The sequence below is a fragment of the Klenkia terrae genome (genome assembly GCF_900491935.1).
In the GTDB taxonomy this organism is placed as follows: domain Bacteria; phylum Actinomycetota; class Actinomycetes; order Mycobacteriales; family Geodermatophilaceae; genus Klenkia; species Klenkia terrae.
This window is the reverse complement of record NZ_UEXK01000004.1, coordinates 350,362-394,782: the sequence shown is the minus strand read 5'-3', so window position 1 is coordinate 394,782 and position 44,421 is coordinate 350,362. Positions and strand designations below refer to the sequence as shown.

The 44,421-nt window shown below is 73.4% G+C and carries 41 protein-coding genes and 2 pseudogenes; 30 read left to right on the top strand and 13 right to left on the bottom strand.

Translation table 11 applies throughout. The features are described from left to right. Positions 1-89 precede the first annotated feature (89 nt). The 8 genes from cpaB to LFA75_RS02080 are packed head-to-tail and all read left to right on the top strand — an operon-like array spanning position 90 to position 6,423. The gene (cpaB, locus tag LFA75_RS02115; RefSeq protein ID WP_225232119.1) at positions 90-821 is read left to right on the top strand and encodes a Flp pilus assembly protein CpaB; all 732 of its coding nucleotides are present in this window, start codon (positions 90-92) and stop codon (positions 819-821) included. Then, entirely contained in the window at positions 818-2,008 is a 1,191-nt protein-coding gene (locus LFA75_RS02110; protein WP_225232118.1) for an AAA family ATPase, read from the top strand. Before cpaB ends, LFA75_RS02110 begins: the two co-directional genes overlap by 4 nt. Beyond that, positions 2,005-3,516 carry a CpaF family protein gene (locus LFA75_RS02105; protein ID WP_225232117.1) on the top strand — a complete coding sequence of 504 codons (1,512 nt, stop codon included), beginning with the start codon at positions 2,005-2,007 and terminating at the stop codon, positions 3,514-3,516. Before LFA75_RS02110 ends, LFA75_RS02105 begins: the two co-directional genes overlap by 4 nt. Next, complete coding sequence (locus LFA75_RS02100; protein ID WP_225232116.1) at positions 3,516-4,451, top strand: type II secretion system F family protein; 936 nt, start codon at positions 3,516-3,518, stop codon at positions 4,449-4,451. Before LFA75_RS02105 ends, LFA75_RS02100 begins: the two co-directional genes overlap by 1 nt. Continuing rightward, positions 4,451-5,338 carry a type II secretion system F family protein gene (locus LFA75_RS02095; protein ID WP_225232115.1) on the top strand — a complete coding sequence of 296 codons (888 nt, stop codon included), beginning with the start codon at positions 4,451-4,453 and terminating at the stop codon, positions 5,336-5,338. Before LFA75_RS02100 ends, LFA75_RS02095 begins: the two co-directional genes overlap by 1 nt. Positions 5,339-5,362: 24 nt before the next feature. Next, positions 5,363-5,578, top strand: a complete 216-nt coding sequence (locus LFA75_RS02090) for a hypothetical protein (RefSeq protein WP_225232114.1) — start codon at positions 5,363-5,365, stop codon at positions 5,576-5,578. Between the two features lie 4 nt (positions 5,579-5,582). Continuing rightward, on the top strand, positions 5,583-5,981 hold the full coding sequence (locus LFA75_RS02085; protein WP_225232113.1) for an acyl-CoA thioesterase: 399 nt from the start codon (positions 5,583-5,585) through the stop codon (positions 5,979-5,981). A gap of 10 nt (positions 5,982-5,991) precedes the next feature. Next, positions 5,992-6,423, top strand: coding sequence for a ChaB family protein (locus LFA75_RS02080; protein ID WP_225232112.1), 432 nt, complete (start codon positions 5,992-5,994; stop codon positions 6,421-6,423). Here the strand turns inward: LFA75_RS02080 and LFA75_RS02075 are convergent. Together LFA75_RS02075 and LFA75_RS02070 are read right to left on the bottom strand one after the other, a co-directional pair. After that, positions 6,413-7,672, bottom strand: a complete 1,260-nt coding sequence (locus tag LFA75_RS02075) for a M24 family metallopeptidase (protein ID WP_225232111.1) — start codon at positions 7,670-7,672, stop codon at positions 6,413-6,415. The genes LFA75_RS02080 and LFA75_RS02075 overlap by 11 nt on opposite strands. Positions 7,673-7,694: 22 nt before the next feature. After that, entirely contained in the window at positions 7,695-8,810 is a 1,116-nt protein-coding gene (locus LFA75_RS02070; protein ID WP_225232110.1) for a GGDEF domain-containing protein, read from the bottom strand. A 7-nt stretch (positions 8,811-8,817) separates the two neighbouring features. Here LFA75_RS02070 and LFA75_RS02065 point away from each other — a divergent pair. The 4 genes and pseudogenes from LFA75_RS02065 to LFA75_RS02050 form a co-directional block, all read left to right on the top strand. Continuing rightward, positions 8,818-8,991, top strand: a pseudogene (locus LFA75_RS02065) (TetR family transcriptional regulator); the annotation flags it as partial. A 124-nt stretch (positions 8,992-9,115) separates the two neighbouring features. Next, positions 9,116-9,307, top strand: a complete 192-nt coding sequence (locus LFA75_RS02060) for a hypothetical protein (RefSeq protein WP_225232109.1) — start codon at positions 9,116-9,118, stop codon at positions 9,305-9,307. A gap of 55 nt (positions 9,308-9,362) precedes the next feature. Next, positions 9,363-10,079: an NADPH-dependent F420 reductase gene (gene npdG / locus LFA75_RS02055; protein ID WP_225232108.1), complete on the top strand. Its 717-nt coding sequence runs from the start codon at positions 9,363-9,365 to the stop codon at positions 10,077-10,079. Next, the gene (locus LFA75_RS02050; RefSeq protein WP_225232107.1) at positions 10,079-10,396 is read left to right on the top strand and encodes a DivIVA domain-containing protein; all 318 of its coding nucleotides are present in this window, start codon (positions 10,079-10,081) and stop codon (positions 10,394-10,396) included. The genes npdG and LFA75_RS02050 overlap by 1 nt, the downstream gene beginning before the upstream one ends. A 35-nt stretch (positions 10,397-10,431) precedes the next feature. Here LFA75_RS02050 and LFA75_RS02045 read toward each other — a convergent pair whose 3' ends face one another. Further along, positions 10,432-11,001 (bottom strand): hypothetical protein, encoded by a 570-nt coding sequence (locus LFA75_RS02045; RefSeq protein ID WP_225232106.1) that lies wholly within the window; start codon positions 10,999-11,001, stop codon positions 10,432-10,434. Positions 11,002-11,088: 87 nt separating this feature from the next. Next, on the bottom strand, positions 11,089-11,943 hold the full coding sequence (gene panB / locus LFA75_RS02040) for a 3-methyl-2-oxobutanoate hydroxymethyltransferase (RefSeq protein WP_225232105.1): 855 nt from the start codon (positions 11,941-11,943) through the stop codon (positions 11,089-11,091). A 148-nt stretch (positions 11,944-12,091) separates the two neighbouring features. On the opposite strand from panB, the gene LFA75_RS02035 reads away from it, so the two are divergent. From LFA75_RS02035 to LFA75_RS02010, 6 genes are all read left to right on the top strand, one after another. After that, on the top strand, positions 12,092-13,300 hold the full coding sequence (locus tag LFA75_RS02035) for a L,D-transpeptidase (protein WP_225232104.1): 1,209 nt from the start codon (positions 12,092-12,094) through the stop codon (positions 13,298-13,300). Positions 13,301-13,373: 73 nt separating this feature from the next. Further along, positions 13,374-14,714, top strand: coding sequence for a glutamine synthetase family protein (locus LFA75_RS02030; RefSeq protein ID WP_225232103.1), 1,341 nt, complete (start codon positions 13,374-13,376; stop codon positions 14,712-14,714). Between the two features lie 79 nt (positions 14,715-14,793). Further along, positions 14,794-15,516, top strand: a complete 723-nt coding sequence (locus tag LFA75_RS02025; RefSeq protein ID WP_225232102.1) for a type 1 glutamine amidotransferase — start codon at positions 14,794-14,796, stop codon at positions 15,514-15,516. A gap of 1 nt (position 15,517) precedes the next feature. Continuing rightward, positions 15,518-18,613 (top strand): bifunctional [glutamine synthetase] adenylyltransferase/[glutamine synthetase]-adenylyl-L-tyrosine phosphorylase, encoded by a 3,096-nt coding sequence (locus LFA75_RS02020; RefSeq protein WP_225232101.1) that lies wholly within the window; start codon positions 15,518-15,520, stop codon positions 18,611-18,613. 64 nt (positions 18,614-18,677) lie between these two features. Continuing rightward, entirely contained in the window at positions 18,678-19,784 is a 1,107-nt protein-coding gene (locus LFA75_RS02015) for an LLM class flavin-dependent oxidoreductase (RefSeq protein WP_225232100.1), read from the top strand. Positions 19,785-19,823: 39 nt separating this feature from the next. Then, positions 19,824-20,090, top strand: a complete 267-nt coding sequence (locus tag LFA75_RS02010) for a CDGSH iron-sulfur domain-containing protein (RefSeq protein WP_225232099.1) — start codon at positions 19,824-19,826, stop codon at positions 20,088-20,090. Between the two features lie 63 nt (positions 20,091-20,153). Here the strand turns inward: LFA75_RS02010 and LFA75_RS02005 are convergent, their stop codons facing one another. From LFA75_RS02005 to LFA75_RS01995, 3 genes are all read right to left on the bottom strand, one after another. After that, positions 20,154-21,338, bottom strand: coding sequence for an IS30 family transposase (locus tag LFA75_RS02005; RefSeq protein ID WP_404820965.1), 1,185 nt, complete (start codon positions 21,336-21,338; stop codon positions 20,154-20,156). Between the two features lie 292 nt (positions 21,339-21,630). Continuing rightward, complete coding sequence (locus tag LFA75_RS02000; RefSeq protein WP_225232097.1) at positions 21,631-22,662, bottom strand: iron-containing redox enzyme family protein; 1,032 nt, start codon at positions 22,660-22,662, stop codon at positions 21,631-21,633. Positions 22,663-22,711: 49 nt separating this feature from the next. Beyond that, a complete protein-coding gene (locus LFA75_RS01995; protein WP_225232096.1) occupies positions 22,712-22,888 on the bottom strand; it encodes a hypothetical protein in 177 nt (58 codons plus the stop codon). 246 nt (positions 22,889-23,134) lie between these two features. Here LFA75_RS01995 and LFA75_RS01990 point away from each other — a divergent pair, with 246 nt between their 5' ends. Further along, entirely contained in the window at positions 23,135-25,312 is a 2,178-nt protein-coding gene (locus LFA75_RS01990) for a glutamine synthetase III family protein (RefSeq protein WP_225232095.1), read from the top strand. 42 nt (positions 25,313-25,354) lie between these two features. On the opposite strand, the gene LFA75_RS01985 is transcribed toward LFA75_RS01990, so the two are convergent. Continuing rightward, a complete protein-coding gene (locus LFA75_RS01985) occupies positions 25,355-26,905 on the bottom strand; it encodes a methyl-accepting chemotaxis protein (protein WP_318249956.1) in 1,551 nt (516 codons plus the stop codon). Positions 26,906-27,335: 430 nt separating this feature from the next. On the opposite strand from LFA75_RS01985, the gene LFA75_RS01980 reads away from it, so the two are divergent. Next, positions 27,336-27,695 (top strand): helix-turn-helix transcriptional regulator, encoded by a 360-nt coding sequence (locus LFA75_RS01980; RefSeq protein WP_225232094.1) that lies wholly within the window; start codon positions 27,336-27,338, stop codon positions 27,693-27,695. Next, positions 27,692-28,282: a nucleotidyltransferase domain-containing protein gene (locus LFA75_RS01975; protein WP_225232093.1), complete on the top strand. Its 591-nt coding sequence runs from the start codon at positions 27,692-27,694 to the stop codon at positions 28,280-28,282. Before LFA75_RS01980 ends, LFA75_RS01975 begins: the two co-directional genes overlap by 4 nt. A gap of 170 nt (positions 28,283-28,452) precedes the next feature. On the opposite strand, the gene LFA75_RS01970 is transcribed toward LFA75_RS01975, so the two are convergent. The 4 genes from LFA75_RS01970 to LFA75_RS01955 form a co-directional block, all read right to left on the bottom strand. Further along, complete coding sequence (locus LFA75_RS01970) at positions 28,453-29,079, bottom strand: LuxR family transcriptional regulator (RefSeq protein WP_225232092.1); 627 nt, start codon at positions 29,077-29,079, stop codon at positions 28,453-28,455. A gap of 55 nt (positions 29,080-29,134) precedes the next feature. Continuing rightward, positions 29,135-29,794 (bottom strand): hypothetical protein, encoded by a 660-nt coding sequence (locus tag LFA75_RS01965; protein ID WP_225232091.1) that lies wholly within the window; start codon positions 29,792-29,794, stop codon positions 29,135-29,137. Between the two features lie 179 nt (positions 29,795-29,973). Continuing rightward, the gene (locus LFA75_RS01960; RefSeq protein ID WP_225232090.1) at positions 29,974-30,183 is read right to left on the bottom strand and encodes a helix-turn-helix transcriptional regulator; all 210 of its coding nucleotides are present in this window, start codon (positions 30,181-30,183) and stop codon (positions 29,974-29,976) included. Between the two features lie 464 nt (positions 30,184-30,647). Further along, positions 30,648-31,892 (bottom strand): IS256 family transposase, encoded by a 1,245-nt coding sequence (locus LFA75_RS01955; RefSeq protein ID WP_225232089.1) that lies wholly within the window; start codon positions 31,890-31,892, stop codon positions 30,648-30,650. A gap of 212 nt (positions 31,893-32,104) precedes the next feature. Between LFA75_RS01955 and LFA75_RS01950 the strand changes: the two genes are divergently transcribed. The 8 genes from LFA75_RS01950 to LFA75_RS01915 all read left to right on the top strand — a co-directional run bounded on the left by LFA75_RS01950 (position 32,105) and on the right by LFA75_RS01915 (position 38,978). Continuing rightward, positions 32,105-32,371 carry a metal-sensitive transcriptional regulator gene (locus tag LFA75_RS01950; protein ID WP_225232088.1) on the top strand — a complete coding sequence of 89 codons (267 nt, stop codon included), beginning with the start codon at positions 32,105-32,107 and terminating at the stop codon, positions 32,369-32,371. Between the two features lie 24 nt (positions 32,372-32,395). After that, entirely contained in the window at positions 32,396-33,460 is a 1,065-nt protein-coding gene (locus tag LFA75_RS01945) for a rhodanese-like domain-containing protein (RefSeq protein WP_225232087.1), read from the top strand. A 428-nt stretch (positions 33,461-33,888) separates the two neighbouring features. After that, entirely contained in the window at positions 33,889-34,206 is a 318-nt protein-coding gene (locus LFA75_RS01940; protein ID WP_225232086.1) for a rhodanese-like domain-containing protein, read from the top strand. Between the two features lie 57 nt (positions 34,207-34,263). Further along, positions 34,264-35,649, top strand: coding sequence for an MBL fold metallo-hydrolase (locus LFA75_RS01935; protein ID WP_225232085.1), 1,386 nt, complete (start codon positions 34,264-34,266; stop codon positions 35,647-35,649). A gap of 47 nt (positions 35,650-35,696) precedes the next feature. After that, a complete protein-coding gene (locus LFA75_RS01930; RefSeq protein WP_225232084.1) occupies positions 35,697-36,284 on the top strand; it encodes a rhodanese-like domain-containing protein in 588 nt (195 codons plus the stop codon). A 46-nt stretch (positions 36,285-36,330) separates the two neighbouring features. Next, positions 36,331-37,110 carry a sulfite exporter TauE/SafE family protein gene (locus tag LFA75_RS01925; RefSeq protein WP_225232083.1) on the top strand — a complete coding sequence of 260 codons (780 nt, stop codon included), beginning with the start codon at positions 36,331-36,333 and terminating at the stop codon, positions 37,108-37,110. Between the two features lie 138 nt (positions 37,111-37,248). Then, positions 37,249-37,512 carry an SHOCT domain-containing protein gene (locus tag LFA75_RS01920; RefSeq protein WP_225232082.1) on the top strand — a complete coding sequence of 88 codons (264 nt, stop codon included), beginning with the start codon at positions 37,249-37,251 and terminating at the stop codon, positions 37,510-37,512. Continuing rightward, the gene (locus LFA75_RS01915) at positions 37,512-38,978 is read left to right on the top strand and encodes a multicopper oxidase family protein (protein WP_225232081.1); all 1,467 of its coding nucleotides are present in this window, start codon (positions 37,512-37,514) and stop codon (positions 38,976-38,978) included. Before LFA75_RS01920 ends, LFA75_RS01915 begins: the two co-directional genes overlap by 1 nt. 162 nt (positions 38,979-39,140) lie before the next feature. On the opposite strand, the gene LFA75_RS01910 is transcribed toward LFA75_RS01915, so the two are convergent. Next, on the bottom strand, positions 39,141-40,274 hold the full coding sequence (locus LFA75_RS01910; RefSeq protein ID WP_225232080.1) for an NAD(P)/FAD-dependent oxidoreductase: 1,134 nt from the start codon (positions 40,272-40,274) through the stop codon (positions 39,141-39,143). Positions 40,275-40,698: 424 nt separating this feature from the next. Between LFA75_RS01910 and mobF the strand changes: the two are divergent. Next, positions 40,699-44,397, top strand: a pseudogene (gene mobF, locus LFA75_RS01905) (MobF family relaxase). Positions 44,398-44,421 lie beyond the last annotated feature (24 nt).

The following is a 44,421-nucleotide window of genomic DNA, read 5'->3' as shown; positions in this document are numbered from 1 at the left end:
TCTGTGGGTTGTGTTGAGGGATGCGGCGGCCGAGGAGATCAGCGGAGGGAGTATCGTCGGGAGCGTCAGATGTGTAGAAGGGACAGGTCGTGGCCGTCCTGGTCGCCGCCGCCGGTGCGTGGGTGGTCCTCGGCTACGTCCGGACCGCCGACGCGCGGGCCCAGGCCGCCGAGGAGCTCGTCCCCGTCCTCGTGGTCGGGTCCGAGGTCCCTGCCGGCACCCCGGTGGCCGACCTCGGCACCGCCGTCTCCCTGGAGCAGGTGCCGTCCCGGCTGGTGACCCCCGGGACGCTGAGCGACCTGTCCGGCGTCGGCGGCCTGGTGACCACCACGACGCTGCTGCCCGGCGACATGGTCCAGGGCGGCCGCTTCGGCGACCCGACCGCGGCCCGCGCCGACGGCTCGCTCCCGGCGCCCGACGGCACCGAGGAGGTCAGCGTCACCCTCGAGCGGCAACGCGCGGTCGGCGGTGTCCTGGTCCCCGGTGACCTGGTGGGCGTGTTCGGCACCGCCAGCACGATCAACGACGGCCCGGACGTCGCCTTCCAGCTCGACGGGGTGCTGGTCACCCGGGTCGCCAACCCCTCGGACCCCGACGGCGTCTACACGGTGACCCTGGCCCTGAGCCCGGACGCCGCGGTCGCCGTCTCCTCGGCCCAGACCAAGGGCACCACCTACCTGACCCTGCAGGCCCCCGGCACCTCGGCCGGCGAGCTCTACTCCGGCTCCGTCTCCGGCCTGGCCGGCGCCGGCTCGGACGGCAGCACCGACGACACCTCGTCCTCCACCACCACCAACTCCTCCAACGGGGGCACCTCATGAGCACCGTCCTGACCGTCGGCGTCGGCGCCGACCTCGTCGCCCGTTTCGCCCTGGCCTGCGGCGGCGACGTCGTGGCCCTGGGCGTCGAGGCCCTCGACGCCGACGGCGGGCTGTTCGCCCGGGTGGCCGAGGCCGGCTCGCCCGGCGTCACCGTCCTGGGGCCCGACGTGCCCGAGGAGCGGGCGCTGGCGCTGGCCACCCGGGCCGACGTGGTGGCCGCCCCGACCTGCATCGTCATGGCCACCAGCTCGACCGACCCCGACCTGTGGATGCGCGCCATGCACGCCGGGGTCCGCGACCTGCTGACCGCCGACGCGCACCAGGACCACGTGGACGGCGTCGTCGCCCGCGGCGCCGAGTGGGCCGAGGCCCGCCGCGACGCGCTGCGGGAGACCACCGGCGACCGCGGTCAGCGGGTCATCGTGGTCGGCTCGGCCAAGGGCGGGGTCGGCAAGACCACCGTCTCGACCAACCTGGCCGTCGGCCTCGCCCGCTCGGGCACCGGCTCCACCGTGCTGGTCGACCTGGACGTGCAGTTCGGCGACGTGGCCAGCGCGCTGGCCCTGGTGCCCGAGTACACGCTGCCCGACACCGTGCACGGCGCCGCCTCCACCGACCCCCTGGTGCTCAAGAGCTTCCTCAGCCGGCACGAGAGCGGGCTCTACGTCGTGGCCGGCAGCGAGTCGCCGGCCGCGGGCGACGCGGTCACCGCGCAGCAGGTCGCCCGGCTGGTCGACACCCTCCGCCAGGAGTTCCGCTACGTCGTGGTGGACACCGCCCCCGGCCTGTCCGACCACACGCTGACCACCCTCGAGCGGGCCACCGACCTGGTGCTCATGAGCAGCATGGACGTCCCCGGCATCCGGGGCATGCGCAAGGAGCTCGACGTCCTGACCGAGCTCAACCTGGTCCCCAGGGGCCGCCACCTCCTGCTCAACGGCTCGGACACCTCCGGCGGCCTGAGCCTGGCCGACATCGAGGCCACCCTGGGCTCGGCGCTGGACGTCGTCCTGCCGCGCAGCTCGGGGGTGACCCTGTCGACGAACACCGGCGTGCCGCTGCTCATGGCCGCGGCCGGTCGCGACCAGGTCGCCCGCGGCCTGCAGACCCTCGTCGAGCGCTTCCTGCCCGAGCCCGCCGCCGCTCCGCGTCGTGGGCTCGGCCGCCTGCGGGCCGGTGCCCGATGAAGCTGGGCGACCGGTTGGCCACCGCCCGCGGCGAGGACGCCTTCGGCCCGGACCCGGTCCGGGTGGCCCGGCACGCCGCGGCCGACGACGTGGAGCAGGCGGTGGAGCAGATCTCGCTCGCCGCGCGCGCCTCGTCCGTGCACGCGGAGGTCGACTCGCTGACCCGGCTGGTCCAGCCCGAGGCCGCGGTCATCGTCGGCGACGGCCTGTCCCAGCTGCGGGCCCGCGCCACCCAGGCTCTGTTCGACCGGCTGGGCAGCAAGCTGTCCAGCAGCGAGATCCCCGAGGACCAGCTGCACCGCCTGGTCAACTCCGAGCTGCAGCGGGTGGTCGCCAACGACCCCACGCCGCTGTCGGACGCCGACCGCCGCCGGCTGATCACCGAGGTCACCGACGAGGTGCTCGGCTACGGCCCGCTGCAGCCGCACCTGGACAACCCCGACGTCACCGAGATCATGGTCAACGGCCCCGAGTCGGTCTACGTCGAGCGCGGCGGCCGCCTGGTCCGCACCGCGTCCACGTTCACCTCCGAGGAGCACCTGCGCCGGGTCATCGAGCGCATCGTGTCCCGCGTGGGCCGGCGCATCGACGAGTCCTCGCCGATGGTCGACGCCCGGCTGGCCGACGGCTCCCGGGTCAACGCGATCATCCCGCCGCTGGCCTTCGGCGGGTCCTCGCTGACCATCCGCAAGTTCGCCCGCACCCCGCTGGGGATCGGCGACCTGATCTCCTACGGCACGCTGAGCCCGGAGATGGCCGAGCTGCTGCGCGCCTGCGTCGAGGCCCGGCTGAACATCATCGTCTCCGGCGGCACGGGCACCGGGAAGACCACGTTGCTCAACGTGCTGTCCTCCTTCATCCCGGAGTCCGAGCGGATCATCACCATCGAGGACGCCGTCGAGCTGCAGCTGCATCAGGAGCACGTCGTCCGGCTGGAGTCCCGCCCCCGCAACATCGAGGGCCGCGGCGAGGTCTCCATCCGCGAGCTGGTCCGCAACTCGCTGCGCATGCGCCCGGACCGGATCGTCGTCGGCGAGGTCCGCGGCGGGGAGAGCCTGGACATGCTGCAGGCGATGAACACCGGCCACGACGGCTCGCTGTCCACCGTGCACGCCAACACCCCGCGCGACGCGATCGCCCGGCTGGAGACCCTCGTGCTGATGGCCGGCATGGACCTGCCGCTGCGCGCGATCCGGGAGCAGGTCACCTCCGCGGTCGACCTGGTCGTGCAGATCTCCCGCCTGCGGGACGGCACCCGCCGCATCACCCACGTCACCGAGGTGCAGGGCATGGAGGGCGACACCGTCACCCTGCAGGACGCCTTCCTCTTCGACCACTCCGCCGGCGCCGACCTCAACGGCCGCCTGCTCGGCAAGGCCGTGCCCACCGGCGTCCGGCCGCGCTTCGTCGACCGCTTCGCCGACCTCGGCGTCACGGTCTCCTCCCGGGTCTTCGCCCCCCCGCCGTCGGCCGCGGGCCGCCGTCCGCTCGTCACCGGACGGGTCTGATGCCCGCCCTCGTCTGGGGTGCGGTGGCCGCGCTGGCCATCGCCCTCGCGCTCGCCGCGGTGGCCGTCCTGGCCCGCCCGCAGCGGGTCGACATCGGCCGGCTGCAGGTCAGCGGCAACGCCGCCCCCACCCGGCGGGCGACGACGGCCGACGAGACCGTCGCGGTCGCCGAGCGGCTGCTGCTGCGGGTCGACCCCCGCGGCCGGCTCGCCGCCACCGTCGAGCTGGCGGGGATGGGCACGTCGGCCGCCGACCTGCTGGTCGTGGTGGCGGTCGGGTCCCTCACCGGGCTGCTGCTGGGCGGCCTGATCGGCGGGCTGCTGCTCGGGCTGCTGCTCCTCGTCGCGGCCCCCGCCGGGACCTGGGCCTTCCTCACCGTGCGGGTCGGCCGCCGCCGCAAGGCCTTCGCCGAGCAGCTGGACGACGCCCTGCAGCTCATGGCCAGCAGCCTGCGGGCCGGCCACAGCCTGCTGCGGGCGATCGACGCGGTCTCCCGGGACACCCCGGCGCCGATGTCGGAGGAGTTCTCCCGGGTGGTCAACGAGGTGCGGGTCGGCCGCGACGTGACCGAGGCGCTCACCGAGGTCGCCGACCGCACCGGCAGCGACGACTTCCGCTGGCTGGTCCAGGCCATCGGCGTGCACCGCGAGGTCGGCGGCAACCTGGCCGAGGTGCTGGACCGGGTCGGCGAGACCCTCCGCGACCGCGCCCAGCTGTTCCGCCAGGCCCGGTCGCTCTCGGCCGAGGGCCGCACCTCCGGCATCGTGCTGCTGGCCATGCCCTTCGCGGTCGCGCTGATCATGTCGCTCACCGCGCCCGGCTACCTCGCGCCGCTCTACACCACCGGCACCGGCCTGGTGCTGCTGCTCGTCGCGCTGGGCCTCATGGTCGTCGGCGCCCTCTGGCTCAAGTCGATCGTGAAGGTGAGGTTCTGATGTCCGGACTGCTGATGGGCGCCTCGTTCGCCGTCGCGCTGCCGCTGGCCGTCGTGGTCTACCTCGTCGCCGGCACCTCGCGGCGCCCGCTGGCCATCGCGCACCGCAACCTGACCCGCGGCCTGAGCACGAGCACCCCGACCGGTGGCTCGCTGGAGTCCCGGGGCAACGGCTGGACGTCGTTCCTGCGCACGGTCACCCCCGAGCGGGAGGCCCGGCGCGCCCGGCGGCTGCTGCAGGCCGCCGGCTACCCGGCCGGCCTGACGATGACCCGGGTGCTGGCCGCCAAGCCGCTGCTGGTCGCGGTGGTGGGCCTGGTCGCGTTCGTCGTGGTGGAGACCCACCCGGGGCTGCTGACCGCGCTGATCGGCGTCGCGGCCACCGTCGGCTCCTACTGGCTGCCCGACGCGGTCCTGGACGGGCGGGCCACGGAGCGGCAGACCCAGCTGACCCGCGAGCTGCCCGACGTCCTGGACGAGATGACGATCGCCGTGGAGGCCGGGCTGGGCTTCGAGGCGGCCATGACCTGGGTCGCCACCAACGGCCCCGGCGTCCTCGCCGAGGAGTTCCGCCGCACGCTGGCCGACGTCAACGTCGGCCGCCCGCGCCGGGCGGCCTACGAGGCCCTGGTGGCGCGCACCAAGATCGACGACCTCCGCCGGTTCGTGGCCGCGGTCAACCAGGCCGACTCCTACGGCATCGCGATGTCCGACGTGCTGCGCGTGCAGGCCGCCGAGATGCGGATCAAGCGTCGCCAGCGGGCCGAGGAGAAGGCGATGAAGGTGCCGGTCAAGGTGTCCTTCCCGCTGATGGTCTGCATCCTCCCGGCGCTGCTCATCGTCGTCCTCGGGCCGGCGTTCATGAACCTGGGCGACCTGATGGGCTGAGCTGCCCGGCCCTAGGTTGGACCCATGACCACCAGCCAGCCGCCCAGCCCCGAGGCCCGCGACAACGTCACCGAGCACAACGTGGAGACCCGCGCCGAGCTGCTCCCGGAGGAGACCTCGACCGGCGGCAGCGCGGACCCCGAGGCCCAGGCCGAGGCGATCCTCGCCGAGTCCGAGGAGCGCACCCTGCACCCGGACGCCGACGAGGGCGGCCACCGCGGCTCCGACGAGACCGTCTGAGCGCGTGCGGCACCAGCACGCCGTCCAGCTCCGGTGGTCCGACCCCGACGTCTACGGCCACGTCAACCACGCCCGGGCACTGAGCCTGCTCGAGGACGCCCGGCTGACGATGGCGGCCGGCGTCGCGGACGGCGACCCGGCCCCGCCGGTCATCCTGGCCAGGCTGGAGGTCGACTACCGGCGCCAGCTGCTCTACCGGCCCGGTGAGCAGGTGCGGGTGGAGAGCTGGGTGACCCGCCTGGGCACCAGCTCGGTCACCACCCGCCAGGACCTGCACCAGGACGGCGAGGTGGCGATCTCCGTGGTCGCCGTCCTGGTCGTGGTCGACGGCGGGACCCCGCGGCCGCTGACCGGGCCCGAGCGGGCCGCGTGGTCGGTGTTCCTCGAGGAGCCGGCCGGGTAACCACCCCCGCATGCCGAAGACCACGAAGAGCGGGAAGCCGATCGAGGACGAGCTGCCCAGCACGCTGCAGCGCTCGGACGCCAAGGCGCAGGAGACGTACGCGAAGACCCACGACAGCGCCGTCGAGACCTACGACGGCGACGAGCAGGCCGCCAACCGGGTGGCGTGGGGGGCGGTCAAGCACACCCACGAGAAGGTGGGCGACCACTGGCAGCCCAAGGAGGACGGCGGCAAGGGCCCCTCCGACGAGCAGTCGGCGAAGGGGAACCGGGACACCGACCTGGACTCCAAGGGCGGCGTCGACGCGAACGCCTCGAAGGCCCACCTGTACGAACTCGCCCAGGACGCCGGGGTCGAGGGCCGGTCGTCGATGACCAAGGACGAGCTCGCCGACGCCCTGCAGAAGGCCAACGACAAGGCCACCCGGGACGCTAGAGGGTGATCAGCCCGGTCTGCCGGGCGTCCAGGTAGGAGACACCGTCGGCGGTCAGCGCGATGCCCTGCTCCAGGGCCATCCGGACCACCTGCCCGCCCCACTCCGGCACCGGCACCCGCACGCACAGCTCCAGCGCCCAGGTGGTGTCGGTGCGGACCGGTGCCTGACCGGTGCCCGGCACGCCGCCCTGCGCGTCCCACATGCCGATCGCCGGGCCCGCGCCGTGGCCGTAGAAGCCGACCGGGTGGCTGTAGACGTCGCCGTCCACGCCCTCGGCGGCCGCGGCGGCGCGAGCGGCGGCCAGCACCTCGTCCCCGGTGCGACCGGGCAGCATCGCCGCGGTGACCAGGTCCTGCATCCGGTTGCCGACGGCGAGGGCGTGCACCAGGCCGGCCGGGGGAGCGGTCTCGCCGGGCCGCAGCACGTAGGCGTTGCGCTGGGTGTCGGTGGTCAGGCCCAGCGTCTTGAGCCCGACGTCGCAGCGCAGGAGGTCGCCGGGCTCGACGACGGCGTCCTCGGGCACCCCGCCCAGCGGCACCCCGGCCCGCTGCAGGCCGACGGTCGGCTGGAACCACGGCTCGACGCCGAGGTCGTGGAACCGCTGCCGGACCCACCAGGCCACGTCCAGCGCGGTGGTCTGCCCGACGGTGACCACGGCGGGTGAGAAGGCGGTCGCGATCGTGGCGTGCGACAGGGCGTTCATGGCGTGCAGGGCGTCGATCTCCGCCGGCAGCCGGGTCTCCAGCCAGCGGACGACGAGCTGCTCGGCGTGCACGACCCGGTCGGCCCACGGCCCCAGCGCGGCCAGCAGCGCGGTCGCGTCGGTGTGGGAGAGGCCGTCGGCGTGCGCGAAGGTCGCCGACACGTCGACGCCGATCCGGCGCGGCTGCGCCCGGTCCACCGCCCGCCGCACCGCGGCCCACTGCGCCTGCTCCTGCCCGAGCGCCGGGTCGTCGTCCGCGGGGTCCCAGGCCTGCACGAACCGGCCGACCGGGTAGCGGGCGACCGCCATCGGCGTCACGCCCCCGGTGGTCCGGTGCAGCAGCAGGACGGTGCGGCGGCGGGCCGACAGCCAGGTGGCCGGCAGCAGCGTCGGCAGCACCGGGTCCTCGTTGTACTCCCGGCCGACCACCACCCACAGGTCGATGCCGGCGTCGTCCATGAACCCGGGCAGCAGCTCGTCGATCCGCTGGTCCAACCACCCGTCGCGGACGGCGGCCTGCTCGCGCAGCGGGAGGGGCACGGTGGACGTCATGCCCCCATCCGACCAGGAGGGGTCAGGCGGCGCCCGCGGGGGTGCCGCCGACGCGGGGCCGGGGCACCACCGGGACGGCGACCTCCAGGCGGGCCCGGCCGGCCTGCTTGGCGGTGTACATCGCCAGGTCGGCCCGGTCGATCAGCCGCCACACGGCGTCCTGCGGGTCCTCGCCGGGCACCGGGGAGGTCAGCGCCACGCCGACCGAGGCGGTCACCGGGAGCTGCGCGTGGCCGGCCTGGCGCACCGCGGCGCGCAGCCGCTCGCCCAGCTGGCGGGCGTCGTGGTGGTCGTGGACCAGGCCCAGCACCACCATCTCCTCGCCGCCCGTGCGGGCCAGCACGTCCGCCGGCCGCACGGCCCCGGCCAGCGAGTCGGCGACGGCGAGCAGGACGGCGTCCCCGGCGGCGTGCCCGTGCTCGTCGTTGAGCTGCTTGAACCGGTCCAGGTCGAGCAGGAAGGCGGCCACGGACCCGCCCTCGCGCTGCGCCTGGCGCCAGAGCCGCTCGGCGCCGACGGCCATCGAGCGCCGGTTGGCCAGCCCGGTCAGCGGGTCGGTGGACGACAGCCGCTCGGTGGCCGTCAGCAGCCGCTGCACGCGCCGGCGCAGCACGTAGACCCCGCCGGAGGCGACGTCCAGGACCACGGACTGCACCACGACCTGGACGGCGAGCGCGGCCGGGTCGGCGAAGCTGCCGGCCAGCGCCACCCAGCAGGCGACCGGGACCACCAGCAGGTGCAGGCCCAGCATCCAGCCGTCGAGGAACCAGGCCGCGGCGAACGCGGCGAACAGCATCATCAGCGGGGGTGCGTAGAGCATCGGGTCGGTGATCGACAGCGCGACCACCACGTAGACCAGGTCGCCCACGCCGACCAGCACTCCGATGACCGGCCGGTCCACCCGCCGCCGGACGAGCAGCACCACGCCGATCACCACCAGGGCAGCCATGGTGGCGGCGTAGGCCGCCCGGCCGGCACCCGGTCGGAGCACCCCGTCCACGGGCAGGTTGGCCGACCCGAGACCGGCGCCGACCAGGATCAGCACGGCCAGGACCCGGGCGGCGACCTGCCCGTCGGCGCCGCGCCCGTCCGCGACCCGGCCGGCATCCCGGTGGGGTCGACGCTCGGCGGCGGGCACCCGGGCAGTGTGCCGCACCGGCGGGCGCCCCGGCTGCTCCGTGTGCCGCGACCGGCCGCCGGGCGGGGTCGGGGCGGGGGGGGGGGACCTGTTCACCCGGCACGACTTCGAGACGGTGACCGCCGACGAGGTCGCCGACGCGGCCGGGATCAGCCGGCGCACCTTCTTCCGGCACTTCGCCACCAAGGCCGACNGGCCGACCCGAGACCGGCGCCGACGGGCAGGTCGCCGCCCGGGTCCTGGCCGTGCTGATCCTGGTCGGCGCCGTGCACCACCGGGGCGCGGCCCGACGAGGAGGGGGCGGGATGAGCCAGGGACCGTGGTTCTTCTGCATCAAGCACCACACCGTCGAGGGTCCGGAGGGCTGCGCCGAGCGGCACCGCCTCGGGCCCTTCGCGACCCAGGAGGAGGCAGCCGCCGCCCTGGAGAAGGTGGCCGAGCGCAACGAGCAGGCCGACGCCGCCGACCGTGCCTGGGAGCAGGGCGAGCGTCGCTGAACGGGCAGGACCGCGCCGTGGGTCGACCCGGCGCCCGCGGACCAGGGGAGACGACGTGAGCGAGAGCAGTGCAGTGGCCGGCGGGGGGCGCCCCGTCGGCGACCTCCTCGTCGGGATCCTGGGGGGCACCGGACCGCAGGGTCGCGGGCTGGCCGTCCGCTGGGCGGCGGCCGGTCAGCGGGTGCTGCTGGGTTCCCGGGACGCCGACCGGGCCGTCGAGGTCGCCGCGTCGGTGGCGGCCCGGGCGAGCGCGGCGGCCGGCGGGGGAGAGGTCTCGGTGCAGGGCGGGTCGAACGCCGACGTCGCCGGGGCCGCGGACCTGGTCGTGGTCGCCGTCCCGTTCGCCGGGCACGCCGAGCTGCTGGCCGAGCTGGCCCCGGCGCTGGCCGGCAAGGTGGTCGTCGACTGCGTCGTCCCGATGGGCTGGGACGAGCTGGGCGCCTACGTGCTGGACGTCGCCGAGGGCAGCGTGACCCAGCAGGCCGCGGCGCTGCTGCCCGACAGCTGGGTGGTCGGTGCCTTCCACCACCTGTCCGCGGTGTCGCTGGAGGACCTGTCCCAGCCCACGCTGGACGGCGACGTGATGGTGGTCGGCGACGACCGGGCGGCCATGGACCTGGTGCAGGCGCTGGCGGGCCTGCTGCCCGGCCTGCGCGGGGTCTACGCCGGGCGGCTGCGCAACGCCCGCCAGGTCGAGGCGCTGACGATCAACCTGGTGTCGGTGAACCGGCGGTACAAGACCCATGCCGGCGTCCGGGTGACCGGAGTCTGATGGCTCGGCTCAGCGGGGACGACGTGCGGGCGGTGACGTTCGCCCAGCCGGGCTGGGGGAAGCGGGGCTACGCCCCGGACGAGGTCGACGCATTCCTCGACCGGGCGGCGGCTGCGCTGGACGCGCTGGCCGCCGGGCGCCCGCCGGGGATGGACACCGAGGACGTGCGCCGGGTGGTCTTCCGCAAGCCGCCGATCGGCAAGCGGGGCTACGCCGAGGCCGGGGTGGACGAGTTCCTGGACCAGGTGGCCGCGTCGTTCCCGGGGGCAGGGGGCACGGGCGGCATCGAGCTGAACGGGGCACCGCTCGACCGCTGACCGGCCGCCCCGTGGGGCGGCCGGTCAGCGCAGGCTCAGAGGCGGATGCAGATCGGGATGCCGAGGAGGCCGACGCCGACCGTGGTGCCGGCCGGGCACGTGCCGCTCGGCGGCATGGCGATGTCCGCGGTCGCGGCGGTGGGTGCCGCGACCCCGGCGGTGCCGGTGACGCCGACCGAGGCGGTGGGAGCAGCGACGCCGGCGACCCCGGCCACGCCGGCGACCCCTGCGACCCCGGCGGTGGCGGTGGGGGCGGCCACGCCGACCCCGGCCGTCGCCGCGAGCCCGGCGGTGGCGCCGACGCCGGCGGTGACGCCGACCGTGCCCTGGCTCGCGGTGGCGGCGGGGGACGCGGTGGGCGCGGTGCCGGCCACCGCGGGGGTGCCGGCGACCGGTGCCGTGGTGCCGACCTCGGCGGTGGGCGCGGCGGCCGCGGTCGCGGCCGGGACGCCGACAGCGGCGGGCGGGGCCGTGGCGGCGACCTCGGCAGGGGGGGCGGTACCGGGGTCGCCGGGGGCGGCGTTGGCCGCGACCCCACCGATCACGGCGGCCAGGAAGACGACGCCCGAGGCGACGCCGACGACGGCAGTACGGTCGAACTTCATGGTCGATCCTCTCCGGGTGGTTGCCCAGGGGATCGGCAATACGGACGATCCAGTTCAGCTCAATCGCGAACTTTTCACCCGGTCGGGTCAGAAGCTGTGCTCGGGCCCCGGGAACTGCCCGCCGCGGACCTCGGCGGAGTACTCCTGGGCCGCCCGCAGCAGCTCGCCGCGCAGGTCGGCGTACTTCTTCACGAACTTCGGCACCCGGCCGCCGTTCATCCCGGCCATGTCCGGCCACACCAGCACCTGCGCGTCGCAGTCGACGCCGGCGCCGATCCCGACGGTGGGCACGGCGAGCTCCGCGGTCACCCGGGCGGCCACGTCGGCCGGCACCATCTCCAGGACGACGGCGAACGCGCCCGCGTCGGCCACCGCACGGGCGTCGGCCAGCACCTGGTCACCGGCGTCCCCGCGGCCCTGCACCCGGAACCCGCCCAGGGCGTGCTCGGACTGCGGGGTGAACCCGACGTGCCCCATCACCGGGATGCCGTTGTCGGCCAGCAGCTTCACCTGCGGCGCGACCCGTGCCCCGCCCTCGAGCTTCACCGCCTGGGCCCCGCCCTCCTTCATCATCCGGACCGCGGTGCCGAAGGCCTGCTCGGGCGAGGCCTCGTAGGAGCCGAACGGCAGGTCGGCCACGATCAGCGCCCGCGACGTCGACCGGGTGACCGCCTTGGTGAACACCAGCAGGTCCTCCACCGTCACCGGCACGGTCGAGGAGTGGCCCAGCACCACGTTGCCGGCGGAGTCGCCGACCAGCAGCACCGGGATGCCGGCCTCCTCGAACACCCGCGCCGCGTAGGTGTCGTAGGCGGTGAGCATCGCCCACTTGTCCCCGTCGGCCTTCGCCTGCTGCAGGTGGTGGATGCGGACCCGGGCGGTGGGGGAGCCCCCGCCGTACAGGACCGGTTCGGACGACGGCGAGGACGACGGGCTGGTCACGCCGACATCCTGCACCCGGGCCCGTCGGTGGACACCTGCCAGTGCCGGGCCCCGACGTCGTCGATCCACACCGCACTGCGGGCCCCGCGTGTCGGTGGTCGCTGCTTGGATCAGCCCACCGACGTCCCGTCCCGATCCCGAGGTCCCCATGTCCGTGGTCCGCAGCCGCTGCGCCCCGCTCGCCCTGCTGCTCGTCGTGCTGGCCGGCTGCCAGTCCGGGGTCGACGGTGGGCAGGCAGCCGCGCCGACGACGTCGAGCGCCCCGACCCCGGCCGCCGCCCAGGAGGTGGACGCCGCCGTCATCAGCATCGACCCGCCGCTGGGCTCGGTCGACGTGGACCCGGTGACCCCGCTGCGGGTCTTCGCTGGGCACGGGACGCTGTCCGCCGTCGCGGTGACCGACGACGCCGGCACGCCGCTGGCCGGCGCGCTCGACCCGGCCTCGGCGACCTGGACCGCGTCGACGGACCTGGGCTACGGCACCACCTACACGGTGACCGCGACCGCCACCGACGCCGCGGGCCGGACCACCACCAGCACGGGCACCGTCGGCACGGTCTCCCCGCGCACCCTGACCATGCCCACCGTCTTCCCGAACGCGGACAACCCGGTCGTCGGCGTGGGCCAGCCGATCTCGATCACCTTCGACGAGGACGTCACCGACCGGGCCGCCGTCGAGCGCCGCCTGTCGGTGGTGACCACCCCGCACGTCGACGGCTCCTGGTCCTGGCTGTCCGACCGCACCGTGCACTACCGGCCGGCCGACTTCTGGCCGGCCCGCACCCACGTGGCCGTCGACGCCGACCTCTACGGGGTGGACGTGGGCGGCGGCGTCCACGGCCAGGCCAGCAAGCACGTCGAGTTCGACATCGGGCCCAAGCGGGTCGGCGTCGTGGACGCCTCCGAGCTGGTGCTCCGGCTCTACGTCGACGACCAGCTCGTGCAGTCGATGCCGACCTCGCTGGGCAAGTCGTCGAGCCCCACGCCGTCGGGCACCTACGTCGTCATGCAGCAGTCCCGGCGCTACACGATGGACTCCTCCACCTACGGCGTCCCGATCGACGCCCCGGCCGGCTACCGCACCGAGGTCGAGTACGCCTCCCGGCTCAGCAACTCCGGCATCTTCGTGCACGCCGCACCCTGGTCGGTGGGCCAGCAGGGCAGCCGCAACGTCTCGCACGGCTGCCTGAACGTCTCCACGGCCAACGCCGGCTGGTTCTACGACAACTTCGGCCGCGGCGACGTCGTCCAGGTCGCCGGTGCCGGCCCCCGGCTGGCCGAGACCGACGGCTTCGGCGACTGGAACGTCAGCTGGGACGAGTGGCTGGCCGGTTCCGCGCTCCACCCCGGCGTGTAGTCCGGCACCCCGACCGGGCAGGCTCCCGGGTGTCGTAACCAGCCGGACACGCGCGGAGGACAGGATGCCGACCATGGACCGCCAGCAGGAGTTCGTCCTGCGCACCCTGGAAGAGCGCGACATCCGCTTCGTCCGGCTCTGGTTCACCGACGTCTCGGGCTACCTCAAGGCCGTCGCGGTGGCACCGGCCGAGATCGAGGCGGCGTTCGCCGAGGGCATCGGCTTCGACGGGTCGGCGATCGAGGGCTTCGCCCGGGTCTACGAGTCCGACATGCTCGCCAAGCCCGACCCGGGCACCTTCCAGGTGATGCCCTCGGCCAAGGGCGGGGCCAGCGAGACCGCCCGGATGTTCTGCGACATCACGTTGCCCGACGGCAGCCCCGCCTGGGCCGACCCGCGGCACGTGCTGCGCCGGGCGCTGGGCAAGGCCGCGGACATGGGGTTCACCTTCTACACCCACCCCGAGATCGAGTTCTTCCTGCTCAAGGACCTGCCCGACGACGGGACGCCGCCCACCCCGGCCGACACCGGCGGGTACTTCGACCTGTCCACGCACAACGTGGCGCACGACTTCCGCCGCGAGGCGGTCTTCGCGCTGGAGGCCATGGGCATCTCGGTGGAGTTCAGCCACCACGAGGTCGCCCCCGGCCAGCAGGAGATCGACCTGCGCTACGCCGACGCGCTGAGCATGGCCGACAACATCATGACGCTGCGGCACGTCGTCCGGGAGGTCGCGCTGGCCCAGGGCGTGCACGCCACCTTCATGCCCAAGCCGTTCACCGACCTGGCCGGCTCGGCGATGCACACGCACCTGTCGCTGTTCGAGGGTGACCGCAACGCCTTCCACGACGCGAACGACCCGATGCGGCTGTCCACCACCGGCAAGCAGTTCATCGCCGGGCTGCTCACCCACGCCCGCGAGGTCACCGCGGTCACCAACCAGACGGTGAACTCCTACCGCCGCCTGCTGGCCGGCACCGAGGCGCCGACCGCGGCCACCTGGGGCAAGGCCAACCGCTCGGCGCTGGTCCGGCTGCCCTCCTACAAGCCGTCCAAGGCGAACTCGGCGCGGGTCGAGGTCCGGTCCCCGGACAGCGCCTGCAACCCCTACCTGACCTTCGCGGTGCTGCTGGCCGCCGGGCTCAAGGGCATCGAGGAGGGCTACGAGCTCCCGCCGGAGGCCGAGGACGACGTCTGGTCGCTCACCGACACCGAGCGGCGGGCCGCGGGCTACGTCGACCTGCCGGTCAGCCTGGGCGAGGCGCTGAGCGCGATGGAGGGCAGCGAGCTGGTCGCCGAGACCCTGGGCGAGCACGTCTTCGAGTTCTTCCTGCGCAACAAGTGGGAGGAGTTCAACTCCTACCGGCAGAACGTCACCCCCTTCGAGCTCCGCCGCTACCTCCCGGGGCTGTGAGAAGGACCCCCTCGCCCCCCACGACGTGCTCCGCACGCCGCGGGTCCCTGCGAGGGGGCCGTTCCATAAGGTGGGCGGTGTGACCCGTCTGCTCGTCGTCGTCCCGTCCGACACCGACCCGCCGGCCCGGCTGGGGGAGTGGCTGACGGCGGCCGGCCTCGAGCTCGACGAGCGGCACCTGGACGCCGGTGACCCGGTGCCGGCCGACCTGTCCGGGCACGACGGGCTGCTGGTCCTGGGCGGCCCGCAGTCCTCGCTGGACGACACCGCCACCGAGCTCGCCCCGGTCCGCGACCTGCTCGCCCGCGCCGCCGCCGACGACGTGCCGACCTTGGCGATCTGCCTGGGCGCGCAGCTGCTGGCCCAGGCCACCGGTGGCGCGACCCGGGTGCGCCCGGACGGCCCCGAGGTCGGGGCCACCCTGGTCGCCCGCCGGGACGCCGCCGAGACCGACCCGGTGTTCACCGGTCTGCCGCTGTCCCCGGACGTCATCGCCTGGCACCACGACGAGGTCGAGCGGCTGCCCTCGGGTGCCGTGGTGCTCGCCGCCAACCCGGTCTGCGACATCCAGGCCTACCGGGTGGGCAGCGCGGTCTACGGCCTGCAGTTCCACATCGAGACCACCCCGGAGATCGCCGCGTCCTGGGCCGAGCACGACCCGGTCGGGGTCGCCTCGACCGGGCTGGACGTCGAGGTGGTCAGCGCCCTGGCCGCGGCCGCGCACCCGGACCTCGCCGAGGTGTGGGCGCCGTTCGCCGGCCGGTTCGCCGAGCTGGTCCGCTCGCGCGCCGCCGTCCGCTGACGTGACCCCGCTCGACCGGGGCCCGGTCCCGCGCCCGGCCGTCGTCCGGCTGGTCCGGTTCGGCTTCGAGGACGGCGAGCAGGCCGCCCGGCTGCTGTCCTCGCCGCAGCTGGGCCTGTGGGACCTCGGGCGCAACGAGCCGGCCGACCCCGAGGCCGCCCCGGTGGTCTCGGCGCTCGCACGGGCCGGCGACCCCGACCTGGCGCTGTTCACGCTGTCCCGCCTGGTGGAGGCGCTCGACCGGGAGGACCCGGGCGGCGAGCTGGCCGCGCACCTGCTGGCCCGGTTGCGGGGGTCGGCGACGCTGCGCGCCCGGCTGCTCGCCGTCCTGGGCGCCAGCGCCGGGCTCGACGACCACCTGGTCGCCCACCCGGAGGACTGGACCGTGCTCGACAGCGAGGACGGCCCGGTCCGGCCGACCCCGCTGGCGCTGGAGCAGGAGATGCTGCGGGCGGTCGGCGCCGACCCCGACGACCCGCCGTGGGGCGTGGGGCTGGGCACGCCGGCGCCGGACTCCGACGTCTCCCGCGTCCGCGACCTGCGCCGGGCCTACCTGCGGGCGGTGCTCGCGGTGGCCGGGCGGGACCTCGGGGACAACCTGACCGCCGAGGAGGTCGCCGGCGAGCTGGCCGACCTGGCCGGCGCCGTGCTGGTCGCCGGGCTGGCCATCGCCGTGGCCGACCAGCCGCCGGGCGCGACGCCCTGCCGGATCGCGGTCATCGGCCTGGGCAAGTGCGGCGGCCGCGAGCTCAACTACGTGAGCGACGTCGACGTGGTCTTCGTCGCCGAGCCGCTGGACGGCGCCGACGACGCGGCCGCCACGGCCACCGCGGCCCGGGTGTGCGCGGCGCTCATGCGGGTCTGCCACGAGGCCGCCTGGGAGGTCGACGCCGCGCTGCGCCCGGAGGGCAAGGCCGGGCAGCTGGTGCGCACGCTGGCCGGCCACGTCGCCTACTACGAGCAGTGGGCCAGCACCTGGGAGTTCCAGGCGCTGCTGAAGATGCGCGGCGTGGCGGGCGACCCGTCGCTGTGCCGGGAGTACGTCGACGCGCTGTGGCCGCTGGTCTGGAAAGCCGGTGACCGGCCGGGCTTCGTCGGCGAGGTGCAGGCCATGCGCCGCCGGGTGGAGTCGCTGATCCCCCCGGCCCAGGCCGGCCGCGAGCTCAAGCTCGGCCGCGGCGGGCTGCGCGACGTGGAGTTCAGCGTGCAGCTGCTCCAGCTCGTGCACGGCCGGGTGGACACCACGCTGCGCACCGGCGGCACGCTGCCCGGCCTGCTGGCGCTGTCCGCCGGCGGCTACGTCGGCCGCGAGGACGCCGCCACGCTGACCGCCTCCTACCGCTTCCTCCGCACGGTGGAGCACCGCCTGCAGCTGCTCCGGCTGCGGCGCACCCACCTGCTGCCCACCGACGAGGTGCAGCTGCGCTGGCTGGCCCGCTCGCTGGGCTACAAGCCCGACCACCGCGGGGACGCCGTCGCCGTGCTGCGGGCCGAGCTGGCGCTGCACACCCGCGAGGTGCGCCGGATCCACGAGAAGCTGTTCTACCGGCCGCTGCTGTCGGCGGTGGCCCGGGTGCCCGGCGAGCAGCTGGCGCTGGGCCCGCAGGCCGCCGGGGTGTGGCTGCGCGCGCTGGGCTTCGCCGACCCCGAGGGCGCCCTGCGGCACCTGGCCGCGCTCACCGGCGGGGTGTCGCGGTCGGCGTCGATGCAGCGGTACCTGCTGCCGGTGCTGCTGCAGACCCTGGCCTCGTGCGCGGACCCCGACGCCGGCCTGCTGGCCTACCGGCAGGTGTCCGAGGCCATGGGCGGCAACCAGTGGTATCTGCGGCTGCTCCGCGACGAGGGCCAGGTCGCCGAGCGGCTGGCCCGCCTGCTGGGCTCCTCGCAGTACGTCGCCGGGCTGCTCACCCGCACCCCCGAGGCGCTGCGGCTGCTGGCGAAGGACGAGGAGCTGGTGCCCCGCCCGGCGGCATCGCTGAGCTCGGCCTGGCTGCAGTCGGTGGCCCGGGCCGGCGACGCGGCCGCCGGGGTGCGGGTGCTGCGCGGGCTGCGGCGCACCGAGCTGCTCCGGATCGCCTGCGCCGACCTGCTCGGCCTGCTCGACGTCGTCGCCGTCGGGGTCGCCCTGCGCGACGTCGCGGTGGCCACCCTGGAGGCCGGGCTGGCCGCGGCGGTCCGCAGCTGGGCCGCCGACGCCAAGGTGCCCGTGGACCAGGTCCCGGTCGACCTCGCCGTCATCGGCATGGGCCGGCTCGGCGGGCGCGAGATGAGCTACGGGTCCGACGCCGACGTGCTCTTCGTGCACCGGGTGCGGCCCGGCGCCGACGAGTCCAAGGCCGTCGGCGCGGCCAACCAGATCGCGCACGCGCTGCGCCGGCTGCTCGCCGAGCCGGCCCCGGACCCGGCGTTCGAGGTGGACGCCAACCTGCGCCCGGAGGGCCGGCAGGGGTCGATGTCGCGCAGCCTGTCGGCGTTCCGGGAGTACTACGAGCGCTGGGTGTCGGTCTGGGAGGTGCAGGCTCTGCTCCGCGCCGAGCCGGTGGCCGGCGACGTCGAGCTGGGCCGGCAGTTCTGCGACCTGGTCGACCCGCTGCGCTGGCCGGCCGCCGGGCTCACCGACGCCCAGGTCGCCGAGATCCGCCGGATCAAGGCCCGGGTGGAGAGCGAGCGGCTGCCCCGCGGCGCCGACCCGGCCACGCACACCAAGCTGGGCCGCGGCGGGCTGGCCGACGTCGAGTGGACCGTGCAGCTGCTCCAGCTGCAGCACGCGCACGACCACCCCGCACTGCGGGTCACCGCCACCACCGACGCCCTCACCGGCCTGGCCGACGCCGGCCTGCTGGACGCCGAGGACGCGGTGGCGCTGCGGGTGGCCTGGGAGCGGGCCAGCCGTGCCCGCAACGCGGTGTTCCTGGTCCGCGGCCGCCCGGGTGACCAGCTGCCCCGGCCGGGGCTGGAGCTGTCCGGCGTCGCCCGGGCCAGCGGCTACCCCGCCGACGTCGACCCCGGCGAGTTCGTCGACGACTACCGCCGGGCGACCCGGCAGGCCCGCTCGGTCGTCGAGCGGGTCTTCTACGGCCAGGAACCCGCCGAGTAGGGGAACAGCCGGCCCGACCGGGGTGGTTGGCCCCGGCAGGACACCGACCCGAGGAGAGCCTGCCGTGCCGATCGAGTTCCTGGGCATCGCCGCCACCAACGACGGGTCGGAGACGACCCCGCGCTCGGGGGGCAGCTTCGACAAGGACTACACCGTCCGGCTCGGCCGGGCGCACGAGGACTTCGGCTGGGACCGGGTGCTGTTCGCCTACGGGTCCGGCGCCCCCGAGCCCTCGGCCGCCGCGGCCTGGCTGCTGGCGCACACCGACACCCTGCAGGTGCTGCTGGCCCACCGGCCCAACGTCAGCTACCCCACCTTCGCCGCCAAGACGTTCGCCACCCTGGACCAGATCGGCGACGGCCGGCTGACCGTCCACGTCATCACCGGCGGCACCGACCACGAGCAGCAGCGCGAGGGCGACTACCTCACCAAGGACGCCCGGTACGCCCGCACCCGGGAGTACATGCAGATCGTCAAGAAGGCGTGGACGTCGCACGAGCCCTTCGACTGGGACGGCGAGCACTACCGGTTCGCCGACTTCGTCTCCGACACCTTCCCGGTGCAGCAGCCCCGCCCGGACCTGTCCTTCGGCGGCTCGTCGGACGCCGCCTACGCCGTCGGCGGTGCCGAGGCCGACGTCTTCGCGCTGTGGGGCGAGCCGCTGGCCGAGACCGCCGCGCAGATCGAGCGGGTGCACGCCGCGGCACGGGCCGCCGGGCGCACGCAGATGCCGCGCATCCAGGTCGCCTTCCGGCCGATCATCGCCCCCACCGAGGAGCTGGCCTGGGAGAAGGCGCACCGCACCGTCGCCCGGATCGAGGCCATGCGCAACGGCAACGGCCGCTCTCCGCTGTCCATCGCCCGGCCCTCGGCGGCCGGCCCGGAGAACGCCGGGTCCCAGCGGCTCCTGGAGATCGCCGAGCGCGGCGAGCGGTTCGACCGGGCGCTGTGGACGCCGACGGCCAAGGCCAGCGGGGGAGCGGGCAACTCCAACGCCCTGGTCGGGACGCCGGAGACCGTCGCCGCCGCCCTGCTGGACTATGTCGACCTGGGCGTGGACATCCTCTCGATGCGCGGCTATGACCTGCTCGGCGATGCCATCGACGTCGGCCGGTACGTCATCCCGCTGGTCCGCGACGAGGTCGCCCGGCGCGACGCGCGCGCCGCCTGAGGGGGATTGGGACCCCGGGTCCGCGGGGAAGGGAGCACCGTGCCCGACGACCGCGAGCCCGCCACCATCACCCCCTACCGCGACGGCCCCCTGGTCGTGCGCGGTGACTTCCGACTGGTCGACGCCGACGGCGTCGAGTTCGACCCGGGCCGCGACGTCGTCGCGCTGTGCCGGTGCGGGAAGTCCGGGCTCAAGCCGTTCTGCGACGGCAGCCACAAGCGGTCCGGTTTCTCCGCGCCGTCCGCGCCGCGCAAGGAGCGGCCGGCCACCCGGCTGGCCGCCCTGGAGGCCGAGCAGGACTCCTGAGCCCCACGCACGAGGGCCCCGCACCCACCCGGCGGATTCCAGGGGTCGTCGCAACACCGTTGGTCAGTAGGCCGGTTGCAGTAGAGCACGCAGACGCTGGGCTGGGGTCTGCCAGTCCAGCGTCTTGCGTGGTCGGCCGTTGAGCTGCTGGGCAACGTGTTCGAGGTCGGCGGGGCCGTGGGCGGCCAGGTCAGTTCCCTTGGGGAAGTACTGGCGGAGTAGTCCGTTGGTGTTCTCGTTGGAGCCGCGTTGCCAGGGGCTGGCCGGGTCGCAGAAGTAGACCGGCATGCCGGTAGCCATGCTGAAGGATCGGTGGGCGGCCATCTCCGCGCCCTGGTCCCAGGTCAGAGAGCCGCGTAGATGCCCGGGCAGCGTGGCCATGGTGGCCACGAGCTGATCGCGGACTGCCTCGGCGGTCCGCCCGTTGGGTAGGTGCACCAGCATCACGTAGCGGGTGGTGCGCTCGACCAGGGTGCCGATCGCCGATGCACCGTCGGCGCCGATGATCAGGTCGCCTTCCCAGTGCCCGGGCACGGCACGGTCCTCGACCTCGGCAGGCCGCTCGCTGATCATGACCATCGGGTCGGTGAACCGGGAGGTGCGGGCGGCGGGATCGCGGTGAGGTGTGCGGCGGGTTCGCCCGGTCCGCAACGCGACGGCCAGTTCCCGGCGCAGTCCGCCGCGGGCTTGGAGGTAGATGGCCTGGTAGATCGTCTCGGTGCTCACCTGCATGTCCTGGTCACCGGGGTGATCCTGACGCAGGGTGTGGTGGATCTGCTCCGGTGACCAGCGCTCATCCAGCCCGGCCTGCACCGCCGCGCGCAGCGGCCCGTCGGTGGCCAGCTTGGCCGTCTTGGGTCGTGCCCGGCGTCCTGCAGCTGCGCGGTGGGCGCCGTGGGGCCGGTAGGCGCCGCCGGGGTCGGTGTTGCGGGTCAGCTCGCGGCTGACCGTGCAGGGCGGACGGTCCAGTGCTGCAGCGACGTGGCGGATCGAGTGGCCCGCGGCGCGCAGGGCGGCGATCTGCTCCCGCTCGGCCAGGCTCAGGCAGCGGTGGTGCAGCACCTTCTCCACCGCTGGCAACGATGGCTGGTGGGTGATCGTGCCGGCGGCGTAGTCCACGACCCGACCATCGGGATGCAGCCGCCGGGAGTTGACCTTGCGGATGCCCTTGTCCCAGTCCTGCGCGGTGCGCACGTTGACCCCGACCGACGCCGCAGCCGCCCGCCGGGTGGCACCACCAGCCCGCAGACGCTCGTACTCACCGCGACCGGGATGCCCGGTGTACTGGCGTCGTGACCGCACACCGGCAGCGCGGGTCCAACCAGCCGCCAAGCTGCGCCCGACTCCGACCTCGGCCGCTGACACCGTGACGCTGCCAGTGCGATCGAAGGATGCAAAGAACGCCGCCTTCACCCGCACGCGATCCCGAGCTGGGTCTGAGATGTCCTGGAACGACACGGTCGCTGCAACTCCCGAAGTGCTCGGGTGTTGCAGCGACCGTTAGAACCCGCCGGGGTGCGGGGCCCTCGTGCGGTCGGGGTCAGGCGACCCGGGCCCGCTCGTCCTCGACCGTGCGCAGCGCGGACCGGCCGGCGGTCCACTCCTGCAGCACCCGGGTGCCGGCGCGGGTCTCCAGCTCGAGCGCGACCGCGGCACCGAAGAGCACGTCCCGGTGCACCTGCGGCTCGTCCCGGACCAGCGAGCCGCACATGTCCACCGAGGCCACCTGCTCGTGCACGGCGTCGGCCTCGACGTGCTCGTCGTAGAACAGCGTCGCGTCCTCGCCCTTGGCCAGCCGGCGCAGCCCGGCGGCGTAGCGGCGGCTGGGCTCGGTGGAGGTCATCTCCAGCAGCGCCAGGTGGCCGAGGGTGGCGCCGCGGTGCCGGCGGTGCAGCCCGAAGAAGCTCATCGCGTTCAGCGTGGCCAGCTGCTCGGCGGGGCACACGTCGACGAACGCGCCGTGCGCGTCGTCCAGGTCGAAGGTCCGCATCAGCCGGGCGAACAGCGCCGAGTGCATCCGGACGGCGGAGCCGCCGCCGTACTCGTCGGCCTGGATCTCCACCAGCGCGGCCTTGGCCCGGCCGGTCACCCGGGGGATCGCCCAGGTGTGCGGGTCGGCCTCCTTGAGGTGGTAGACCGAGCGCAGGGTCAGGAACTCCGCCCACTGCGCCTCGTCGGCCTGCTTGGCCATGAAGGAGGACAGCGAGGGGCCGGCGTCGGCGGCGACCATGGCGGCCAGCTGGCGGTCGACGGACTCACCGGCCGGGGCGACGTCGTCCACCCAGGGGTCGGCGGCTTCGTGCATCGCGGCCTCGAAGCGGTCCTCCAGGACCGCGCGCAGGCGCAGCAGGTCCGGGTCCCACTCCCAGCGCTCGTCGACCTCGGGGAATCCCCGGTAGTGCAGCTCGTAGCAGGTGTGCAGGCTGATCTGCAGGTCGTCGTCGGCCAGGGGCACCGGGGTGCGGGCGGCCTGGTCGGCCAGGGCGAGGGTGGCCGGGGCGAGGGTCGTCCCGGACGTCAGGTCGGCGAAGAGTGCGCCGGACAGCGGTCCGCGGGGCTTCGGGAGAGGCACCGACTCCCTATGCCCACCCCAGGGGGGATCCGAACCGCCCTTACGCCGGTCAGGAAGCCAGACGGAGGGCCGGCCGGGACTCCCGGACCCAGATGCCGAAGCGGTCGTCGGCCAGGGCGGTCTCCAGGCAGGCGGCGGTGAGGGTGCACCGCGGACCGCAGGCGCAGTCGGACTCCGCGACGAGGTCGAGTTCGGGGCGCGGACGGCGTGTCGGCGTGCTGGTCATGAGTCGCTCCTGGTAGGCGGGCATGTACTCAAAGTTATCGGCAGGGGACTTGTCGATTCGTCGGCGAAGAGTGCCGAGCCGCAGGCGGCCAGCGGGCAGGTCGCGCCCGAGCGGTGGACGGCGCCCGGTGTCGTCGTCCATCCAGGCGGTCGCTGTTCACGGCCGGGAAACACGCCCGGTGCGCCGGCTGCCTAGCGTGCGGGCGACCGGGCCCGCTGGGCCCGGCACCCCGAGCCGGGAGAGCCCATGAGCGGCAACGCCGTCCGACTGCAGGCCATCAAGGACGTCGAGGCCTACGTGCCGCCGGCGGTCAGCTTCGACCTGGGGGAGGCGCCGGGTGAGGTGTTCGGGGCCAACGTCTTCTCCCGCTCGGTCATGCAGAAGCGGCTGCCCAAGTCGGTCTTCCGGTCGGTGATGGCCACCATCGACGACGCCGCGCCGCTGGACCCGCTGGTCGCCGATGCGGTGGCCTCGGCGATGAAGGACTGGGCGATGGAGAAGGGCGCGACGCACTACGCGCACGTCTTCTACCCCCTCACCGGGCTGACCGCGGAGAAGCACGACAGCTTCCTGGAGCCCGCCGGGGACGGCTCGGCGCTGGCCGAGTTCGCCGGGAAGACCCTGACCCAGGGCGAGCCCGACGCCTCCAGCTTCCCCAGCGGCGGCCTGCGGAACACCTTCGAGGCCCGCGGCTACACCGGCTGGGACGTCACCAGCCCGGCGTACGTGCTGGAGAACCCCAACGGGAACACGCTGTGCATCCCCACGGTGTTCGTCTCCATGCAGGGCGACGCGCTGGACCACAAGACCCCGCTGCTGCGCTCCCAGCAGGCGATGGCCGTCCAGGCCGAGCGGGTGCTGCGGCTGTTCGGGCACGAGGACCCGGCGGCGGTCGTGTCCTACTGCGGCGCCGAGCAGGAGTACTTCCTCGTCGACCGGCACTTCCACCTGGCCCGCCCGGACCTGCTCAACGCCGGTCGGACGCTGTTCGGCGCCAAGCCGCCCAAGGGCCAGGAGTTCGACGACCACTACTTCGGCGCGATCCCCGAGCGGGTCCTGGGCTTCATGATGGACACCGAGCGGGAGCTGTTCAAGCTCGGCATCCCGGCCAAGACCCGGCACAACGAGGTCGCCCCCGGCCAGTTCGAGATCGCCCCGATGTTCGAGCGGGCCAACGTCGCCGCCGACCACCAGCAGCTGCTGATGACCACGTTCAAGCGGATCGCCCAGAAGCACGGCATGGAGTGCCTGTTCCACGAGAAGCCCTTCGAGGGCGTCAACGGGTCGGGCAAGCACGTCAACTTCTCCCTGGGCAACGCCACCGAGGGCAACCTGCTGCTGCCGGGGGACACCCCGCACGAGAACGCCCAGTTCCTGGTGTTCTGCGCCGCGGTGATCCGGGCGGTGCACAAGTTCGGCGGCCTGCTGCGGGCCTCGGTGGCCTCGGCCAGCAACGACCACCGGCTGGGCGCCAACGAGGCCCCGCCGGCCATCATCTCGATCTTCCTGGGCGACCAGCTGGCCGACGTGTTCGACCAGGTGGCCAAGGGCGGGGCGACGTCGTCCAAGGAGAAGGGCACGCTGCTGATCGGCGTCGACACCCTCCCGGTGCTGCCCACCGACCCCGGCGACCGGAACCGCACCAGCCCGTTCGCGTTCACCGGCAACCGCTTCGAGTTCCGCGCCCCGGGCTCGGGCCAGTCCGTGGGCGGTCCGATGGTCACGCTCAACACGATCATGGCCGAGGCGCTGGACCACATCGCCACCACGCTGGAGACCTCGGTCGGTGCGGGGACGGAGTTCAACACCGCCGTCCAGAAGCTGCTCGAGGAGCTGATCGGTGACCACGGCGCCGTCGTCTTCAACGGGGACGGGTACTCCGAGGACTGGCAGGTGGAGGCCGCGGCGCGCGGCCTGCCGAACCTGCGGACGACGTTGGACGCGCTGCCCGAGCTGATCAGCGAGGACGCCGTCGAGCTCTTCAGCCGGTACGGGGTCTTCAGCCACCGCGAGATGCACAGCCGGTACGAGATCGGGCTCGAGCAGTACGCGCTGAGCATCGGGGTCGAGGCCCGGTTGACCCTGGAGATGGGGACGACGATGGTGCTGCCCGCGGCGCTGCGGTACCAGACCGAGGTGGCGACCAACCTGGCCGCGCTCAAGGCCGTGGGCGTCGAGCCGGACCTCGAGGTGCTGGCGGAGATCAGCACCCCGCTGGCAGACCTCCGGGCCGGGCTGACCGCGCTGCGGGGCGCGCTGGCCGTGGACACCGGGCATGCGGCGGTCGCCGGGGCGGAGCACGCCCGGGACGCCCTGCTGCCGGCGATGGCGGCGGTCCGGGCCGCCGCCGACCAGGTGGAGGACCTCGTCCCCGACGACCTCTGGCCGCTGCCGACCTACCAGGAGATGCTCTACGTGCTGTAGCCAGCACATTCCCGGCGCCCCCGACGGGGCGCCGGGCAGGCCTCAGCTGTCGAAGGCCGCGGCCATCCGGGCCTGCTCCTCCAGGACGTCGTTCATCCGGGCCTGGACGTCGCCCAGCCGGGCGATCTCCTCACCGGTCGCCAGGATGCCGGCCGAGACCGACCGGGTGGTCTCCTGCATGCCGGTGATGTGCTCGGAGACCCGCTGGGTCGCCCCGGCGGTCTCCCGGGCCAGCTCTTTGACCTCGTTGGCGACCACGGCGAAGCCCCGGCCCAGCTCGCCGGCGCGGGCGGCCTCGATGGTGGCGTTGAGCGCGAGCAGGTTGGTCTGGTCGGCGATCCGGCTGATGATCCGGATGACCTCGCCGACCGCCGAGGACGCCTCGTCGAGGGCGTCCACCTCCTGGGCCATGGACCGGGCCTGCGCCACCGCGGAGTCGGCGACCCGCCCGGCGTCGTCGGCGGCGTCGCGCAGCCGGTGGATCGTCTCGGACAGGGCGCGGGCGTTGGTGCTGTCGCGGTCGGCCCGCGCCAGCCCGTCCAGGCGCTGGGAGACCAGCTGGGAGACGTTGCGCAGCGCGGAGGCGCGCGAGTCCGACAGCTCGATGGTGACGGTGGTGAAGAAGTCCATCGTGCCGATCACCTCGCCGTCCACCATGACCGGGAAGCAGACGCCCGACCGCACGCCGGCCCGCTGGGCGGCGGGGGCGCGCACGCAGTCGGTCAGCTCGGCCAGGTCGCTGACGAACACCAGGTCCCGGGCCTTCCACGCCCGGCCGGACAGGCCGACGCCCTCGGCGAAGCTGGCGCTGAGGGTGACCTCGCGGAACTCGTCGCCGGCCGACCCGGACTCGGTGTCGAACCGGAGGGTGCGGGTCATCGGGTCCAGGGCCCAGTAGGAGCCGTAGGCCCAGCCGAAGGACGTGCGGACGGTCTCCAGCGCCGCGTGCAGGGCGGACCGCTCGTCGGTCGCGGCGCCGACCTCGCGGACGACGGTGGTCACCGCGCCGCGGTCGTCGACGGTCTCCTGCAGGGCGGCGCTGGCCAGGGCCGCGCGGCGGGCGTGGGTGACCAGCCGGCCGATGGCCTCCCACTTGCCGGCGCGACCGCCGAAGAAGGGGAGGGGGGCCGAGCCGTAGTACTCCAGCAGGGCCACGACGGTGCCGCCCTCCAGGACGGGCAGGATGCAGCCCTGGGTGGCCCCGCCGCGGGCGGCGGCCTCCCAGCGCAGGCAGGAGTTCCGGTCGCTGTCCGGCCCGACGAGGACCGGTCGCCCGGTGCTGGCGGCGACCCCGCCGAACCCCGCGGCAGCCCCTCCCCGCGGCAATCCCTCCCCGCGGGATCCCGGCGCGCCGGCCATCTTCTGCACGAGCGGGCCGTACTGGCCCAGCAGGTCGAAACGGTCGCCCTCGGGGACCCAGATGGCGCCGTAGGACAGGGCGAGTTCGCGGACCAGGGTCTCGGTGGTGCGCCGGAAGGCCTCGCGGTCGTCGACCACCCCGCTGTCCAGGACCTCGATCACCCGCTCGAGGGCCTCGACGTCCCGAGGGGTGCCGGTGGCCTCGGCGGGCGGTGGGGTGGGGCGGCGCAGCATCGGGGACCTCCGTCGGGGGTGTACTGCAGCCCTTATCGGCAGATCGGGTTCCGTTGCGGCGTACCTCGGACGCACGACGCCCCCGACCTCGGCGAGGTCGGGGGCGTCGGTGGTGCGGTCGATCAGGTGCGGTGGATCAGATGTCGTAGTACATCGCGAACTCTCCCCGTGTGCTTTGCCGTCGATGGTCATCGATGAAACACGCCACTGGCCTGCGCTTATGGCGTTGGGTGGGCTTGGTCCTTTGCGGGTTCGATTGGAACTCGTGCGGACTGAGTGCGGACTGGCGCCGGTGTCCACATGGGCCCTCGACGACCGGCGAGCCGGTAGTCGATCGCCGATCGCCAGCCCGCTGCTGTGCACCGTGCCGATCACCCGTGCGAGTTGTGGGCAGTCACCGATCACCTGCCAGCTGGCTACACTGCCGAGCATGGCAACGATGGGGCCGACCCGTATGCGCGACTCCCAAGGGCTCGCGGCCAACCTGCTGAAGCTTGCCCGGGCCAAGACCGGTGTCTCGCAGGCCCAGATGGCAGCGCTTGCAGGTGTGCCGCGCTCAACGGTGGAGCGGATCGAGGCAGGAACCCGCCAACCGTCGCTGCCGACGTTGGGCAGACTGCTCGCGGCCGTGGATCTGGACATGCGGATTCGTCTGGAGCCCTACGACGACCACGACGATGTCCTGGATGCCAACTACGCCGCTATGACGCCTGAGCGGCGCGCCGCCACCGATGCCCGGCATGAGGCGATGGTTGCCCTGGTGGACGCCGGCAGAGCCGCGCAGCGGTGACTGACGTCGACGATCCCACCGAACCGGAGGTGTTCGACGCCGAGCCGATTCTGGCGGTGCTCGACCGCCACGGAGTGGAGTACGTGATCGTCGGCGGCTACGCCGCCCGGGTGCATGGGTCCACACGGCCCACCCGCGATGTCGACGTCACCCCGGCGACAACCCAAGAGAACCTGGATCGGCTCGCCGCTGCACTGCGGGAGCTCGACGCGCGCATCCGCACCGACGCCGTCCCCGACGGGCTGCCTTTCAGCACCTCGGGGGAGGCCCTGATCGGGCATCGGATGCTCAACCTGCAGACTCGGCACGGCGAACTTGACCTCACCATCCGCCCAGCCGGCTTCGAGGGCGGATACGACGAGCTGGTTGTGCGCTCGATCCAGCGCTCCATCGGCCAGATCCAGGTACGGGTCGCCGCGCTGGAAGACGTCATCCGCTCCAAGGAGATCGCCGCGCGGGACAAGGACATCCGCGCACTGCCCGAGCTGTACCGGCTGGCCGATATCAACCAGCGACCGCCGACGTTTCCGGGGGAATCGCAAGCGGCCGGCCGAACGGCGACCGAGCGCGTCACCCCAGCGGACTGAATTGCGGACGCCAAGGCGGCCCGCCGACCGCCCGACCATGGCCGGGGTCGCTGAGTAGCCTTTCGCCATTGGCCCCTGCGACTGCTGGTAGCTCGAACCGTCTGTTGCAAGTGTTCACGCGGAACGGTGCGGTTCGCTGGCGGCTCGCCGCTCGGGGGCGGTCCTGCGGGTCAGTAGAGGTAGCGGTCGATGCCGGAGCCGTGCGCCCACATGTGGTTCATGCGGTCGGCGGTGCGGGCGTGGGCGGCTTCCTCGGCGTAGTTGAGCACGCAGTCGGTGCCGGGCGGGGTGGCCCGCAGCCGGGCGGTGATCAGGTGGGTGTCGTCGGTGGGAGAGAGGTCGAGCAGGCCGGCCAGGCGTGCAAGGAGCGAGACCAGCTCTGTGCGGTCAGCCCGGCGGTAGCCGCCGGCGAGCTGCTCGGCGTATGCGTCGACCAGCTCGCCGATGTCGGGATCCAGTCCGGGGTGGCCGAGGGCGGCGGCGGTCGCGGCGAGGAGGTCGGTGTCGGCGGCGGTCAGGGTGAGCGCGGTCATCGGCGCGTGCTCGTAGCGGCCGTCCGGGGCGAGCAGCCGGCCGCACCCTGGTCCCCGGGACTGCGTGGGTGCGAGGGCGGTGAGCAGCCGCTGCACGGCGCCGAGGGCGACCCGGTCGGCCAATGGCGCCGGCAACCGCAGCGGTTCCGTGTCGGTGCCGGGATCCCGCCGGTCGTCGTCCTCCCACGTGCCCAGGCACAGCAGGATCTCCTCCAGGGCGCGCAGCGGCGCCAGCGGCTCGCCGTCGAGGTCGACGACGAGCACGGTGCGCTGCCCTACCGGGGTTCCGCCGCTCGGTCCGGGGTGGCCGGTCGGCCGCTCAGTCACGGACCGACCACCGCTCGGTGGCCGACCCGGCCGTCAGGCCAGTCACCCGGCCGATGTCGGCCCACGAGGCACCGGCCACGACCGCGGCGCGGACCGCCTCATCCAGGGCGCGGGCGGCGGCTGCCTGCCGGGCGGCGGTCGCCTCGACCTCCTCGAGGGCTTGCCATCCGGCGATGTGGCGGCGCCATTCGGTCATCACCAGGGTCTCGTCGGCGGCCTCCAAATCGGCCCACGGGCCTGTGACGGCGAGCCGCCGCGCCGCCGGGTCGGCCAGCTCCCATTCGGTCACGCGGGTCCAGGGGGTGCCGCGCCAGCCGCAGGTGCAGCCGGCGACCCAGCCGACCACCTCCGCGTCCGGACGCCACTCCTCCGCCTGCTCGATCGCCTCGAGGCGGACCTGGCCGCTGGTGCGGGGGTGCACGATCCCGTCGCCGCGGATGAGCGTGCTGTCCTGCCAGAGTCCCTCGGCGGTGGAGCCGTCGCGGTAGGTCAGCCGCACCCGGTCGCCGTTGCAGGGCCCGTCGTCGGGCGGGCGGGCTATCAGCCGGCCGCGGGCGCTGCTGGTGCCGGCGCCCTGCGCGCCGTCGGCGAACAGCGGCACCACCCAGCCTTCATGCTCCTGGCCGTCCACGACCGGGCCCATCCATCCCATCGCTCCTCCTCTGGGTGCGTGTGGGCAGCGTCGACGTTGCGGCGCTGGCCCGGCCTGTCCCGGTCGGCTTCTGTGGATGCCCCTTCGCTGTCCACAGCCGGTGGTGGCACCGACCTCACCGCGTGCCCGGCGTCCGAAAGCGGCCCCAGGCCCGTCCCGCAGCTGTCCGGCGGCGGTGGCTATCGGCGCGGGGACTGGTCTGCTTGTGCGTCGATCCAGGTCCGCAGGTCGGCGCGGCGGTAGAGGACGCGCCGGCCGAGTCGGAAGCTGTTCGGGCCGGTGCCGAGGTGTCGCCAGTACCGGAGGGTCGCGACAGGCGCGCGGAGCACCTCCGCGGCCTCGGTGATGGTGAGCAGCTCCGGCTCGTGGTCGGCGGTCGGGTCGGGCATGGCTGGCTCCCGGGGGTCGTCGGTGGCGGTGCCTTCACCACAGAAGGCGCCATTTCGGGCCCGGTGGTGACACTTCACAGCCAGCTTTCTCGAGCTGTCTCCGGTTCTTCTCCTGCAGCGGCCACCGTTGGCGCCTGATCTGCCAGCGACGGGCCGGCATCTGTCGACGCCGGAGGGGTCGGGCGCCCGGGACAGTTGGTGGGCAGCGCTCGGTCCTGCGGTCGGGCCCGCCCCCCGTCCCGTCCCGATCCGGGGTCTGCCGAGCCCGTCTGTAGGTCGTCTCCGGCCGATGCCCGGTCGTCCGCCGCGACGCCGTCACTGCCACGCCCGCGCTCGGGCAGCACGCTCGCCGGTCGCCGCGACAGTCGGAGAACCCGTGTGCCGACGGGGACTGGAGAACTACTGGAGGTTGGTCAAGTCCGCTGGCGTGGTGTGTGACGGCTGACGCGTGATCTTCTCGTTGGTCATGCGCTGAGGGCGGGGATGGTCACCTCCTCGGTGGCGGTGTTCGTGTCGGGAACGGGTCGGATGCGGCAGCGGGCAAGGACGTCGAGGCCGAGGTAGCGGCGGCCTTCGGTCCATTCGTCGTGCTGTTCGGCGAGCACGGCGCCGACCAGGCGGATGAGGGCGTCGCGGTCGGGAAAGATGCCGACCACGTCGGTGCGCCGGCGGATCTCCCGGTTGAGCCGCTCGCTGGGGTTGTTGCTCCAGATCTGCCGCCAGACCTCCTTGGGGAAGGCGGTGAAGGCCAGCACGTCGGCGCGGGCGGCCTCGAGGTGCTCGGCCACCTTCGGGAGCTTGTCGGCCAGGGCGTCGAGCACCCGGTCGAACTGGGCGTGCACGGAGGCGGCGTCAGGCTGGTCGTAGACGGAGTGCAGCAGCGCCCGTACCCACGGCCAGGACGCCTTTGGAGTCGCCGCCATCAAGTTCGCCGCGTAGTGAGTCCGACACCTCTGCCAGCCGGCACCGGGCAGGGTGGCGCCGATCGCGGTCACCAGGCCGGCGTGCGCGTCGGAGGTGACCATCTGCACGCCGGTCAGGCCGCGGGCGGTCAGGTCCCGGAAGAACGCCAGCCAGCCGGCGCCGTCCTCGGACGAGGTGACCTGCAGGCCCAGGATCTCCCGGTGCCCGTCGCCGTTGACCCCGGTGGCGACCAGGGCGTGCACGTTGACCACCCGGCCGCCCTCACGGACCTTGAGCACGAGGGCGTCGGCGGCCAGGAAGGTGTAGGGGCCGGCGTCCAGCGGGCGGTGCCGGAAGTCGGCCACCTGGGCGTCGAGATCCTTGGCCATCTCGCTGACCTGCGACTTCGAGAGCCGGGTGATGCCCAGGGACTCCACCAGCTTCTCCATCCTCCGGGTGCTCACGCCGAGCAGGTAGCAGGTGGCCACCACGGTGGTCAGCGCCCGCTCCGCCCGTCGGCGGCGCTCCAGCAGCCAGTCCGGGAAGTACGACCCGGCACGCAGCTTCGGGATTGCGAGATCGAGGGTGCCGGCGCGGGTGTCGAACTCCCGGCCCCGGTAGCCGTTGCGCACGTTGGTGCGCTCGGTCGAGCGGGCCCCGTACTCGGCGCCGCAGACCGCGTCGGCCTCCGCCGACATCAGCGTGTTGATGAAGGTGGTCAGCATCTGGCGCAGCAGATCAGGGCTGGCCTGGGCCAGTTGCTCGGACAGGAAGTGGGCAGGGTCGATACTGCTCGGAGCGGTCATCGCGTTGGTCTCCTGAAGCACTGTGGTAGGTCTTCAAGAAGATCACGCGGTGGCCGCCTCTACGTCCAAGGCTCGCTGGTCACGAGCCCGTCGCACACCACTCTGGTGGACGCCACTGTCAACCGAGTCGGCCCACTGGTGGGTCCTGCTCACCAAGATCGGCTCTCTGAGGCAGGTTGCAGGTACCCCAGGGGGTATGTACCGTTGTCTGCGTGGACATCCCCCAGAGCGAGCTCGTCGACGTGATCAAGCGCCTGAAGCGCGTTGAGGGCCAGATCGGCGGCATCGTCCGCATGATCGAGGACGGGCGGGACTGCTCGGCCGTGGTCACCCAGCTCGCCGCGGCATCCAAGGCGCTGAGCAGGGCCGGCTTCGCGGTGGTCTCCACGGGGATGCGCTACTGCTCCACCTCCGAGGATGGCAAGGCGCGCGAGGTCGATCTGCGCGAACTCGAGCGGCTGTTTCTGTCCTTGGCCTGACCGCCGACCCTGCGAGAGGACCCGATGAACCTCGTCCCACAGGTGACCCCCGCCCATCTGAGCGTCGTCCGCGACAACGTGGCCGTTCTCGACGTCCGCGAGCCGGAGGAGGTCGCCTGCGGCCAAATCCCCGGCAGCACCAACATCCCGCTCGGTCAGCTGCCCGCCAGGCTCGACGAGCTGGATCCTCGCAGGTCGATCGTGGTCGTCTGCCAGAGCGGGCGGCGCAGCCAGCGGGCCGCCGAGTTGTTGACCGTCGCCGGGTTCATGGTCAGCAACCTGACGGGTGGCATGAACGACTGGGTCAGCGACGGCTGGCCGACTGTCGGCTCCCCCATTTCTGATCTTTATACCCTGCCCCGTTCGGTAGAGGAGGCCGGGCATGTCGGCTCCGAAGGGCCGGACCCGGCCGACCTCTCCAAACCCCGCATCGTCGATCTGGCCGAGTTGGGCCGCCGTCTTCTCGTCCGCGAGTGGGTGGTCGATATCCGCACCCGTACCGCGTTCGCCGCCGGCCACCTGCCCGGCGCGCTCAACTTCGAGTTGAGTGACGACTTCGCGACCTACCTGGGCCGGCTCTACGACTGGGGTGCGCCGCTGACCCTCATCGCCGACACCCGGGCGCAGATCGCCGACGCGCGCCGCCGACTGATGCGGGTCGGTATCCACCGAATCAACGGAGCCGCGATCGGCCGCCCCGAGGAGCTCACCGGCGGACGCCCCGTGGCCTCCTATCCGGTCACCGACTTCGCCGGACTCGCGCAGGCCATGGCGGCCGGGACGCCGACCGTCCTCGATGTGCGCCGCCTCGACGAGCGCGCCGCCGGCGGTGTGCGCGGCTCCCTGCACGTGCCTGTCGACCATCTGCGGGTCCGCCTCGGCCGCGTGCCCCAGCCTGAGGTCTGGGTCTACAGCGGGTCGGGCTACCGCGCGTCGATCGCCGCCTCCATCCTCGCCCGCGCCGGGTACCACCCGATCCTCGTGGACGGGCCCTACGACGACCGGGAGACCGGCGCCGCCGCCGTCGGGCTCCATGCACCGCCACGCCCAGACGACCGGACCATGGAGGAAGACGCCACTCATGTGTAGAGCAGTCGCGTGCCGGACCTGCGGCAAGACCACGTGGGCCGGCTGCGGTCAGCACGTGGACCAGGTCATGCGTGGCGTACCAACTAACCACCGCTGCCCCGGTCACTACGACGACGGCTCCGCGCCGGGCTGGCTTGCGCGGCTGTTCTCCCGCCGGTGACTGGCCGGTCCGGTGACGCTCGCCGGACCGCCGAACCGCGCCGGCGCCATGATCATCGCCCGCGCCTTCCGACTTCGTCGAGGCGCTGGCGGGCACCCGGCCTCAAATGCGCCAGCTTCGAGATCACCGCGCCGGTCTGCGGCAGTGGTGGTCGACGAGGACGGCGGCACGCGCTAGCTCATGAGGTTGAACCGGAGCGGTCATTCCGCTCCCTGGCCGGCCCTGCGGCACCCCTGGCAAGACCCCCGCAACTGAAAGAGGAGTCAACGTGGATCCGAAGACCGTCAACAGCCGTCGTGATCAGGTGCAACTGCTCGACGTCCGAGAGGACGACGAGTGGAGCGCCGGGCGTATCGACGGCGCGACGCACATTCCCCTGAGCCAGCTTCCGGCCCGCCTCGGCGAGCTCGACCGGGACCGGACCGTCGTCACCGTTTGTCGTAGCGGCGGTCGCGCAGGCAAGGCCGCCGAGCTCCTCGGTGGGTCCGGGTGGACCGCCGAGGTCATGGACGGGGGCATGACTGCCTGGGCGAAGGCCGGCCTGCCGGTCGCCACGCCCGACGGGGCCCCCGGCCACGTCGCCTGAGCCACCACTCGACCTCCATCACCCAGCGCGCAGCACATGCCTACGGAAGGACAACCCATGATCCAGATCGAGACGATCGAGACATCCAGCCTCGGCGACCGCAGCTACCTGGCCAGTGACGGCGAAATCGCCGTCGTGGTCGACCCCCAGCGGGACATTGACCGGGTCCTGGACCTGGTCGACAAGCGCGGAGTCCGAGTGACCCACGTCCTGGAGACGCACATCCACAACGACTACGTCACCGGCGGGCTGGAGCTGGCCCAGCGCACCGGTGCCGCCTACGTGGTGCCCGCCGACAGCGGCGCAGAGTTCGACCACCTGCCGGCCGGCGACGGCGAGGAGTTCCAGGCCGGTCGGATGCGGCTGCGGGCATTGCACACCCCCGGACACACCCACCACCACATGAGCTACGCACTGGAGAACGCCGACGGAGACGTCGAGGCGGTGTTCACCGGCGGTTCGATGCTCTACGGCTCCACCGGGCGAACCGACCTGGTCAGCCCCGAGGACACCGTGGGCCTGACCCACGCGCAATACCACTCGGTGCAGCGGCTCGCCCGCGAACTCCCCGCGGAAACCGGAGTCTTTCCCACCCACGGGTTCGGCAGCTTCTGCTCGGCCACGCCCACCAGCGGAACGGCGTCCACCGTCGGCGAGCAGAGGCGGGTCAACCCCGCCCTGACGTCGGCCGAGCAGGACTACGTCGACACGCTGCTGGCCGGGCTGGACGCCTTTCCCGCCTACTACGCCCACATGGGGCCGATTAATCGGCAGGGCCCGCCGCCGGTGGACCTGTCCCTGCCCCAGCTCGTCGACCCGGCGGAGCTGCGCCGGCGGATCGAGGCCGGTGAGTGGGTGGTCGACCTGCGGGAGCGCACCGCCTTCGCGGCCGGACACCTGACCGACTCGCTGAACTTCGAGCTGGGCGACAACTTCGTCACCTACCTCGGCTGGCTCTACCGGTGGGGTGCGCCGCTGACCCTGATCGGCGAGAGCGACGAGCAGGTCGCCGAGGCGCGCCGGCAGCTGGTTCGAATCGGCGTCGACGAGCTGGCTGGTGCCGCAGTCGGGAACATCGAGACGCTGGCCGACGGGGCACAGCTCCGCTCCTACGAGGTGAGTGACTTCCCCGGTCTCGCCGAAGCCGTCCGCCTGGGGCCGGTGCAGGTCCTCGATGCGCGCCGCGACGACGAACGCGCCCAGGGCGGGGTGCGCGACTCCCAGCACATCCCGTTGCACGAACTCAACGACCGCATCGGCGAGGTGCCCGAGGGCGAGGTGTGGGTGTACTGCGGCTCGGGCTACCGGGCGTCCATCGCGGCCTCGGTCCTGGACCGCCCCGGTCGCCAGGTCGTCCTCATCAACGACTCGTACGGCGCTGCGGCCGAGGCGGGCCTCGAAGACGAGTGCCCTACCGAAGGGGCCGGATCTCCCACTGCCTGAACCACCACCGTCCGCCCCGACATCGCCGCACTTCCTGAAGGACACCCATGACGCCCGCCCCTGACCGCCTCGACGCCCACACGGTCATCGACTGGATCCGCGACCCCGACGCCGTCACGGTGATCGACGTCCGCAGCCCGGCGGAGTTCGAGACCGCTCATGTCGCCGGCTCCTACAACGTGCCACTCACCCTGCTCGGGGAGCACGCCGATCAGTTGGCCGCCCGGCTGGACCGCCAGGTCGTGCTGGTCTGCGCCTCCGGGGCCCGCGCCGCGGAGGCCCGGCAGCGGCTGGCGGGAGTCGGCGCCGACCACGTCCACGTCCTGGACGGTGGTATCGGCGCCTACGCCGCGGCCGGCGGTGAGGTCGTGCGTGGGCGGGCCCGCTGGCCGATGGAGCGGCAGGTCCGCCTCCTCGCCGGCTCCCTCGTCGTGGCCGGGGTCGCCCTCGGCTGGCGCGCCCCGAAGGCCTCCCTGCTCGCCGGCGGCGTGGGCGCCGGGCTCACCGCCTCCGCCCTGACTGACACGTGCACGATGGCGCGCCTGCTCTCGGTGCTGCCCTACAACCGCGGGCCGCGCGAGCTGACCGCCGGCGAGATCCTCGGCCGGCTGCCGGGCGCGCAGCAGGCGGCCTGATGGGCAGCCGGCGCGGACGAGAGCCCACACTGCGGGACACGAGGTGATGGCCGCGGCGCTGGGTCTGGGCCTCATCATCGGGATGCTGCTGGGACTGCTCGGCGGCGGGGGTTCCATCCTCGCCGTCCCGGCGCTGGTGTACGGCGTGGGGATGCCGCTGGCCGCTGCAGTGCCGACCTCGCTGGTCGTCGTCGGAATCTCCTCGGCTACGGCGCTGATTCCCCGGCTGCGCGTGGGGCAGGTGCGGTGGCGTCTGGCGGCCGTGTTCGGCGCTGCCGGTGCCGGCGCTGCCTTCGCCGGCGCGGCGGTCAACCGGCTGCTGGAGCCGCGGGTGGTCCTGGTCGGCTTCGCCGCGATGATGGTCGCCGCCGGCGTGCGGATGCTGCGGGAGCAGACAACGGTCGGCGGCGACTGCGCCCTTCCCGGCGGCGGCATCAACTGGCGCGGTTGCCTGCCCAAGGCCATCGGCTCCGGCGTGGTCGTCGGGTTCCTCACCGGCTTGTTCGGGGTCGGCGGCGGATTCCTCATCATCCCCGCGCTGGTGCTGCTCCTGGGTCTGCCGATGACGATCGCGGTCGGCACCTCGCTGGTCATCATCGTGATCAACTCCCTGGCCGGGTTCACCGCCCACACCGGGGACGCCGCGCTGGACTACCGGATCGCGCTGGCCTTCACTGCGGCTGCGGTGGTCGGCTCGCTGGCCTCGGCGCGGGTGGCCTCCCGGCTGCCGGCGGAACGGCTGCGCCGCTGGTTCGCCTACCTGGTGTTCGCCGTCGCCGCGTTCGTCGTCGTTCAGGCGCTGATCAACCCGTCCGCGGCCGGTTGAGACCATCAACCGTCGGCGCGACGCAGCAGGGGACGTGGGCCGCACCACGGCGGTTGCGACGCGGACCGTGAGATGGCACCCCGCACCGGGCGGCTGCCCGCATGTGGCCGAGCATGACGATGAGGACGAGGAGACATCATGATGGGGAACGGCATGGGCATGGGCATGGGCTGGGGCTGGCTCTTCTGGCTGCTGGTGCTCGTCGGGATCGTGCTGGTGATCGTCGTCGCGGTGACGGCGGTCGGCGGCGGCACCCGCCGGGAGGGGAACACTTCCCGCGCGGAAGGCGGGCGGCCGGGCCGGAGCCGTGCCCGGGACGTGCTCGACGAGCGCTACGCCCGCGGCGAGCTGACCACCGAGGAGTACCGCGAGCGGCTGACCGCACTGGGGGAGAACCAGTAGTGCAGCCGATCAGCCGCCGCCGCGCCCTGCAACTGGGCGGACTGGGCCTGCTCAGCGCCGTCGTCGGGGGCGCCGGCCTGACGTGGCAGTCGGCCGCCGGATTCGAGCCCGCGCCCGGGCGCGCGCTGACCCAGCCGGACGTGCTTCGCAGCCGCGGCGGCCGTCTCCGGGTGACCCTGCGAGCGGCTCAGGGGCCGACCAGGGTCGCCGGGCGGGAGGCCACCATGTTGAGCTACAACGGCGGCCTGCCCGGGCCGACGCTCTACCTGCAGCCCGGTGACCGGCTGCAGGTGCGGCTGACCAACGATCTCGACGCCCCGACCAACCTGCACGTGCACGGCCTGCACGTCTCCCCGCTGGACAACGGCGACAACGTGTTCATCGCCGTGCAACCGGGGGAGTCCTTCGACTACGACTACCAGCTCCCCGCCGACCATCCCCCCGGCGTGTACTGGTACCACCCGCACCACCACGGCATGGTCGCCGACCAGGTCTTCGGTGGCCTCTACGGCGCGATCGTCGTCGGCGACCCCGAGCCGGTGCCGGCGACCCGCGAGCGGGTGCTGGTGATCTCCGATCTGTCCCTGGACGGGTCCGGCCAGGTCGCCGCGCCGTCGGCGATGGCGCGGATGGCCGGGCGGGAAGGGCAGCTGGTCCTGGTCAACGGCCAGTCGCGACCGGTGCTCACCGCCCGCCCGGGCGAACGGGAACGCTGGCGGATCGTCAACGCCTGCTCGTCCCGCTACGTGCGGCTGCGCCTGGACGGGCAGCAGCTGCAGCTGCTCGGCGTCGACTCCGGCCGCTACCCCGAACCACGCGACGTCAACGAGATCGTGCTGGCCACCGGCAACCGGGCCGACCTGCTCGTCACGGCGGCGGAGGGTTCCAGCGTCCTGGAGTCGCTGCCCTACGACCGCGGCGGGATGGGCGGCATGATGGGCGGCATGATGGGCGGCGGCTCGACATCGTCCGGCGGCGGAGCGATCGCCCTGGCGACCCTGGACGTCGCGGGCGCCGCGGTGGCCGCACTGCCTCCCGTGCCCGCCCAGCCCGCACCGCGTGACCTGCGCGGCCTGACCGTCGCCGGCCGGCGCGAACTGATCTTCGCGATGGGCATGGGCATGGGCATGGGCGGCGGCGGCATGCAGTTCACCATCGACGGCAAGGTGTTCGACCCCGAACGGGTCGACCAGGCCGTGCAGGTGGGCACCGTGGAGGAGTGGACGCTGACCAACGCCTCCTCCATGGACCATCCGGTGCACCTGCACGTCTGGCCCATGCAGGTCATCGCCGAGGGCGGCCAGCCCCTCGACGAGGTCAGGTGGCGCGACGTCGTCAACGTCCCCCCGGGCGGCCAGGTGACGGTGCGCATCGCCTTCGACCGCTACCCCGGCCGCACCGTGTACCACTGCCACGTCCTCGACCACGAGGACGACGGCATGATGGGCGTCCTGACCGCGACCTGAACCATGGCGCTGCTCTCCGACCGGAGCCCACGAACAGAGGCTGCTCTTCCCGGTGATTCGACGGACGGTTCTGCCCCGTTTCTCTTCAGGGGGGAGCGCGTCCGGGCGCCTTCTGCGTGTCCGCACCGATCGTGTGCCCCGGCCGGCCCGGGCAGGTGGTCGTCAGCCGCCGAACCATCGCTGCGCACGGACTGATCCGAAGCGCCGTTTCTCCTCGGCGACTTCGGCGGACGGGGCGGTGAACACTGCGGTGGGCCCCGCTCCGGACAGGAAGTCGACGTCGACCTTGGCGACGGTTCCGCCGCCGGTCTCGATATAGCAGACCGCCGCTCCGTTGTACGGCGGCGGTTGGGGCCTCCCCTTGAGCGTGGCGACCAGTACGTCGGCGAGTGTCGCTGCCTCTCCTTCGGCGATGGTCCCAGCTCGGGGGACGGGAGCGCTGGTGACGTCCCCGACCGCATAGACGTCGGGGAACCGGGTGGCGAAGGTGGCCGGGTCCACCGGGATCCAGCCGTCCTCGGTGAGGCCGGCGTCGAGCACCACTGCGGGGGCGCGGTGTACCGGGACCGCCAGAAAGAGGTCATACGGCAGCCTGCGGCCGTCGGCGAGGTGGGCCACCTTGGCTGCAGGGTCGAGACGCTCAACCTGGGACGACGGCCAGTGCTCGATGCCCCTCTCGGCGAGCATCGACACGATCGCCGCCGAGGTTTCCTCTGACACCGGAATCGGCGACCCGAGCGGGTTGACCAGGTAGATGGTGACGGCGTCGCGCACGCCCCGCTCACTGAGGTAGTCATGGAGCATCAGCGCGGCCTCATTTGGTGCCGGCGGGCACTTGAAGACCGGGCCCAGTACCCCGATGACGGCGACGCCGGCCTGGAAGGACGGCAGCACGTTCGCGACGCGTTCGGCTCCTTGTGTGGAGTAGAACTCGTGGCCGCCTTCCACGAGTCCAGGGGTGGCGCCCGGATCGAGGTCCGCTCCGAGCGCGACGACGAGAATGTCGGCGTCGTACGTCGCCCGATCGGTCCGGACACGCCGGGCCTTCGGGTCGATCGACAGTACGGTCTCCTGCCGGAACTGCACATTTGGCTTGGCGATGTCCCGGTAGTACAGGCACACCTCGTCGGGACTGCGCCTACCGAACATCACGTCGAGCTTGGCGAATCCGAAGATGAACGAGTCGCTCTGATCGATGAGCGTGACGCGAACGTCGTCGGCGAGGTCTTCGGCGAGCCGAGCCGACAGCTCCAGCCCGCCGAAGCCGGCCCCGAGAATCACTACATGAGCAGCCACGATCAGACGCTACCGCCTCGTGGCGAGGCGCAAACGGGTGCACAGCAGGAGCGGAACCCGATCACTGCCCCATCGGGGTCCATCACTCGACCTTCCAGCTCGAAGCCCCGAGGGCGCCGCGTCCGATCGTCCGGCGTCCGCCCCTGACAGCCGGGTGCTTCAGCCACATGCCGGAACGGTGATCCAGCGTCAAGACATCCCGCCGTCGCTGCTCGATACTCCGCTCAAGGGTCTTCTCGCAGTCAATGGCACCGGCAGCCACCCACACCATTCAATCCTTCACTGAAGATTGTCATCCCTTCACCAAGAAACGGCACGCATGCTACCTTCAGAGGTAGTTCGGGCCCCGCTTCGCGGGGCCCATCGCCGTTTCTAGGGGTGACGTGTTGGCCATTGTTGGGTGGCGTTGGAAGTGCACGGTGGAATGAAGGTGTACGCCGGCCCGCCGGCCGCGGCCCGGCAGTACCTGGAGGCCGGCTGCGGCCGGGCCGATGACTACTACCTGGCCGAGGGGACCGGGTTCGCCCGCCGTTTCACCGCCAGTGCGGGTGGCGTGCGGGAGCTGGCGCCGTTGACCGGCGACGGCTACGAAACCTGGGTCGCCGGCCACGACCCGGCGACCGGGGAGCCACGCGGGCAGCTGCGCACCGACGAGCACGCCGTGCGGTTCGTCGAGGTGGTGGTCAACGGTCCGAAGACCTGGTCGCTGGCGGCCGCGCTGCATCCGGACATCGCCGCGGCGTACGAGGCCGCGCAGGACCGCGCCGCCGGGCAGATCGTCGCCTGGCTGGCGGAGCACGCGACCACCCGGGTCGGGCCGCGGGGCGGGCAGGTGCAGGTGCCGGTGGAGGTGCTGGAGGCGGTGACGGTGCGGCACTACACCTCCCGGGCGCAGGATCCGCACTGGCATCTGTATCTGCAGATCCTGGCCCGGGTGTTCGCGGCTGGGAAATGGCGGGGCCTGCACACCGTCGGTGTCCGGGATTCGCTGAATGGGATCAACGGGCTCGGGCACGCCGCGATGGCCTGTGATCCGGAATTGAACGGCGCCTTCGCCGCGCACGGATACACGAAGGACACCACTGGAGAGATCCGGGAGCTCTCCGAGTATGTCGGCCCGTTCAGTGCGCGGCACGCGCAGATCGCCCGGAATGTGGACCGCTACGAACGGGAATGGGCCGCTGCGCACCCCGGCGAACACCCCGGCCCGGCGCTGCGCCGTGCGTGGGACGCGCGGGCGTGGGCAGACGGGCGCCCGGACAAGGTGATCCCGCAGCCCGGGGCGAAGCTGACCGAACGCTGGCGGACGGACTTGGACGCCCTGGGCTACCGGCCTCGCGACCGACCCGTCGCGCTGCACCCGACCCCGATCGGCGCCCTGGACCGACAGGCGGCGGTGGAGCGGGTGCTCGCGAGGCTGGCCGCGGGCCGCTCGGCGTGGAACGCCGCGGATGTTCGCGGGGAGGTGGAGCGGCTGATCGCCGCCGCAGGTGTCGTGGCCGAGGGGGCGGTGCGCATTGAGCTGGCCGAGGACCTCACCGCCCGCGCCTTCGCCTGCTGCGTGCCGCTGCTGCCGCGGGACGGGGTGCCCGAGCACATCCGGGCCTGGACCTCCCGCCCGGTGCTCGCCACCGAGGCCGAGCTGACCGCCCGGCTCGGCGCCCGCCGGACCGGGCCGCCTGGTGTGCCGCCGCAGCGCCTGTAACCGGCGGGCCCGCCGGCAGACCCGGCCGGCTGGCTGGACGCGGGGCAGGCCGCGGCGGTCACCGCGCTGGCCGGGGACCGGCCGCTGGTCGTGGTCGAGGGCGCGGCCGGCGCCGGCAAGACCACCACCCTCGCCGCCGCCCGGCAGGCTCTCGAGGGCCAGGGGCGGCGACTGACGGTGGTGACCCCGACGCTGAAGGCGGCCCGCGTCGCGGCCGGCGAGGTCGGCGCCGCGGCCGGGTCTGCGGCCTGGCTGGCCTTCCGGCACGGCTGGCGCTGGAATGACGACGGCGCCTGGACCCGGCTCGAGATCGGCCAGCCCGACCCGACCACCGGCACCGTGTACAGCGGGCCGACCGAGTCCGCGCGGCTGGCCACGGGGGATCTGCTGGTCGTCGACGAGGCCGGCATGCTCGACCAGGACACCGCCCGCGCCCTGCTCACCGTCGCTGACGAGGCCGGCGCCCGGATCGCGCTGCTCGGCGACCGCCACCAGCTGCCCGCGGTCGGCCGCGGCGGCCTGCTCGACCTCGCCGCGACAGCCGCCGGCCCGGCCGGCTGCCTGACCCTGGAGACGGTGCACCGCTTCACCCTCACCCTGCCCGACGGCCACCGGCTGCCCGACCGCGAGTACGCGGACCTGACCCTGGCCATGCGCGCCGGCGCCGATCCCGGCGCGGTGTTCGACGCCCTGGCCGCCCGCGGCCAGATCCGACTCCACCCCAACGCCCACGAGCTGCGGGAGGCGCTGGCCGGAGTCGCCGCCCAAAGCCCGGGTGTGGCCGCGGTGGTCGACACCCGCGAACAGGCCGCAGAGGTCAGCGCCGTCATCCGGGACCGTCTGGTCGCCCACCGACGGGTCGACGACACCCGGGTGGCCATCACCGGGGCCGGCCAGCGGATCGGCGGCGGCGACCGGATCGCCACCCGCCGCAACGACCCCGACCTTGACGTGGCCAACCGCGACACCTGGACCGTCACCGCCGTCGGCCGACACGGCGAACTCGTTGTTACCCCGGCCGGTCCTGCAACCGGGGACGTTCCCGGCGGTGTCACCCCTGACCCACGAGAGTCGCGTGTGCTGCCCGCCGACTACGTCACCGCGCACGTGGAGCTGGCCTACGCGGGCACGGCGCACGGGGTGCAGGGTGAGACGGTCGCCGCCGCGCACGTGGTGGTCGGCGAGCACACCGGGGCGGCGTCGGCCTACGTGGGCATGACCCGCGGCCGGGAAACCAACATCGCCCACCTCGTAGCCGCCGACATCGAGGAGGCCCGGGAACAGTGGGTGGCCGTGTTCGGCCGCGACCGGGCCGATCTCGGCCCCGCGCACGCCGCCGGGCTCGCCGCCGCCGAGGCCGCCCGCTACGCCCCATCGCGCCCGCTGGAGGATGTGCTGGCCCAGCTGCGCACGGCGTGGACGGCCGAGCAGCGCTGCCTTCAGCGACTTGCCTACTGGGAGCCGCAGCGCGACACGTTGTGGCAGGTCGTCGCGCTCGACGCCCCGCACGCCGGCGAACTCGCGCAACTCGCAGCCGCCCGTGATCAGACGGCGCTCGCAGCGGATGAGGCCGGACAGCGGGCCGGGGACAGCGGTGCCTCGGTCGCCGCCCACACCGAAGAGCTTCGCGACACCCTGCTCGCGCGCTGGGACGGTGAACGTGACGCCGCGCGCGCGGCCGCGAGAGTCATGTGCGATGGCCCGGGCCGGCTCGGCCTCCGCCGGGGCGCAGTGGCCCGGGCCGGCGAGCAGCTCACCGACTGGGCCGACCGGTGGCGGCCACACGTGCCGTCCCTGCCCACCGAACCCGGTGAGCTCGCCCCGGTTGCCGGCTGGTTCGACGACCGGCCCGCCCTGTGGGAGACGTTCAGCACCTCCGCACGCCTGATCGCCGAACACGCCCACCCCGAACACGCGCAGCTTTGCGCGGCCGCCGACGCCGCCCGGAACGCGCACGAGCAGGCCTGGCGCGCACTGGCCGAGGCCACCCGCCGACGCGATGAGCGGCTCGACTCGTTGGGGCCCGTGGCCTGGACCTCCGACCCGGCCGGCCGGCTCACCGACCTCGACCGCGAAATCGCCGCCACTCGCCAGCAGCTCACCGACGTACGCGCGCGCATCTCACATCTGACCTCCGAGCCGGCTCTCCTCGCCCAGCCCGCTGAACGGCTCGCCGTCGAACGCGACACCTGGTGCGCAGAGCGCGAAGACCACCGGCGTCAGCGCCGCACATCCACCCCGCGGCCGTCCAGCTCCCCCCCCCCGGGCGTGGCTCGGCCGCGGGAGGGACCGATGCTGGGACCTGTTTCTTATACCCATCTCCGAGCCCACGAGGCCAGAGAGGAGTTCGCATGCCGTCTTCTGCTTGAAAAAACAAAAACTACCTTCCTCCATACCCTGGCAATCTGGCAATCCTGACCGCGGCGGCTACCCATGTCGGCG

What these genes read in the sequence shown, in the direction of transcription:
- LFA75_RS02110 (WP_225232118.1), top strand. Translation starts at nt 818, where the DNA reads ATGAGCACCGTCCTGACCGTCGGCGTCGGCGCCGACCTCGTCGCCCGT.
- LFA75_RS02105 (WP_225232117.1), top strand. Translation starts at nt 2,005, where the DNA reads ATGAAGCTGGGCGACCGGTTGGCCACCGCCCGCGGCGAGGACGCCTTC.
- LFA75_RS02100 (WP_225232116.1), top strand. Translation starts at nt 3,516, where the DNA reads ATGCCCGCCCTCGTCTGGGGTGCGGTGGCCGCGCTGGCCATCGCCCTC.
- LFA75_RS02095 (WP_225232115.1), top strand. Translation starts at nt 4,451, where the DNA reads ATGTCCGGACTGCTGATGGGCGCCTCGTTCGCCGTCGCGCTGCCGCTG.
- LFA75_RS02090 (WP_225232114.1), top strand. Translation starts at nt 5,363, where the DNA reads ATGACCACCAGCCAGCCGCCCAGCCCCGAGGCCCGCGACAACGTCACC.
- LFA75_RS02080 (WP_225232112.1), top strand. Translation starts at nt 5,992, where the DNA reads ATGCCGAAGACCACGAAGAGCGGGAAGCCGATCGAGGACGAGCTGCCC.
- LFA75_RS02075 (WP_225232111.1), bottom strand. Translation starts at nt 7,672, where the DNA reads ATGACGTCCACCGTGCCCCTCCCGCTGCGCGAGCAGGCCGCCGTCCGC.
- LFA75_RS02060 (WP_225232109.1), top strand. Translation starts at nt 9,116, where the DNA reads ATGAGCCAGGGACCGTGGTTCTTCTGCATCAAGCACCACACCGTCGAG.
- LFA75_RS02050 (WP_225232107.1), top strand. Translation starts at nt 10,079, where the DNA reads ATGGCTCGGCTCAGCGGGGACGACGTGCGGGCGGTGACGTTCGCCCAG.
- LFA75_RS02045 (WP_225232106.1), bottom strand. Translation starts at nt 11,001, where the DNA reads ATGAAGTTCGACCGTACTGCCGTCGTCGGCGTCGCCTCGGGCGTCGTC.
- LFA75_RS02035 (WP_225232104.1), top strand. Translation starts at nt 12,092, where the DNA reads ATGTCCGTGGTCCGCAGCCGCTGCGCCCCGCTCGCCCTGCTGCTCGTC.
- LFA75_RS02030 (WP_225232103.1), top strand. Translation starts at nt 13,374, where the DNA reads ATGGACCGCCAGCAGGAGTTCGTCCTGCGCACCCTGGAAGAGCGCGAC.
- LFA75_RS01995 (WP_225232096.1), bottom strand. Translation starts at nt 22,888, where the DNA reads ATGACCAGCACGCCGACACGCCGTCCGCGCCCCGAACTCGACCTCGTC.
- LFA75_RS01990 (WP_225232095.1), top strand. Translation starts at nt 23,135, where the DNA reads ATGAGCGGCAACGCCGTCCGACTGCAGGCCATCAAGGACGTCGAGGCC.
- LFA75_RS01985 (WP_318249956.1), bottom strand. Translation starts at nt 26,905, where the DNA reads ATGCTGCGCCGCCCCACCCCACCGCCCGCCGAGGCCACCGGCACCCCT.
- LFA75_RS01980 (WP_225232094.1), top strand. Translation starts at nt 27,336, where the DNA reads ATGGCAACGATGGGGCCGACCCGTATGCGCGACTCCCAAGGGCTCGCG.
- LFA75_RS01965 (WP_225232091.1), bottom strand. Translation starts at nt 29,794, where the DNA reads ATGGGATGGATGGGCCCGGTCGTGGACGGCCAGGAGCATGAAGGCTGG.
- LFA75_RS01960 (WP_225232090.1), bottom strand. Translation starts at nt 30,183, where the DNA reads ATGCCCGACCCGACCGCCGACCACGAGCCGGAGCTGCTCACCATCACC.
- LFA75_RS01955 (WP_225232089.1), bottom strand. Translation starts at nt 31,892, where the DNA reads ATGACCGCTCCGAGCAGTATCGACCCTGCCCACTTCCTGTCCGAGCAA.
- LFA75_RS01945 (WP_225232087.1), top strand. Translation starts at nt 32,396, where the DNA reads ATGAACCTCGTCCCACAGGTGACCCCCGCCCATCTGAGCGTCGTCCGC.
- LFA75_RS01935 (WP_225232085.1), top strand. Translation starts at nt 34,264, where the DNA reads ATGATCCAGATCGAGACGATCGAGACATCCAGCCTCGGCGACCGCAGC.
- LFA75_RS01930 (WP_225232084.1), top strand. Translation starts at nt 35,697, where the DNA reads ATGACGCCCGCCCCTGACCGCCTCGACGCCCACACGGTCATCGACTGG.
- LFA75_RS01925 (WP_225232083.1), top strand. Translation starts at nt 36,331, where the DNA reads ATGGCCGCGGCGCTGGGTCTGGGCCTCATCATCGGGATGCTGCTGGGA.
- LFA75_RS01920 (WP_225232082.1), top strand. Translation starts at nt 37,249, where the DNA reads ATGATGGGGAACGGCATGGGCATGGGCATGGGCTGGGGCTGGCTCTTC.